43 protein-coding genes (1 of these 43 running past the window's edge) are annotated in these 57,671 nt (G+C 46.3%); 16 read left to right on the top strand and 27 right to left on the bottom strand.

The window, feature by feature from the left end:
- Together QUB20_RS10850 and rppA are read right to left on the bottom strand one after the other, a co-directional pair.
- Positions 1 to 156: the start of a HAMP domain-containing sensor histidine kinase gene (locus QUB20_RS10850; RefSeq protein WP_333246085.1), read on the bottom strand. The gene continues 1,125 nt to the left of window position 1, outside the view; only the first 156 of its 1,281 coding nucleotides appear in the window; it begins with the start codon at positions 154 to 156; its stop codon lies beyond the left edge, outside the window.
- Between the two features lie 18 nt (positions 157 to 174).
- Complete coding sequence (gene rppA / locus QUB20_RS10845; protein WP_333243404.1) at positions 175 to 852, bottom strand: two-component system response regulator RppA; 678 nt, start codon at positions 850 to 852, stop codon at positions 175 to 177.
- 157 nt (positions 853 to 1,009) lie between these two features.
- On the opposite strand from rppA, the gene QUB20_RS10840 reads away from it, so the two are divergent.
- Entirely contained in the window at positions 1,010 to 1,387 is a 378-nt protein-coding gene (locus QUB20_RS10840) for a hypothetical protein (RefSeq protein ID WP_333226292.1), read from the top strand.
- Positions 1,388 to 1,648: 261 nt separating this feature from the next.
- Here the strand turns inward: QUB20_RS10840 and QUB20_RS10835 are convergent, their stop codons facing one another.
- Positions 1,649 to 2,053 (bottom strand): BON domain-containing protein, encoded by a 405-nt coding sequence (locus tag QUB20_RS10835; protein WP_333246087.1) that lies wholly within the window; start codon positions 2,051 to 2,053, stop codon positions 1,649 to 1,651.
- Between the two features lie 431 nt (positions 2,054 to 2,484).
- Between QUB20_RS10835 and QUB20_RS10830 the strand changes: the two genes are divergently transcribed.
- The 3 genes from QUB20_RS10830 to QUB20_RS10820 all read left to right on the top strand — a co-directional run bounded on the left by QUB20_RS10830 (position 2,485) and on the right by QUB20_RS10820 (position 7,698).
- Positions 2,485 to 5,199: an HAD-IC family P-type ATPase gene (locus QUB20_RS10830; RefSeq protein WP_333246090.1), complete on the top strand. Its 2,715-nt coding sequence runs from the start codon at positions 2,485 to 2,487 to the stop codon at positions 5,197 to 5,199.
- Positions 5,200 to 5,421: 222 nt separating this feature from the next.
- A complete protein-coding gene (locus QUB20_RS10825; RefSeq protein ID WP_333246092.1) occupies positions 5,422 to 5,949 on the top strand; it encodes a hypothetical protein in 528 nt (175 codons plus the stop codon).
- A 117-nt stretch (positions 5,950 to 6,066) separates the two neighbouring features.
- Positions 6,067 to 7,698, top strand: a complete 1,632-nt coding sequence (locus QUB20_RS10820) for a sodium:proton antiporter (RefSeq protein ID WP_333246094.1) — start codon at positions 6,067 to 6,069, stop codon at positions 7,696 to 7,698.
- Here QUB20_RS10820 and QUB20_RS10815 read toward each other — a convergent pair.
- The 3 genes from QUB20_RS10815 to QUB20_RS10805 all read right to left on the bottom strand — a co-directional run bounded on the left by QUB20_RS10815 (position 7,655) and on the right by QUB20_RS10805 (position 9,621).
- A complete protein-coding gene (locus QUB20_RS10815; RefSeq protein ID WP_333246096.1) occupies positions 7,655 to 8,371 on the bottom strand; it encodes a TrkA family potassium uptake protein in 717 nt (238 codons plus the stop codon). The two genes, QUB20_RS10820 and QUB20_RS10815, sit on opposite strands and share 44 nt — an antisense overlap.
- Before the next feature lie 208 nt (positions 8,372 to 8,579).
- Positions 8,580 to 8,861, bottom strand: coding sequence for an Asp-tRNA(Asn)/Glu-tRNA(Gln) amidotransferase subunit GatC (gene gatC, locus QUB20_RS10810; protein WP_006635952.1), 282 nt, complete (start codon positions 8,859 to 8,861; stop codon positions 8,580 to 8,582).
- Between the two features lie 238 nt (positions 8,862 to 9,099).
- Positions 9,100 to 9,621 (bottom strand): photosystem I assembly protein Ycf3, encoded by a 522-nt coding sequence (locus QUB20_RS10805; protein ID WP_333039118.1) that lies wholly within the window; start codon positions 9,619 to 9,621, stop codon positions 9,100 to 9,102.
- A gap of 753 nt (positions 9,622 to 10,374) precedes the next feature.
- On the opposite strand from QUB20_RS10805, the gene QUB20_RS10800 reads away from it, so the two are divergent.
- Complete coding sequence (locus tag QUB20_RS10800; RefSeq protein WP_333246098.1) at positions 10,375 to 11,697, top strand: hypothetical protein; 1,323 nt, start codon at positions 10,375 to 10,377, stop codon at positions 11,695 to 11,697.
- Between the two features lie 191 nt (positions 11,698 to 11,888).
- On the opposite strand, the gene QUB20_RS10795 is transcribed toward QUB20_RS10800, so the two are convergent.
- A complete protein-coding gene (locus QUB20_RS10795; RefSeq protein WP_015174403.1) occupies positions 11,889 to 12,113 on the bottom strand; it encodes a hypothetical protein in 225 nt (74 codons plus the stop codon).
- Positions 12,114 to 12,569: 456 nt separating this feature from the next.
- Positions 12,570 to 13,745, bottom strand: coding sequence for a SpoIID/LytB domain-containing protein (locus QUB20_RS10790; RefSeq protein ID WP_333246100.1), 1,176 nt, complete (start codon positions 13,743 to 13,745; stop codon positions 12,570 to 12,572).
- 264 nt (positions 13,746 to 14,009) lie between these two features.
- Between QUB20_RS10790 and QUB20_RS10785 the strand changes: the two genes are divergently transcribed.
- The 6 genes from QUB20_RS10785 (at position 14,010) to QUB20_RS10760 (ending at position 21,416) form a co-directional block, all read left to right on the top strand.
- Positions 14,010 to 14,948: a ribonuclease Z gene (locus QUB20_RS10785; protein ID WP_333246102.1), complete on the top strand. Its 939-nt coding sequence runs from the start codon at positions 14,010 to 14,012 to the stop codon at positions 14,946 to 14,948.
- A gap of 91 nt (positions 14,949 to 15,039) precedes the next feature.
- Positions 15,040 to 15,354, top strand: a complete 315-nt coding sequence (locus tag QUB20_RS10780) for a hypothetical protein (RefSeq protein ID WP_333243378.1) — start codon at positions 15,040 to 15,042, stop codon at positions 15,352 to 15,354.
- Positions 15,355 to 15,391: 37 nt separating this feature from the next.
- Complete coding sequence (locus tag QUB20_RS10775) at positions 15,392 to 15,772, top strand: retroviral-like aspartic protease (protein WP_333246104.1); 381 nt, start codon at positions 15,392 to 15,394, stop codon at positions 15,770 to 15,772.
- 138 nt (positions 15,773 to 15,910) lie between these two features.
- Positions 15,911 to 16,186: a hypothetical protein gene (locus QUB20_RS10770; protein WP_333291340.1), complete on the top strand. Its 276-nt coding sequence runs from the start codon at positions 15,911 to 15,913 to the stop codon at positions 16,184 to 16,186.
- Between the two features lie 611 nt (positions 16,187 to 16,797).
- On the top strand, positions 16,798 to 19,614 hold the full coding sequence (secA, locus tag QUB20_RS10765; RefSeq protein ID WP_333246106.1) for a preprotein translocase subunit SecA: 2,817 nt from the start codon (positions 16,798 to 16,800) through the stop codon (positions 19,612 to 19,614).
- A gap of 860 nt (positions 19,615 to 20,474) precedes the next feature.
- A complete protein-coding gene (locus tag QUB20_RS10760; RefSeq protein WP_333243366.1) occupies positions 20,475 to 21,416 on the top strand; it encodes a hypothetical protein in 942 nt (313 codons plus the stop codon).
- A 355-nt stretch (positions 21,417 to 21,771) separates the two neighbouring features.
- Here QUB20_RS10760 and QUB20_RS10755 read toward each other — a convergent pair whose 3' ends face one another.
- The 4 genes from QUB20_RS10755 to QUB20_RS10740 all read right to left on the bottom strand — a co-directional run bounded on the left by QUB20_RS10755 (position 21,772) and on the right by QUB20_RS10740 (position 26,276).
- Positions 21,772 to 22,065 (bottom strand): DUF3288 family protein, encoded by a 294-nt coding sequence (locus QUB20_RS10755; RefSeq protein ID WP_333246108.1) that lies wholly within the window; start codon positions 22,063 to 22,065, stop codon positions 21,772 to 21,774.
- Between the two features lie 157 nt (positions 22,066 to 22,222).
- Positions 22,223 to 23,185, bottom strand: a complete 963-nt coding sequence (locus QUB20_RS10750; protein WP_333246110.1) for a hypothetical protein — start codon at positions 23,183 to 23,185, stop codon at positions 22,223 to 22,225.
- A 55-nt stretch (positions 23,186 to 23,240) separates the two neighbouring features.
- Positions 23,241 to 23,810 (bottom strand): tetratricopeptide repeat protein, encoded by a 570-nt coding sequence (locus tag QUB20_RS10745; protein ID WP_333246112.1) that lies wholly within the window; start codon positions 23,808 to 23,810, stop codon positions 23,241 to 23,243.
- Between the two features lie 387 nt (positions 23,811 to 24,197).
- Positions 24,198 to 26,276: a serine/threonine-protein kinase gene (locus QUB20_RS10740; protein ID WP_333246114.1), complete on the bottom strand. Its 2,079-nt coding sequence runs from the start codon at positions 26,274 to 26,276 to the stop codon at positions 24,198 to 24,200.
- 444 nt (positions 26,277 to 26,720) lie between these two features.
- Here QUB20_RS10740 and msrP point away from each other — a divergent pair, with 444 nt between their 5' ends.
- Positions 26,721 to 27,704: a protein-methionine-sulfoxide reductase catalytic subunit MsrP gene (gene msrP, locus QUB20_RS10735; protein ID WP_333246116.1), complete on the top strand. Its 984-nt coding sequence runs from the start codon at positions 26,721 to 26,723 to the stop codon at positions 27,702 to 27,704.
- Positions 27,705 to 27,842: 138 nt separating this feature from the next.
- Positions 27,843 to 27,980, top strand: a complete 138-nt coding sequence (locus QUB20_RS10730; RefSeq protein WP_333243348.1) for a hypothetical protein — start codon at positions 27,843 to 27,845, stop codon at positions 27,978 to 27,980.
- A 68-nt stretch (positions 27,981 to 28,048) separates the two neighbouring features.
- On the opposite strand, the gene miaA is transcribed toward QUB20_RS10730, so the two are convergent.
- Positions 28,049 to 28,942 carry a tRNA (adenosine(37)-N6)-dimethylallyltransferase MiaA gene (gene miaA, locus QUB20_RS10725; protein ID WP_333246118.1) on the bottom strand — a complete coding sequence of 298 codons (894 nt, stop codon included), beginning with the start codon at positions 28,940 to 28,942 and terminating at the stop codon, positions 28,049 to 28,051.
- 258 nt (positions 28,943 to 29,200) lie between these two features.
- Here miaA and gyrB point away from each other — a divergent pair, with 258 nt between their 5' ends.
- Together gyrB and QUB20_RS10715 are read left to right on the top strand one after the other, a co-directional pair.
- Positions 29,201 to 32,446: a DNA topoisomerase (ATP-hydrolyzing) subunit B gene (gene gyrB, locus QUB20_RS10720; RefSeq protein WP_333246120.1), complete on the top strand. Its 3,246-nt coding sequence runs from the start codon at positions 29,201 to 29,203 to the stop codon at positions 32,444 to 32,446.
- Positions 32,447 to 33,155: 709 nt separating this feature from the next.
- Positions 33,156 to 33,872, top strand: coding sequence for a heme oxygenase (biliverdin-producing) (locus QUB20_RS10715; protein WP_333246122.1), 717 nt, complete (start codon positions 33,156 to 33,158; stop codon positions 33,870 to 33,872).
- Positions 33,873 to 34,133: 261 nt separating this feature from the next.
- Here QUB20_RS10715 and QUB20_RS10710 read toward each other — a convergent pair whose 3' ends face one another.
- Entirely contained in the window at positions 34,134 to 34,793 is a 660-nt protein-coding gene (locus tag QUB20_RS10710; protein ID WP_333246124.1) for an S-layer homology domain-containing protein, read from the bottom strand.
- A 126-nt stretch (positions 34,794 to 34,919) separates the two neighbouring features.
- On the bottom strand, positions 34,920 to 38,489 hold the full coding sequence (gene mfd, locus QUB20_RS10705; RefSeq protein WP_333246126.1) for a transcription-repair coupling factor: 3,570 nt from the start codon (positions 38,487 to 38,489) through the stop codon (positions 34,920 to 34,922).
- Between the two features lie 516 nt (positions 38,490 to 39,005).
- Between mfd and QUB20_RS10700 the strand changes: the two genes are divergently transcribed.
- Entirely contained in the window at positions 39,006 to 40,343 is a 1,338-nt protein-coding gene (locus tag QUB20_RS10700; protein ID WP_333246128.1) for a hemolysin family protein, read from the top strand.
- Between the two features lie 270 nt (positions 40,344 to 40,613).
- Here QUB20_RS10700 and QUB20_RS10695 read toward each other — a convergent pair whose 3' ends face one another.
- The 12 genes from QUB20_RS10695 to QUB20_RS10640 all read right to left on the bottom strand — a co-directional run bounded on the left by QUB20_RS10695 (position 40,614) and on the right by QUB20_RS10640 (position 57,501).
- Positions 40,614 to 41,945, bottom strand: coding sequence for a hypothetical protein (locus tag QUB20_RS10695; protein WP_333246130.1), 1,332 nt, complete (start codon positions 41,943 to 41,945; stop codon positions 40,614 to 40,616).
- A gap of 6 nt (positions 41,946 to 41,951) precedes the next feature.
- The gene (locus tag QUB20_RS10690) at positions 41,952 to 43,277 is read right to left on the bottom strand and encodes a hypothetical protein (RefSeq protein ID WP_333246132.1); all 1,326 of its coding nucleotides are present in this window, start codon (positions 43,275 to 43,277) and stop codon (positions 41,952 to 41,954) included.
- A 13-nt stretch (positions 43,278 to 43,290) separates the two neighbouring features.
- Positions 43,291 to 44,523: an SGNH/GDSL hydrolase family protein gene (locus QUB20_RS10685; RefSeq protein WP_333246134.1), complete on the bottom strand. Its 1,233-nt coding sequence runs from the start codon at positions 44,521 to 44,523 to the stop codon at positions 43,291 to 43,293.
- A gap of 4 nt (positions 44,524 to 44,527) precedes the next feature.
- The gene (locus QUB20_RS10680; RefSeq protein ID WP_190657062.1) at positions 44,528 to 44,692 is read right to left on the bottom strand and encodes a DUF5989 family protein; all 165 of its coding nucleotides are present in this window, start codon (positions 44,690 to 44,692) and stop codon (positions 44,528 to 44,530) included.
- A complete protein-coding gene (locus QUB20_RS10675) occupies positions 44,693 to 45,100 on the bottom strand; it encodes an SxtJ family membrane protein (RefSeq protein ID WP_333154419.1) in 408 nt (135 codons plus the stop codon).
- 170 nt (positions 45,101 to 45,270) lie between these two features.
- Complete coding sequence (locus QUB20_RS10670) at positions 45,271 to 47,247, bottom strand: carbamoyltransferase (RefSeq protein ID WP_333246136.1); 1,977 nt, start codon at positions 47,245 to 47,247, stop codon at positions 45,271 to 45,273.
- Positions 47,248 to 47,416: 169 nt separating this feature from the next.
- Positions 47,417 to 47,902, bottom strand: a complete 486-nt coding sequence (locus tag QUB20_RS10665; RefSeq protein WP_333246138.1) for a hypothetical protein — start codon at positions 47,900 to 47,902, stop codon at positions 47,417 to 47,419.
- 237 nt (positions 47,903 to 48,139) lie between these two features.
- Positions 48,140 to 49,060 (bottom strand): NAD(+) kinase, encoded by a 921-nt coding sequence (locus QUB20_RS10660; RefSeq protein WP_333246140.1) that lies wholly within the window; start codon positions 49,058 to 49,060, stop codon positions 48,140 to 48,142.
- A gap of 545 nt (positions 49,061 to 49,605) precedes the next feature.
- Positions 49,606 to 51,276: a hypothetical protein gene (locus QUB20_RS10655; RefSeq protein ID WP_333246142.1), complete on the bottom strand. Its 1,671-nt coding sequence runs from the start codon at positions 51,274 to 51,276 to the stop codon at positions 49,606 to 49,608.
- Between the two features lie 84 nt (positions 51,277 to 51,360).
- On the bottom strand, positions 51,361 to 55,740 hold the full coding sequence (gene cobN, locus QUB20_RS10650) for a cobaltochelatase subunit CobN (protein ID WP_333246144.1): 4,380 nt from the start codon (positions 55,738 to 55,740) through the stop codon (positions 51,361 to 51,363).
- A gap of 166 nt (positions 55,741 to 55,906) precedes the next feature.
- Positions 55,907 to 56,767 carry an EamA family transporter gene (locus QUB20_RS10645; RefSeq protein WP_333208911.1) on the bottom strand — a complete coding sequence of 287 codons (861 nt, stop codon included), beginning with the start codon at positions 56,765 to 56,767 and terminating at the stop codon, positions 55,907 to 55,909.
- Positions 56,764 to 57,501: an ABC transporter ATP-binding protein gene (locus QUB20_RS10640; RefSeq protein ID WP_333246146.1), complete on the bottom strand. Its 738-nt coding sequence runs from the start codon at positions 57,499 to 57,501 to the stop codon at positions 56,764 to 56,766. Before QUB20_RS10640 ends, QUB20_RS10645 begins: the two co-directional genes overlap by 4 nt.
- Between the last annotated feature and the right edge of the window lie 170 nt (positions 57,502 to 57,671).

Here is a 57,671-nt window from a genome sequence, read left to right as displayed (position 1 = left end):
AGCCATGACTCTAGTTTTGTCATACAGCAGTCGATCGAGCGCCTCTAGTTTATCTTTTACCTCAATCTGATAAATCGCCCCAGCAAACAGCACGAGAATGCTTCCCATTGAGAGGGTGAACCAACGAGCCAGATTGCGACGACTTTGATTAAACACGACTTGCCTTTACGATCTTTACTTGAGAGGGGAAGTGAGGCGATAACCCATACCGTAAATGCTCTCAATCCAGTCTGCCGATCCTACAGCCTGCAAGCGTTGGCGGAGTTTGCGAATTAGAACAGTGATCGCATTGCTCTCTGGTTCAGTCCCCCATTCCCACACGCCTTGTTCAATCTGATTCCGAGTCAAAACCTGTCGGGGATGGCGCATAAAATACTCCAACAACTGAAACTCGCGACTGGAGAGGGAAACGGTTGCACCTTGTCGCTCAACAGTAAGAGTATCGAGGTGGAGGTGCAGATCCTCAAGGCTGAGCGTATCTCCTTGCCAAAGGGGCGATCGCCGTCTTAAGGCCCGCACTCGTGCCATGAATTCAACCAAGTCGATCGGTTTCACCAGGTAATCATCTGCACCTGCGTCTAACCCGGTCACTTTTTCCGGCGTGGTATCTCTTGCCGTAATCATCAAAATCGGCGCTGTTTTCCCTGCCGATCGATATTGACGACAGAGATTTACCCCACTGATATGTGGCAACATCCAGTCCAAAATCAACAAATCATATTCTTTTTCTGACAACAGCCACTGTGCCGTCTTTCCATCTTTTACCCCATCCACGCTATGTCCTGCTTGAGACAGCACTGTTTGAAGCGGCATCAGTTGCTTTGGGTCGTCCTCCACCAGCAAAACTCTCATATCTCGGCTCGCCTCCTTCGCAGCTTGCAGTTTTCAGAATTATTAGAGTTTGAGGTGATTCGCGCATCTTCTTTAAGCTAGATTTTAGGAGAGATTAAGTTGTATTAAAGTGCCAATAGATAGTATTAGGCTCAGAATGGATGGGAAAGAATAGCGGATGATTAGACGTTGGCTAAAAGCATCAGGCGCAGAGTTTTGGTTGCCATTGCCGTTTGTGGCGATCGCGTTTTGGGTTTGCTCTAGTTTCCTAATGGCTCAAGAATTACAACAACCCCAGATAGTAAAGAATAAACTTCAGGCAGATACCCAGCTTAAAGCAACGGTGTCTGTCAATATATTGCTGATCAACGCGGTGATTAACCGAAAACAAGGAACCACCCAGGTTGCGGTAGAAACAGCAGAACCCATTTTGAAGCGATTGGAATTAGAATTGCCAATGACTGACGCAACCCAGATAGAGGCAGCGATCGCGCAAGAACTCCAGTTATCACGTCAAAATGTTCGCCAGTTAGTCCGTTACGAAATTGTTGAATAAGTTTAGTGTTTCAATATTGCGATCGTATCCAGTAGACCTCTTGCAAAAATCCTTTTCATCAATTGATGGGACGGGCTATCCGGCCCATCCCACAAGAGTTATTTTTTTTTTGTGGGACGGGCCGGATAGCCCGTCCTATTTATTTTTGCGATCGCATCCAGTCAAATAAGGTTGCCAAATCCATAGGTTTCCTGGCTGGGATCGAGCAATTCCTCAAGCACCAAGAAGCGTCCCATACTCTTGCCGCTTGAGGATTAATAACTACTGAGTAACGATTTCGTTAGTGATGGAAACATTCGCTGCAGTTTGCCGAGCAATTTGTTCTGCCAATGCTTTTTGTTCTGCAGTTTGAACGCGCCCTGTTAACACAATCGAATTATCCCGATCGTCTGCGTCCAAATCGAACGGCTTGAGAGTGGCATCGGAGTCTAAGGCATCTTCTACGCGATCGGCAATATCGTCAATGTCTTGATTCTGAGGCGTCTGTGCGGTCGTGGTTGCAGGCGCTGGAGTGGTTGGAACAGTCGTATTTCCAGTGGCAGTTGTGGGAGCAGAAGTAGATGGAACAGTTGTCTGTGGAGTATTGGGGGAGGTGCAAGCACCTAAACCCAAAATAGCAACAGTGCTGACGCTGATTCCTTGCACCAATAGCTTTAATAATTGCATATTCTTTGTTTGTTTTGTTTGTTGTGAAACGCAATTTTGCCGATAAACCTCAGCATGAAGTCTTTGAGGATTTGAACTCAATATAGCCTTTCGAGCTCTCCTATGAGGTACTCATGGGCATAGGCCTCCGTGGGCATAGGGCATACCTCACTTTTTTGAGAACTTGTATAAGTAAATGTACCATAGTTCATCCATCAAAAGTAATGCTTTTTACAACCCTTTTAATAAAAGGTAACAATAAATCAAATCGAGTGAACTAAGGTTGGCAAGTTTATAAGTTATCTTAATCGGTTCTCTGCCTAAGTATAGGGAGCAAATGTGATCCAAATGTGAGTAACAGAAATCAGTCGCTCACTTTTCCCTCACTTTCATCAATGACGCTAGAAACAAGACGAAATAACAAAGAAGCAGTTGGCTTGACAAGAAACGTTATGACTGCAACCAATGTAGAAAAATTAGTAGAACACTCTTGGCATCACATTTCTGTCGAGAAAGTAGCTCGGATTTTAGAGACTGACCTGGAAATAGGTCTATCTTCCGACGTGTCAGCCGAACGGCGCAAGATCCTCGGCCCCAATCAACTAACGGCTCAGAAGCAGCAAAGTGCCTGGTTGCGATTTTTTCAGCAACTGAATCAGCCGCTAATCTACATTTTGTTAGCTGCTGGGATAGTAACAGCATTTCTGAAAGAGTGGATTGATTCAGGTGTAATTTTGGGGGTTGCTCTGACGAACGCCACCATTGGTTTCGTTCAAGAGTCAAAGGCAGAGAATGCGATCGCCGCTTTAGCAAAATCTGTTGCAACTGAAGCAACCATTCTCCGCAATGGTCAAAAGCAAGTGGTTTCATCCAGTGAACTGGTTCCTGGCGATCTCGTCTTGCTGTCTTCTGGGGATAAAGTGTCTGCGGATCTGCGGCTGATCGAAGTCCGTGACTTACAAGTCGATGAGTCAGCGTTAACGGGAGAATCTGTCCCGGTTCAGAAGCAATCCCAGGCGCTAGAGGCAGACGCTGCACTGGCCGATCGCACGAACATGGCGTATACAGGAAGCCTGGTAACGTTTGGACAAGGACGCGGACTCGTCGTCAGCATTGGTGACATGACCGAGACGGGACACATTTCCCAACTCATGCAGCAAAGTACCACACTGGAAACCCCACTGAGTCGCAAAATTGACAAATTTAGCAAAACCTTGCTCTATGTCATTTTAGCTTTGGCTGCCTTCACCTTTGCTGCAGGCATTGCCCAGAGATTTTCTTGGGTTGAGGTGTTCAAGGCATCTGTGGCGCTTGCAGTCAGCGCAATTCCTGAAGGCTTACCCGCGATTTTAACGGTGACACTGGCGATCGGGGTTTCCCGGATGGCAAAGCAGCACGCCATTATTCGCAAACTTCCGGCAATTGAGACGCTGGGGAGCACCACCGTGATTTGTTCTGACAAAACCGGAACCTTGACTGAGAATCAAATGACAGTTCAAGAGATTGATGCCGGTGGAAAGCGATATCGGGTTAGCGGTGGAGGATATGCACCAGACGGGGAAATTTCTGTAAATGGACATTCCGTTGACTTGAGGAACGCACCTGCCTTATATGAATGCCTGCAAGCAGGACTTTTGTGCAACGATTCGCATCTAGAAGTGCAAGATGGAAACTGGACTGTAGTTGGTAGTCCAACGGAAGGGGCGCTGGTTGCGGTAGCCCAAAAAGCGGGGTTAATTACTGAGAAACTGGAGGAATCGCTATCCCGGCTCGATACACTGCCGTTTGAATCTCAGTTTCAATACATGGCAACCTTACATGACGATCGCCCACAACGGTTGATTTATGTCAAGGGTTCGATCGAGGCAATTCTCAAGCGGTGTCACCAGATGCTCGATGAAGAGGGAAAGCCGAGATCCCTCAACGCCGCGCCGATCGAGGAAACTGTGGACAGAATGGCGAAAAAAGGGTTACGAGTTCTGGCACTTGCCAAGAAAGTTGTACCCGCTTCTCAATCTTCAATTGACCATTCTGATATTGAACAAGGGTTAACTTTTCTGGGGCTGCAAGGCATGATCGACCCGCCTCGCCCCGAAGCGATTCAAGCGATTCAAGCCTGTCGATCTGCGGGAATTCAGGTCAAGATGATTACGGGCGATCATGCCAAAACAGCAGCAGCGATCGCGCACCAAATGGGACTAAATCAAACCCAAGAGGCTCCCGTTTTTACGGGTCAAGAACTCGCTCAAATGAATCAGCAGCAATTCGCCAATGCTGTTGAACAAAGCTGCGTGTTTGCTCGTGTCGCACCAGAGCAAAAGCTCCGCATTGTCGAAGCACTTCAGTCTAAGGGTGAGATTGTGGCGATGACTGGAGATGGAGTTAACGATGCTCCCGCCCTGAAGCAAGCTGACATTGGGATAGCGATGGGTATTACAGGCACCGCAGTTACAAAAGAAGCAGCGGATATGCTGTTGACAAACGACAACTTTGCTTCGATCGAGAAAGCAGTTGAGGAAGGGCGCACGGTTTATAAGAATCTGCTGCGGGCGATCGCCTTCATCCTGCCCGTGAATGGTGGAGAGTCCATGACCATCTTGATTGCCGTACTTTTGGCAACTCCACTACCCATTTTGCCAGTACAAATTCTCTGGCTGAATATGGTCAGTTCAGTTGCGTTGAGCTTACCGTTGGCATTTGAGCCGCCCTCTCCCAATGTCATGCAACATCCACCTAGACGGGCCAATGAACCGCTGCTGTCTCGCAGGCTGACCGCTCGGATTCTGACAGTTTCGGTATTTAACTGGATTGTGATCTTTGGGATGTTTGAATGGATCGTCCAAACCACAGGCAATGAAGCTCTAGCCCGGACAATGGCAATTCAAGCATTGGTAGCGGCCGAAGCTTTTTACCTATTAAGCATCAGTCGCTTCGTTCCGGCGATCGTCGCCAAACTGCGCGGTAAAGATGAATCAGTTGGCTATGCGGTAGCGATCGGCATTGGGGCTATTTTCATTCTCCAATTCCTGTTTAGCCAATGGGGCATTATGAATCAGTTATTCAACACTGAAGCTTTGAGCGCAATCCAAGGCTTAATTTGTATCGGATTCGGACTGCCAATGATTGCTTTGTCAGCTTTGCTAAAGCGTTTTGCACCTCTAAACTAAGTAGTTTTTGTGATGAGGTCATTCGATTTTAGATTTGAGATTTGAGATTTTGGATTGACTTGCGCGAGATAAATTCGGGGGCGTGAGGATTTGAGATTTGAGATTTTGGATTGATTCCACGGATAAATCACGTGGCGGGTACCATCAAGAAATTCTTGGTCATTGCAAGCGAATTTACACACTCTTTACCAATTTTGTAGCGTTGAATATCGAATATTTATCATGACTTCCCAAAATCTCAAACGTGCTAGCGGCCTATTTACTAATCATCGAAACGTAAAACAGGCGCTAGTTGAGCTAAAAAGTAGCGACTTCCCCATGCACAAAATTTCAGTGATTGCTAAACCTTCTGACAATGATGATTTAGACTCTCTGGGTGTGCAGCAAATTTTTATCACAAGAGCAGCAGGCGCACAAGTAGGCGCGATATACGGCAGCATAGGACTAGGTTCACTAGCCTTAATTGTTGGACTCAGCAGCCTGCTAATTCCCGGTATTGGTCAAGCAGTAGCGGTGGAAAGCATTTTAGCAACTTTCTTTGGAAGTGGGATTGCTGCAACTGCTGGGGGTCTATATGGCGCACTTCAAGGATGGTTGGTGCCCGAAGAACAAGCAAGAATTTACAATAACAGATTTAACCAGGGAGATTATTTGATCGTGATGGAGGCAAGAGAAAATGAGATCGTGATTGCTGAACCTGTCCTTAAACGTTGGGAGATTCTGACGTGGCGTGTCTCTGATGCTACATAAATTCAAGGTAATATAAGAAAGACAATTACCTTGCGGTTCCGCCTACAGCATAGTGAACCGTTTCCTGTAGACTAAAACCGTAGTTAATCTGTCAATTTCTGTGAGGAAAACGAATTTATGACAGGAATATCGGCGATCGAGTCGATTGTAGCGCAAGCAACTCCCTTGGGCAGCGATCCTGCTACAAATAGCCAAACTGCAGGAGTTATTTCTGAATTGGTCATCATCTCGATCGTTCTGCTGCTGATTGCAACTGTTGTGGCACTCGTAACCCAACGGTTGCGAATTCCCTATGTGACGGGCTTAGTGTTAGCAGGCTTGCCCATTACCGAGCTCTTGTCGCGTCGAATTGGTTTAGACCCCTCTTTAGTATTAAATCTTTTCCTACCAATTCTGATTTTTGAAGCAGCTATCAATACTGATATCAGCCGTCTCCGCAGCACCTTTAAGCCGATCGCCCTGCTGGCAGGTCCAGGCTCGATCTTTTCCTCAGCAATTATCGCTGTTCTGGTTAAATTTGGGCTAGGACTAGACTGGATTCCGGCGTTACTGATCGGAGTCATTCTGGCAAATACGGATACTGTCTCAATGATCGCGGTTTTTAAAGAGATCCGTGTGCCTTCTCGATTGTCCACCATTGTTGAGGGAGAAACTCTGTTCAATGATGCGGCTGCCCTGGTTTCATTCAATTTGATTCTAGTCGTTTATGCTACAGGTTCTCTTACCGTCGTGGGAGGAGTCAAGGAACTGCTCGTGGTTGCCTTGGGTGGGGGACTCGTGGGTGTCATCTTAGGTTACTTGAGTCTACCAATATTTGTTCGATTAAATGACCCATTGAGTAGTCTCTTGCTGACTGTTGCGCTGGCGTTAGGAACATTCCAAATCGGGCAATTTTTGGGGGTATCCGGTGCGGTGGCTGTGGTGATCGCCGGACTCATTTTTGGCAATCTGGGGCTTTCTCGCAGTACGTCAGCCTCGGATCGAATTACGCTACTCAGCTTCTGGGAGTACGCTGGTTTTGGGGTCAATACATTTATTTTTCTGCTGATCGGCATTGAGATTAACCCGCTGACACTGTGGAGAATTTTGCCATCCATTCTGTTCGTTATTTTGGCGTATCAACTGGGACGGATTCTCTCGGTTTATCTGTTGTTAGCGGCGCTGCGGTGGTTCGATCGTCCGATTCCCCTGCGCTGGCAACACGTTCTGTTTCTGGGAAACATCAAAGGCTCACTCTCGATGGCACTGGCGCTTAGTATTCCTCTGGGATTGACAGGACGAGATAACATCATTGCCCTGGTTTTCGGTGCAGTTTTATTCTCCTTGGTCGGACAAGGATTAAGTTTACCCTGGCTGGTAAAACGGTTACAAATTAGCCGTGTTTCTGATGTAATGCAGGAAGCTGGGCAGTTACAGATTCAGTTGATTGCTTCCAAAGCGGCTCAAGATGAGCTAGATAGTTTGCTGAAATCTGGTGTGTTGCCGAAGGCAGTTTACGAGGAGTTATGGGCATCATATCAAGCACGAGTAGCGCACTCTGAGCGAGTGCTGCGCGATCTCTACAATCAACATCGGGCCGGGCAAGTACAGGGCGATCGCAGCGGGCTAGATACGATTCGACGGCGATTGCTTATAGCAGAAAAAGGAGCAGTTAGCGATGCCCTCCGCAAGCGAATTGTCCCAGAGGATTTGGTTCATCCTTACATCAAAGATTTGGATGAGAAACTTCTAACGTTGGCAGATGACTAGCGCGAATGCCGAGGTAATCAATCATTTGGTGAACTAGCTCTGGACGGGTGACGACCAAGATGGTAGAACCTGCTTCAAGAACAGTATTGCCGTTTGGAATCTCCAGATTGGCGCAGGCATGGCATTGATAACCAATAATCAGCGAACCTGTTGGAAAACGGGGGTCTTGAGCAATTTGAGCAACGGTGCTACCTGCCACCTTGCAATCGCCTGGAACTGGCAGCTTTAGTACCTCGACTTGCCCGTGTTCAAAGTGCATCATCGACTCGATTTGGGGATATTCAATCGCATTCGCCATTGATCCAACTGCCAAATCAATAGTGCTGATGATGTGACTGGCTCCGGCAAGTCGATAGGCTTCCATGAATTCGCGATCGCGCATTCGCACCACAATATGCGAAATGCCATAGCTCCTAGATAGGGTGATCAGCGCTAAATTGAGTGCATCATCTCTGAGTGCTGCAACGACTGCGTTTGCTTGTTTAATTCCCGCTTCCAGAAGAACCGTTGTACTCACCGCACTGCCTTCAAATGCCATTACTCCGATTTTTTCACGAGCAAAGCGACAAGCAAGCGGGTCGGCATCGATGATGGCAACCGTATGACCGACTTTTAATAGCTGCTGGGCTAAACCCAGCCCCATCATTCCTGCTCCACCAATTAATACGTACATGACTATTTGTCACCCCAAGAATGAACGTTACAGATTTATCCCTATGAGTGAGATTGTTTTGGGTTTTTATCAGTTTAATCTGCTTGTGGGGTGGCTTATACCGGGCTTACTTATTACCTGTTCCACACTTAGTTTAATCTGCTTGTGTGGTTGGCATGGGAGCCAGCCCCACAAGTGATTTTCCTCAGTTAGCTACGCAGCGGGAACCCTACATAATCTTAGGCACTTTGAAAAACTCCCCATCGCGATCGGGAGCTCCCTCCAAAATACTTTCTCCCTTAGCAAAAGGTTGCAAATCGTCCGATCGCATTACATTACTAACATCGATCGCCCGCGTTGTCGGCTGCACCTTACTCGTATCGAGTTCACTCAACTGCTCGAAATAATCCAAAATACCGTTAAGTTGACCAGTAAACTGCTCTTCTTCTTCCGGCGTTAATTCCAATCTCGCTAAATTCGCTACTTTCCGAACTTCTTCTCTGTCAATCATAAAAATCTGTAATGGGAAATTGGGAATGGGGAATGGGGAATGGGGAATGAGGAATGGGGAATTGGTTATTAAGAACAATAACAAACAACAAACATATGGCAATCCTCGCATCATTTGTGAATTTCTTACTCCCTCCCCTTGATAAGGGGAGGGTTGGGGTGGGGTAAAAAGTTTACGACTCCTGCATGGATTGCTATAGAACAAATAACGAATGCCCCATGCCCCATGCCCATCCTAGTTAAAAATACACATCAATTTGCGATCGGCCTGTTGTCTTCAGCCAATTTTGCACTTCAATGTAATTGTTTGGGGCCAAGCGAATAGCCTCCTTCCAATAATCCGCAGCTTTATCAAACAGCCCTTCCGCGCCTTCAATATTGCCAGCTTCCTTTTCCTTTTCCCCTTGATAGTGGTAAATTACAGCAATATTATTTAGTGCCTGTGGCATTCTCGGATTGAGATCCAAAGCCTCGCTGTAATATTCCAAAGCTTTATCGTGTTCGCCGTTGCTAGTATGGATCAGCCCCATATTGTACAAGACATAACTGCGATCGTAAGGATCTTCCTCCAGCTTCAGCGCTTCATGATAATTGTCCAGCGCTTCAGCATATTCGCCATCTGCTTGAGCTGACATACCATCCCGGTAATAAGCAAAAGCTTCCTTCGCCTGCTTTTTGGCCGGCATAATCTTGAGGATGATATCAGCCATTACCGTGAAACTTTTGTCAATAAAGTTATCGTTGCGTTGAGTTCTTGGCATATGCGATTCTTTGGTTAGTGGCTAATCAGAAAAATTAGCCTGTAAAGTTTTGCTATTAATAATTGCGCCACTGTTGTAGTGGGCCGTTGTGTTGAGGGCGCTAAAAAGTTTAGTCGATCGCAAGTGCGAACCTTAAAACACGCCCTTGGGTTTAACACCCGCGCAAGCTCTATCTATTTTATATAAGTCTTGCAAGACTGGCAAAAAAACTAGATTTCTTTAACATATCTCTGGCACTCTACACAAAACTTACAAAAACCCGCGCCGAAAGGAAAAGTTCTGCTGGAGGGTGCAGGGGCTATCCTCTTGTGGAAGCAACGCTTACGGGCGATCGCACATCGTACCCAATAAATGTAGCCATAATCCCCCCTCCTTGACCCTCAGAGCAAACAAGCAAATAACCTGCCGAGGAGAAATTCCATCACAAAGTTTTATTAAGCTATCCGAGTTTAGCCCATACTTAAAAGTTATTCGGCAAAACACTAGCAATATTTTGCCCCAAAGTCAATCGATTTTAGATTTTAGATTTTAGATTTTAGATTTTAGCATTGACTTGCGCGAGATAAATTCGGGGGCGCCTTTATCGGATACAGGTTTTTTATTTCTGGACGGATGAATCACGTGGCGGGTATCCTGGATGCTTGATTGTCAAGGGCAGCATCAAAAAAAATCAGAAAGCCGATCGCCAAAACCAGCTCGAATTCCCGCAATATATAATAAAAATAACCGGGTAATTTTCACAGAGAGAAACCTATGGCTCCGAATCCCACCATTATGCAAGCCGTCGAACAACTTGGCTACCGCGTTACGGTTGGAGACGTGGCGGCAAAAGCTGGATTAGATGTCAATTTTGCCCAGCGAGAACTGTTAACCCTCGCCTCCGAAGCAGGCGGCAACCTGCAAGTAGCAGAATCCGGCGACATTGCCTACCTATTTCCCAAGAACTTTCGAGATATTTTGCGAAACAAATTCTTGCGCTTGCAGTTGCAGGAATGGTGGCAAAAAATCTGGCGAGTTTTATTTTACCTGATTCGGATATCTTTTGGCATAGTGCTGGTAGCTTCCATCCTCTTAATTTTTGTTGCTATCACTATTTTAATCTCCAGTTTACTCTCCAGCAGCGACAGCAATAACGGGGGAGGAGGAGACGGTGGTGGCGGGGGCGGCAGAGGCGGCGGCTTTTCCTTTTTTCCCTACTTCTGGAACGACTTAAGCTGGATATTTTACTGGAACCATGACCAACCATACTACCAGCAGCGATCGCGCTTAACTGGCCAAAAACCCCAGATGAGTTTTCTAGAAGCAGTTTTCTCCTTTCTCTTTGGAGACGGCAACCCCAATAACAATCTAGAAGAGCGCAAATGGAGCGATATTGCCGCCGCAATTCGCAACAACCGAGGCGCCGTCGCCGCCGAACAAATTGCTCCATATCTAGACAATCTCGGACAAGGATACGCCCAAGAATACGAAGAATATATGTTACCGGCTCTCGCCCGTTTTGACGGCCGCCCTGAAGTCAGTCCCGAAGGGCAAATAATTTACCATTTTCCGCAATTGCAAACCACAGCCGTCCAGAAAAATCCTGAACCAGTAGCAGCTTATTTGCGAGAAATGCTGTGGCGTTTTAGCAACGCCAGTTCCGGCCAAATCATGCTCGCAGCAGGGTTAGGAGCCGTCAATCTTGTCGGTGCGTTAGTTTTGGGGAATCTATTAACTAATAATTTGCTCGTCGGTGGATTTATCGGTTTCGTCAGCGCTGTTTATCCCATGATCCTGATTTACGGCGTCGGATTTCTCGCAATTCCTTTAATTCGCTACTTCTGGATTCAGTGGAAAAATAGCCGGATAGAATCCCGCAATCAAGAGCGTCAGCAGCGAGCAATGTTATTAAACGAACCCGATGCCAACTTGCTCAAAAAACTAGCCTACGCCCAGGAATTTGCAGCAGAAAACGTTCTGACAGGAGAAGACTTAGCTTATACAACAGAAACAGAATTAACCCAACAAGAACTAGAACAGTCAGCCAAAATAGATGCCGAGTGGCAGCGCCGGATCGATCGATCCGAAAACTTGTAATACTAATGAAAAAAACCGTTGTTTGTTGTTAAGTTAGGTTGCTAAAATTTTGCACCATTTTCAAGAATAGACAGGATGCCTGTTCCACAAGAAAATATCTTTGTTGGGGAACGGGCTTTGATCTCATTGCTAATAATTGTGGCAAATATCAAATTTTATTGATCTCATAATTTTTCCTACTCTAATTTTTATTAAATAAGCTTAGGGCGTTTAAAGATTAAACAATTTTGGTCATACTTCGAGTCATGATCCAGAGCCACAAGTTCCCATCCTTCCTCCCCCAAATGATTGACAAATAGATGCAGCGAGCCTTGTTTCCAATCTCGCTGTTCTTCACCGTTTACATATAAACTAATCAGCTTGTTTCCAAAAGGATACATATTCGCATCCACAAATAAATACTCCCACTTTTGCATAGCAATCCTTAATGTAGTTAGTCATTAGTCATTAGTCATTAGTCATTAGTCATTAAGCTGTTGTGCATTTAAATAGAATGTCAAAAAACAATCTAATTCTTGTGGGGTGGGCGTCTCGCCCGCCCTGAATATGCAATTTAAATGCGTGACAGCTTAGTCATTAGTCATTAGTCATTAGTCATTAGTCATTAGTCATTCCCAATTCCCAATTTCCAATACTTCGGCTACGCGGTTTCTGGCCTGCCACTACGCGGTTCCCGAGCGTAGTCGAAGGGCCGTACAAGTTCCCAATTCCTTGTATTCAGGACACGGAAGTCAGAGATACAGGAATAGTTGTTTTTCCGTTCTTCCTTCTTCCTTCTTCCTTCTTCCTTCTTCCTTCTTCCTTCTTCCTGACATCCGTTACATCCGTTACATAATCCGTTGCCGAACTTCTTTTTTGCCCACTCCCAGCAGTTACTGGACTGCAATTCTAGCCAAAGTAGCACCTCGGTAATAGTGCAACAAAATTTGCTGGTAGCCGTATCCTTGTCTGGCCAAATTGTAGGCACCCCACTGGCTCATTCCTACAGCATGGCCGAAACCTTTGCCAGCAACTTGAAAACCGGTAGGAGCTTGGCCGCTGTTCCTTGAGTTCCCACCGCCCCCATATTGAGGAATCACGGTGAACCGCGTACTCCTCAAATTTAAAACCCGGCGTAAATCTGCGCCAGTCATGACCCTAGAACCGCCATCTCCGACTACTTTCATCCTCAAAACGCTGCCGTGAGCGGTAGTGCGTTCTGGCTTCATCGAGATCACATTGCCCACGCCAGAAATCTTACTGCTGATTTGAGCCCGAGAAAAATTTTCTTTCCATTGGTAAACCGGGGCCCCTTGGTCGAAATCAGGAACAGCACGCAGGTAAGGCAGGGGTTCCGTCCAAACATCCTCGACATTTTCAGTATGGCCCCCAGAGGCAGAGTGGAAAGCTGCTAAAATAATCTGACCGTTGTAGGCGAGAACTTGACCGGCGGTTGCATCGACTGCCGAATAAGTGCCAGAAGATTCTGTTTGCAGTCCTTTGTAAACCTGCGAATACTGAGTGCTGTCAACGTCGTAAAGGTCGGTTTCGCTTTTGAGGCGCTGGTGGATAGCGTAGGAACGGGCGGCGACTGCTTGGGCTTTCAAAGCCTCTTGAGGCCAATTGCCACTCATCTCGGCGCCGAGAACGCTGTAGAGATATTGTTCGATATCGACGTAGTTGATGGCAGTCAAGCCTCCTTTTTGGGGAACTAGAAGGGTGCGTCCCCGATACCAACGATCGCCAATCCAAACATAACCGTTCCCCGTCGGCTCGATCCAAACTTGGTTGGCGGCCCAGCGACCAATTGCCACTGTTCCCGATCGAAATTGAGCCGACTGAGAACTGTTTGCCGGCAGTTCGCCCAAATTGCGCCCGCTACCGTCGCGGATTGCAGCCTTAGTAGAACTGCCGACTTTTACCTGACTGGCCCCGTCTTGTACCGCCACTCGCAAGATCAGTGCGGCCTGTGCTGGGGCTACCATTGCCAGCCAAAACAACAAGGAAATCCAAAAGTAGCGTTTTTTTAATGTCGAAAGAACGGAAACAAAGAATACTCCTGACTGCATTTGAAAATTTTCCTCCTGTGCTGTGTGAGTTTAAGAATTTTTAAGGGAAGGGAAGGGAAAAAGGAAGGGGAACGGAAGAAAGAAAACGTTAGAATTGGGTTTGGCACTCTGTGCGCTTGTCGAAAATGATTTTAGCAAGTAGATGTTCCCAGGAACAGCGATTTATCCCGGTTCCTGCCTGCGACTATTTCCTGTATGTCGGATCAGCCGCACTCTGGATATATGTAACATATTTTTTAAGACTTAATTGAGGTGATTTGACTCTTGCAGATTACATTTCTCGGAACTAGCTCCGGCGTACCCACGCGATCGCGCAACGTTTCCAGCATCGCCCTCCGCTTGCCCCAGCGAGCGGAACTCTGGCTGTTTGACTGCGGCGAAGGAACTCAGCACCAGTTTCTCCGCAGCGAGCTCAAAGTCAGCCAACTAAGCCGCATTTTCATCACTCACCTGCACGGCGACCACATTTTCGGCTTAATGGGTTTGCTGGCTAGCTGCGGTTTGGCGGGGAATGTCAAGCGCATCGATCTTTACGGGCCTCCGGGACTTGAAGAATATTTGCAAGCTGGCGTTCGTTATTCTCAAACTCATTTTTCTTACCCGGTGAAGGTACACAAAATCCATGAGGGAGTTATCTATGAAGATGACGAATATATTGTTAGTTGTGGCCCTTTGAAGCACCGAGTTACTGCTTTTGGTTATCGAGTAACTGAGAAAGATCGTGCGGGACATTTTGATGTAGAAAAAGCGAAGGCTGCAGGCATTCCTTCCGGGCCAATTTACGGCGAGTTAAAACAAGGAAAGACGGTAAAGTTAGAGGACGGGCGACAGTTTAAAGGTACGGATTTTTGCGGCCCGGATCAAGTCGGGCGGAAGTTTGTTTACTGTACCGACACGGTTTTTTGTGACGGGGCCGTGGAATTAGCAAAGGATGCTGATTTGTTGGTGCATGAAGCGACTTTTGCTCATCAAGATGCTCAAATGGCCTTCGATCGCCTGCATTCAACTTCGACAATGGCGGCTCAAGTGGCTTTGATCGCTGGGGCGAAACAGCTAATTATGACGCATTTTAGCCCGCGTTATGCTCCGGGAAATGCGATCGTCCTGGATGATTTGCTCAAGGAAGCGCAGGCTATTTTTCCGAATACGAAAATGGCCTATGACTTTTTGACTTATGAAGTGCCGCGGCCTGTTGAAGAGTAGGGTTAATCTGAGATGTTGCACTATTCTCAAGAACAGGCAAGATGCCTGTTCCACAAAGAGTCAATTTGATTTTGATTGTGGAACAGGCATCTTGCCTGTTCAGGAATTAAGGATTGACACTGCTGTTATGGAGTGGTTTAAATCTCAAGGTCATGGTAAAATAGAAAAACGAATTCAATGGCGTTTTATGTCAAATCTTGAATTATTAGCCCAACTGCTTCAATTGTCCCGTGCTGAAAAATTTCAAATGATGCTGTTTTTAATAGCCGAATTGGCAAAAGAAGAAGGAATTGTCATGGGTAATGAATCTGCTGAAATTATGTATTCAGTACATACTTCTAATAGTGCAGCAGAGCAATTGACGCAGTTCCTAGAAATTGAGCAGAAACAAACTCAAAATGTTTAATAGTAGGCGATATCCTTTTCAACCTAAACGAGATGGAATGGGTGTTTTAGCTGATGTTCCGTATCTGCCTTTAACACTAACTTATCAAAATCGTTCTGTTGAGGTTATGGGTTTACTGGATACAGGAGCTAGCGTAAATGTTTTGCCCTATAATGTTGGGGTGCAGTTAGGGGCAATTTGGGAAGAGCAAAGATTTTCTGTTACTTTAGCGGGGAATTTAGCGAGTGCTGAAACAAAAGGGTTATTAGTCTTGGCAAAAGTAGGGGACTTTGAGCCAGTTCAGTTAGTTTTTGCCTGGACTAGGGTGAATAATATTCCCATTCTTTTAGGGCGCACTAATTTTTTTACTGAGTTTGATATTTGTTTTTATGGGTCACAATTAGCGTTTGAAGTGTGTCCTAAATTTAAGGATGGTTGAGATTATCAATCTTTTAAAAAGCTGCGTTGCAGCCCGGTATATACACTGGAAAATCCTAATTTTTTTTGATTCGATATTGACAGGACATAAAATATGCAGTAAATTATGAAATATGTAATTATCATAATAGTTATAAAAATGGAAAAAAACGATTTGCTCGCTGGAATCGCTGCACTTGGTGGTTCACTTGGTGGTTCGTCATTGGCGGGTTCAATTACAATTGCCACCGTACCTATAGCCACTACTGCAACAGTGCCTGCTGCTGGTGTCGCAGGTTGGTTGGGCTTGACAACGACAGCCACAACTATTGTTGCTGCTCCAGTGACTCTGCCAGTTGCAGGAATTGTGGCAGTAGGGGCACTTTTAACCTACGGAGGTTATCAAGCTTATAAGTTCGTCAATAAAAATCAGTAACCGTTTTGTTGACTACAGGACTTACGCATCTATATGTCTGCCATTCTGAGCCCGACCCGGAGTTTACCCTTGAACGGAGTGAAGGGTTCTGCAAGTAAACTCCGCGAAGAATCGAGCGAGATTCTTCGGTTCGCTCAGAATGACATAATTACAATGACTTCTCGTTGCTCTAAAATCTCCTCATCCGCCTTCGGGCTATACACCTAATCCACAAACTGCCCGCATAACGCCCCTACTCAATAGTTTGTGGAAATGATTTGCTTAATCAGCAAGGGACAAGAGAAGTCAATCGATTTTAGATTTTAGATTTTAGATTTTAGATTTTAGATTTGAAGCATTGACCCCACGGATAAATTGGGGGGCTCCTTTATCGGATACAGGTTTTTTATTTCTGGACGGATGAATCACGTGGCGGGTATCCTGGATGCTTTCGGTCAATTCTTCAATCCAAAATCCAAAATCTAAAATCCAAAATCGGTCGATCGCCCCCAGCGACGGCCCAGGAGACCCAATGGTTGCTACAATCGGGGAGGGTATATGTTGTGGCTAACACTACAGCCCGTAACCCTGAAAGCTAATAGCTAAATTATTAAAAATCTGCCTCTCCTGCCATGTTTAAAAATCTGCTAGGCGATCCCAACGCGCGCAAACTGAGAAAATTTCAGCCTTGGGTAGCTGATATCAATATTTTGGAAGAAGACTTCCGCGCACTCTCAGACGACGGCCTCAGAGGAAAAACGGCCGAGTTTCAACAACGTCTGGCAAAAGCTAAATCTATCAACGAAGAAAAAGAGATCCTAGACGAAATCTTGCCGGAAGCTTTTGCAGTGGTGCGGGAAGCGGGACAGCGGGTTTTGGGACTGCGCCACTTTGATGTCCAACTCCTCGGCGGCATCATCCTCCACAAAGGCCAAATTGCCGAAATGAAAACCGGTGAGGGCAAAACTTTGGTGGCGACGCTACCGGCTTACCTCAACGCCCTCAACGGTAAAGGCGTACACATCATCACCGTCAACGATTATCTCGCAAGGCGGGATGCGGAATGGATGGGACAGGTGCACCGCTTCCTGGGATTGACTGTGGGACTGATTCAGCAGGGCATGGATCAGGTGGAACGAAAGAAAAATTATAACTGCGATATTACCTACGCGACTAACAGCGAAGTCGGCTTTGACTATTTGCGGGACAACATGGCTACTGTCATGGAAGATGTAGTGCAGCGTCCTTTTAATTTTTGCGTGATTGACGAGGTTGACTCGGTGCTGATTGATGAAGCACGGACGCCTTTAATTATTTCCGGCCAGGTGGAACGCCCCAGTGAGAAGTATATCCGGGCGGCTGAGGTGGCTGCTGCTCTGAGAAAGGAAAATGAAGAACATTACGAGGTTGACGAAAAAGCTCGGAATGTGCTACTGACCGATGAAGGCTTTGGTGAAGCTGAGAATTTGTTGGGTGTTACGGATTTGTACGACCCGGCTGACCCTTGGGCGCATTACATTTTTAATGCGATTAAGGCGAAGGAATTGTTTATTAAGGATATTAACTACATCGTCAATGCCGATCGCGAAGTCGTGATTGTGGATGAGTTTACCGGCCGGGTGATGCCGGGACGGCGCTGGAGTGACGGTTTGCACCAGGCGATCGAAGCTAAGGAACGGGCGGAAATTCAGCCGGAAACTCAGACGCTGGCGACAATTACTTATCAGAATTTCTTTTTGCTTTATCCGAAGCTGTCGGGGATGACAGGGACGGCGAAGACTGAGGAGACGGAGTTTGAGAAGATTTACAATCTGGAAGTAACGCTGATTCCCACTAACCGGATTACCAGCCGTACTGACCTTTCGGATATGGTTTATAAGGGGGAGCCGGGGAAGTGGAATGCGATCGCCCAAGAATGCGCGGAAATGCACGAGATCGGTCGGCCGGTGCTGGTGGGTACTACGAGTGTGGAAAAGTCTGAGTTGCTGTCGCGGCTGCTGCTGGAACGGAAAATTCCTCACAATTTGCTGAATGCTAAACCGGAAAATGTGGAACGGGAATCAGAAATTATTGCTCAAGCCGGACGCAAAGGCGCTGTGACGATCGCGACAAACATGGCGGGACGCGGTACTGATATTATTTTGGGCGGTAATTCTGAGTATATGGCGCGCCTGAAGTTGCGGGAGTATTTTATGCCCCGGATTGTGCAACCCGAAGATGAGGACGGGTTTTCGCTGGTGCAAGTACCCGGTATTGGCGGCCGCCCCGCACCTCAAGGTTTTGGTCAAACTGCGAAAAAGGTAAAGTCTTGGAAAGCTTCGGCGCAGATTTTCCCGACGCAGCTATCGAAAGATGCTGAGCAAATGCTCAAAGCGGCGGTGGAATTGGCGGTGAAGGAGTACGGGGAGCGATCGCTCACGGAATTGCAAGCCGATGATATCGTGGCTATAGCTTCGGAAAAAGCGCCGACAAAAGACCCCGTAATTCAAAAATTGCGGGAAGCTTACAATTTAACTCGCAGGGAGTACGATGCTTTTACCAGCACCGAACACGATGAAGTCGTGCGGTTGGGAGGCTTGCACGTCATCGGTACCGAACGCCACGAATCGCGCCGGATCGACAATCAGTTGCGCGGCCGGGCGGGACGCCAAGGAGACCCGGGTTCTACGCGGTTTTTCTTGAGTTTGGATGACAATTTGCTCAGGATTTTCGGCGGCGAACGGGTGGCCGGTTTGATGAAGGCTTTCGGTGTGGAGGAAGATATGCCGATCGAATCTAAAATGCTGACTGGTTCCCTCGAAGGCGCTCAGAAAAAAGTCGAAACCTACTATTACGATATCCGCAAGCAGGTCTTTGAATACGACGAAGTGATGAACAATCAGCGTCGAGCAATCTATGCGGAACGTCGCCGAGTATTGGAAGGTTTGGACTCCAAAGAACAGGTAATTAGGTATGCCGAACAGACGATGGACGACATCGTGGGAGCATACATCAACCCCGACTTACCTTCGGAAGAATGGGAACTCGACAAACTTGTGAGCAAGGTGAAGGAATTTGTTTATTTGCTGGCTGACATGACACCGGATCAGCTAGAAGATTTGTCCGTTGAGGAAATTAAAACTTTCTTACACGAACAAGTCCGCAACGCTTACGACATGAAAGAAGCGGAAGTTAATGCAATCCGAGCTGAATTGATGCGCGATGCGGAACGGTTCTTTATTTTGCAGCAAATTGATACTTTGTGGCGGGAACATTTGCAACAAATGGATGCTTTGCGCGAGTCGGTAGGGCTGCGCGGTTACGGCCAGAAAGACCCGTTAATCGAGTACAAAACTGAAGGTTACGAGCTGTTCTTGGACATGATGACGGATATCCGCCGCAATGTGGTTTATTCGCTGTTCCAGTTCCAGCCGCAGCCGGCAATGCAAGTTTCACCAGAGATGGTTTGACGCAGTTGAAAATTGAAGGAAAATGAGATCGCGCAGTCTCCACCCATAATCTTTGATTTGGGTGGGGTTAGCGATATGCAACCAATAAAAGCGAACCAACAATCGTCTGAGTCAAAACTCTCATCTGTTTCTGCCAAGAAGTCTGTTAAGAAAAAGGGCGATCGTGCCAGAAAGAAGTTATATCAAATCCGGTTAAATCGGAATCATGCAGTATAGAGTAGTGCGAGCGTCTCGCTCGCACTGACCATCCAAATATATAAATAATTCCGTTCCAACCGGAAACGATATTAGCCATTAAAGAAGCTAGAATACATCAGAAAATAGCTCCGTCTGGCTCATCCCATCACTATATCGGAAGCCCCAAACATAATTTTTATTGGGTGGGGATACATCACAAATAGTGGTGCAAAGTAAGGGTATTACAATTTAGTGAATTCTTGAACTTTGACTGTCGCTCTTTCATTTTAGCCTAATTTTTAACCGCCTTTGCTATCGCAATACTCCGGACAGTTTTTGGAACGAGACTACAAGCTTACGCGGCGCAAGGATCATAAATAAAGTCCAATTAAATGCAACGAGCGGGGTGGAGCTGACATTGATTTAATTATCCACAGTGGCTCAAAGTCCTACAGAATAAGCCATTGGGCCATATAAAAACTGGTGTTGCTGATTCACGGTATGAATCAACTTTTCGCTTGATGTTACAAAACTCACCCTCCCGGGTCTTATAGCAATTGGGAAATGTGAATTCCTACCTAAATTCAGCAACGCCTAAAAACTGTCCGGATTATTGCTATCGGGGAGTGTAAAAAATATCCCCTGACGATTGACCAGAATCATCACAATTGAGAGGTTTAGTTATGAAAAATAATGTGTGGATTGCCAGCGGTTTAGCGCTTTCTCTTATCACTAGCGCTTTGACTGCTAGTGCTGCTTCTTTTCGCAATGACATTACTGGCGTAAAAAATGCTCCTAATGCCACACCTTGGGGAGGATGGTCTACCGCAATTTATTGCCCTGGTGGTAGCTACGTGGGTGGATATTCGATGAGGGTTGAACCGAATCAAGGTGGGGGCGACGATACTGCACTCAATGCTGTTGCCTTATATTGTTACGATCGTGCGGGAAACATGGTCGAGCGGATTGTACCACATCCGGGATTTTGGGGGAATTGGGGTGAAGGAGCTAATTGCCCGAAAGGAAGTTATGCAACAGCATTTAAACTGAAAGTAGAACCACCACAAGGCAATGGTGATGATACAGGAGCAAATTCTGTAACTTTTGGCTGTAGTAATAGTAATAGCACTGTAATTGAAGCATCTGGTGGAGCTCAATGGGGAGCTTGGACACCAAATTGGGTAACAGGTCCGCCGAATTCGGCAATTTGTGGTGTTCGCGCGAAAGTTGAAGGTCAGCAAGGAAGGGGAGATGATACTGCTTTGAATGATTTAGAGTTTAGCTGGTGCAAATTACCACAACCGCCTACCCCAGTTAAACCACAGCCTACACCACCAACTCCAACGCCAAATGGAGGTAACAGTGGCATCCGCCTTTTTGAAAATCCTGTCGGTGAAAATGGTATCCCAATTGATGTAGCGCTAAAAGGTGCTAATGGGCTAGATCCTAACGCACGCCAATTGGGGGCAGATACGTTTTGTCGGTTGAGGGGATATGGAAAGGCTGTGAACTTCCAATTGGCAAGTGGAAGCAACAGGGGTACATTGCAATTCGATCCAAGCACAGGAAGCTGGACACCCTGCCCGAGTTGTGGGATGTATTTTACGAGGGTAGCTTGTCAATAAATAGCAGTACGGGCGATTTAGTGGTTAGAAACTAATGAAGCTGTAAGTTTTAATCTGAATGGAGGAGTTGCTGTCAGTGCTACGGCAATTAACGTCGGCACTAACTATTTGGGTATGGTTGAAGCGGTTGCTCAAAGCGATATTACAACAAATGTTTTTGTTGTAAGGTAGTTTCTGTAGCGCGGGCTTTTCGGGCCTAGTTGAGTGGAATTAAGTGCGATCGCCTTTGAGTTTGACTTGAGGCGATCGCAATGCACTTGAATAGTCGTAGACGCACCGCCCGTCAGAAACCGGGTTTTTTTACGAGAAGACGCATTACAGCCCGCAGAAACTGCCAAAAACCCGGTTTCTCAAGTTAAACCCAATCTTCTTGATCGCTTTTTTGTCGCCTGTAAACTTCACCTTTAGTGTGAATTTTACGGGTTTGTTCATAAAGAGTTTCTTCGGTATGATTCCATTTCAGCAGGACTTTTTTTAAGTCTGCTTGGATATCTCTAGCGCCGGGAAAGCCTCGGTAGCGAATTATTAATCTTGCTAATTCCGATAAATTGTATTCGCTTGCTTCTCCTGCTAATAAACTATTGACACTGGCTCGATCGCGCTTGTATTGCGGATGCTGCTGATCTTGATTTTTTTCTAGTGAATCCATATTAAGTAAGTGGGTAGAAATAAACATTACATGGGAGCGGGCGGGTTTATAAGATTATTAGTCTTAGGCTATTATGGTTGGTAAAACCCGCCCCTACAATTCAGGTTGTTCTAGGATTATTTTTGGTGTTTAACTACATATTTATATTTCCCAATCATCAGAATACCAAAAACTTCGACTTCTTGAAAAAGTCAAGATTCTGATTATTTGCTTGTGTTGTCGCTTCAGTCATCCCCAGAAATTTTTGTGTTTGTTCAGTAATACCAAATAGTCGATCGCCGTGACAAAAGATTTCCCAGGCGCGAATTCCCATAAAGCCAATACCTGCAACCGCCAAGGGCATCGCTGCGGCACCTAAAAGCGCGGCAATGGGGGGAAATATCATGCACAGTGTTAACAGAATGCCAGTAATAACACCGCCAGCAATGCCAGCTTTGGCGGTGGCAGTGGCGACTTGTTCGACTAACTCTGACTGCGTAATTTTGCCTTCCACGCACAATAGCGAATTTTCTAAGATAGAAAATATTAACTCAATTACTGCTGCTGCGATCGCCCCTTTCATTGCAGCCCCAACGATTTCCGCAACTGCTGCTTTAAACGCTGCATCCGCTAAAACTTGCTTAGCGACTGCTAATTCGGCAGCAGTCATGTCTGCACCACCGCGAGCACGATTCACCCAAAAATATTCAAAAATCCCGTTAGCAGCTTCGCTTCCACCTCCATTGACGTGTGCTTGGATGTGACTCCAATCTTTATCTTGACAGAAGTTGCGAATTGCTTCTGGGCCTTGGGCACGAATTTGGGCGGGTATGGATTCAAATACTTTTGCTGCTTCTTGCACATCTCGGATGCCGTCACGCACCCCAGCCCTAGCAAATTTCAATTGCAGATTTCTTGGCAGGTTCTCAAAACGGATGTTATGTGCTATTTTAAAAGCTTCTTGAGTGGCGATCGCCCCGGCACTAACAATGGAACTTGGCGCTGATTGTACCCACCCTGTTAATACAGTTGCACTTTCCTCAACTTTAGCAGCGATTTCGTTGGCTAAGTTTTGGGTGTCGGCAACAGTTTCTTGTACTTTAGCCGTTAGGAATTGGAGCGGATTCTGGCTAATTTCCATGTTGATCCAGCTTGCATCATTAATAATTGAATTATTCCGACTATAACATTCCTCTTCAGTAAGTGTGATTTTTTACTAAATTGCTTCTAGCTTCTAACTCCGGCTGTAAATTTAGAGCTTTTTTTTGATAAAATAAACCTTCATTAATTCGACCTTGCTCTTCCAAACTTTTGCCTAAATTCCAATAAGCGACGGCTAAATCTGGTTGAATAACGATAGATTTTTGATAGTAAGTTATGGCGTCATCGAGCTGGCCTTGTTTGTAAAACATACTGCCCAAGTTAACATAGGCTTCGACAAAATTAGGATCAAATTCGATCGCCTTGGAGTAGGCGCGAATCGCCGCGTCTATTTTGTCTTGGGCTTGCAGGATATTGCCTATAGTTTTGTAGGCGGCGGCGAAATTCGGTTGCTGGCGAAGTGCTTGGTAACAGGATGCGATCGCCTCTGCAAATTTTTGTTGAGCATAGTAAACTTCAGCGATCTTGTTGAGTGCGATCGCATTATCTGCTGGAATGGCTAGTAATTTTTGATATTGAGCGATCGCCTCCTCAAGTTTTCCTGATTTCTGGAGGCTCTCGCCCGCTGACAAATACTGCTCTGCTAACTCGGAATTTGCGGTCATAGATTTTACTTTAACAGCCAAAACTACTTTACCACAACTGTTAGTTAGCAACCGCGATTTCTAGGGATATTATGACTATTTTCAATTTTAAATTTGTTTTTGTACCAACAGTTCGGACAGTTTTTGATTACTAACCGTAGAATAGGGGTTTCACGGCACCCCGATTAAAGGCAGATAAAAGCCAGCAAAGTCCTGGACGCACTCTTGATTATCTGAAACCCGGTTGCTCAGTAGATTTATCGTTCCTGTTAGCAAAAGTCATAGAAACCGGGTTTCTAGCACCCCATGCGTGGGCATTGAAACTGTCCGAAGTGTTGATATATCAATTAACTGAATGTTCGATCGCCCTAGCTGTTCAAAAATTAATTGAACGGGCGATCGAAAAAATTAAGGATACAGTCGCCACACCTTAATCGTGTCGTCAAAACTGCCACTGATCAGAGTTTTGTCTTGAGGATTAAAAGCCAAATCCACCCAAGTAGAATGACCCTTCAGCGTGACCACCGTGTCGGCGGGACTCATCTGCCACCGCTGGCCGGGACTCAGCCGCCACAGCTTGATAGTGCCGCTCAAATCGGCGCTGGCGAGTTTGTCTCCGTCGGGACTGAAAGCCAAGGACTTAACCTTGTCGGAATGGGCACTCAAAGTCCGCAGCAGAGAACCGTCGGGCTTCTGGGAGTGATGATTTGGGCTGATATCCCACAACTTCACCGTCTTGTCCCAACTGCCGCTGGCGAGAGTTTGACCGTCCGGGCTGATGGCAAGAGACCAAACCGCCTCGGAATGACCCCAAAAAGTGTCTTTGAATTCCCCAGTCTGCCAGTTCCACAGGTTGATCTTACCGTCGCTGCTGCCGATCGCCAAAGTTTCTCGATCAGGACTGAAAGCCACCGACTGCACCTCGTCCAAAACCCCCTTGAGAGTTTCCAACTCGGCCCCGCCTTCGACTTGCCACAACTTCAAAGTTTTGTCCTTACCGACACTGGCCACGGTCTGGCTATCGGGACTGAAAACCACCGAGAACACGCCGTCTTGGTGTCCGTCCAAAGTCCGAATTAACTTGCCAGAATAGAAATTCCACAATTTAATCGTACCGTCAACGCCACCGCTGGCGATCGTCCTGCCGTCGGGGCTGACGGCCACCGACCACACAGGCCCCAAATGTCCGGCTAAAACCTTGAGCAGCTTGCCGTGACGCTTGTGCCGCAAGTGAATTGTGCCGTCGTTATTCCCGCTGACGATCACGCGGCCCTGGGGAGCAACTGCTACCGTCCAAACCGGGTTTTTGTCTAGATCCGCCAGAGTCCGCACTGCAGGCCGGGACTGCGATGCATCACCGTTGAAATCCTGCATCGGGGGCGGATTGAACCGAATTTTGGGAATGCTAGAAACAGGCTTAGAAGAAGTGAAAGCCTGCGGTGCAGGAGATGGCAAGCGAACACCCAGCATTACGGACAGCAGGGCAACCGTACTTGCTCCCCACATGGCTAAACTCCACTTGGGTTTGCTGAGAATCACTTGTGCCGATGCCGGGCCGTAATTCATGTCTGTGAGAATTGCCTGGGTCGATCGATAGCGTTTTGATGGTTCTCGCTGCACCATTTTATCCAGGATGCGGCCGAGTCGCGCCGAAACTGGTACTTTCAAATAATGCCTCCAAGCCCAACTTTCGGCTTTGATGTCAAACAAATCAAAGGGCGACATTCCCGTTAACAAGTGAATGCAAGTGACGCCCAAACTGTAGATGTCACTGCTCTTAATCGCTTGGCCTTTAATTTGTTCCGGGGCGGCGTATTCCGCAGAACCTGTCACCGTTTCTCTTTTCAGCGGCCCGCTGTTTGCCGGAATTGCCGCGCCGAAATCGACTAAAACTAGCCCAGAGGAACTTTCCTGAGACACGGAATGTAAACCCTCTTTCCCTGCCCAAGCTGGGGATGCTTGGGGATTTTTGCGGTGAATAATATTCGACGGTTTGATATCTCCGTGAATCAGTTGATTTTCATGAACAAATTGCAGGACTGGCAACAATTCGCTCAGCAGATACCAAATTTGAATTTCTTTAACAACACCTTTTTCTGAAAGCCGATCGGCTAAATTGCGGCCTTCGATGTATTCTTGCACTAAATACTGGCAGCCTTCGAGTTCAAAAGATGCCAGCAGTTTCGGTATTTGCGGATGTTTCCCCAACTCGTCGAGAACTGAGGCTGAGCCGCGAAATGTCCGGTTTAGGGGGTTTTGACCGTCCGCTGTGCCTGCGGGCGCGCAGAACTGTTGAATGACACAGCGGGGTTGCGAAGGTTGGTCTTCATCGACGGCTAAGAAGGTGCGGCAAGTGAGACTTTGACCGAGGGTGTGAAAGACTCGGTAGCGGCCTTTTAGCAGCAAGTTCGACTCGCAACTTTTGCAGACTGTCGCGCGATCGAGATTTTGGGGATTCTGGCAATGGGGATTGATGCAGTAACTCATTTCTCTTTCCGCTGGAGACCCCCGTCCGACATTCTTGCTGGTGGGGGAGGAAAGCGGGGCGGTGCGTGCCGCTTCCTGTGGACAAATGAAATAATTGGAATCTTTGCTTGATCATAATTGTTTCCCAGATTTTCGCCACAATTGCTGCGGTCGATCGCGCGTAAATTATTGCTGACTTTCCTGCGAGCGAGGTTTAATAGGTCGATCGTACCGAGCTCATTCGAGCGATCGGCGGGATTTGCTGTTACCGAATTACGTTATACTGTCATTGCGAATACTTTCAGTGCGATCGCAGCAAAGCAATGGCGAGGTCTTGCCAAACATCGGCGATTCTTTGTTCTATGGAGTGAATCTAAAAGTTCAAATTTCCCATGTCAAATCGACTAGCTGATTAAAACTTAGGCAATTTTTGCCAAACTAACTACTAACTTTTAACTATTACTTATGCCGTTAATTCGCGTTCCCAAACCTTGGGAAATTCTCGAACCCCAAATTACCCCAGAAACAGCCTTTCTCAACCGCCGCCGCTTCATGACAAACTTAATCGGCGCCGGCGTGACTGCTTCGCTGCTGCCACTGACCGGCTGCCAAAGCAATGCTAGCTCAAAAACTGCTCTGGATCAAAGCTCAACCCAAGCATATTCGGAATTGAGCCGGAATCCCGACTTTGCGAAAGTCGATCGAGCGATTACCGACGAAGCCTTAGCTACAAAATACAACAATTTTTACGAATACGGCGGCACAAAATCTATTTGGCAAGCCGCTCAAGCTTTGCCAACAGAAAACTGGAAAGTAGAAGTAGGAGGTTTAGTAAAAAATCCCCGCACTTATGATATTGACGACCTCTACAAAAAATTTCCTATCGAAGAACGAGTTTATCGATTTCGCTGTGTAGAAGCGTGGGCGATGGTAGTTCCTTGGGTCGGATTTCCCATGAAATTACTGATGGCTGATGTCGAACCGCAATCGAAGGCTAAATTCGTTCGCTTTACCTCATTTTACGACCCCAAAATTACTCCCGGCCCCGGTTTGATGTCGCAATTTTATCCTTGGCCTTATACCGAAGGCCTGCGAATTGAAGAAATGGCGAACGATTTAGCATTTTTCGCCACAGGCTTGTATGGCCGAAGGCTACCAAAACAAAATGGTGCGCCGCTGCGGCAAGTGATTCCTTGGAAATACGGTTTTAAGGGCGCAAAGTCGATAGTCAAAATTGAATTTGTCGAACAACAGCCCGCCACTTTTTGGAATACAATCGGCCCCAACGAATACGCCTTTGAAGCAAATGTCGAGCCCGACAAGCCGCACCCCAGATGGTCGCAGGCCAGCGAACGCATAGTCGGCCCCGGTAACAGTTGGTCGTGGGAAACTCGCCCAACTTTGCCCTATAACGGTTACGGCGAATATGTGGCGAGTTTGTACAGTTAATTGACGGATTTCCCCTCGTTTCTAGGCTCAGCCTAGGAACGCAGATCCGGAGGCTCTGCCTCCCTATTTGTGCGAGGCAGAGCCTCGGATTCAGGCATTCCCAGGCAGATCCTGGGAACGAGAAAAGGGAAATATGAAATGTGCGATCGCAGTTTAGCATTTCCCTTTTTACCAGTTGCTGAAATTCCCGGTTTCATCGCACAAAGCAGAACAGTCGGACAGCGTGCTGCTGTGCGTTTGTTTCGGCAAAGAATTAGAGAAATTTTGCCAAATTAAAAATAACACTTACATCTCTCCTTACTCTTTCTCTGTGCCCTCTGCGCCCTCTGCGGTAAAAAAACTCTTTATTGTTCACAAAACTCTGCAACCCTCCGCCAAACTCGATCGCACAAATCGGGTATGCTAACATCGAACCATTCAATTTCAGGATAGGCTCGAAACCATGTCCGCTGACGCTTCGCAAATTGCCGCGTGTGCAAAATTGTTAATTCTTTAGCTTCTTCCAGCTTAATGTCGCCAGCCAAATATTGTTTCATTTCCTGATAGCCCAGCGTGTTCAAAAGTGGCAAATCGCAGCCGTATTTTTTACACAAATATTCTACTTCAGCGATCCAACCGCGTTCTAGCATTTGTTCGGTGCGCTGTTTGATCCGATCGACCAAAACTTCGATATCGCAATCCAACCCAATTTGTAAAATAGGATAATTGGGAGGAGTTTCGCCCTGCTGTTCGGAAATAGGGCGACCGGTGACATAAAATACTTCCAGTGCTCTTAAAGTTCTTACTGGGTCATTGAGGTGAATTTTCTCAGCCGCAGAGCGATCGACCTGCTGCAACATCGCGTAACATTGAGATTGTCCGAGTTCTGCAAGTTGCGATCGCAATTCGGGCATCGGTGCTACCCTCGGAATTTTTAAACCTTTGACTACAGACTTAATATATAAGCCCGTCCCTCCCACCAACAACAGAGGAGAATCAACAGCAGCAATTAAATTTTGAGCTTGTTGCTGGTAGTCTGCGAGTGTTAGAGTTTCTGTCGGATCGCAGATGTCAATTAAGTGATGGGGTACACAAGTGCGATCGACCGCCGTCGGTTTTGCCGTTCCGATGTCAAATTCGCGGTACACTTGACGGGAGTCCGCACTGAGGATCGAGGATTGTAGTCGCCCCGCCAAAGCCAAAGCCACTCCCGACTTCCCAGTCGCCGTCGCCCCGCAAATCGTAATTAATCTAGGCATAAGCTGTAGCACATTTCCCTATAAAAACTCTCAAATCCTCTGCTATCAATGCTTCCCTTTCTCTCCCTCCCCTGATTCACCGCGATCGGCCTGGGCAGTCCTCAAGCAATCTCAAAACTATTCCCCTCCCTCCCCACGATAAATTTCCCTTCAGAAAGCCCTAGCATCGCCTTTAACGGTTTTGTGCTATAATTTTAGGAGTTTTCCCATTTTAGAAGCTTTCGGGGCTTTAGGCCTCATTATTGGAGCTATTTTTGTATGACCAGCAGCTACAGCGCCGACCAGATTCAAGTTCTCGAAGGTCTCGAAGCAGTCCGTAAACGGCCGGGGATGTACATCGGTACCACCGGGCCGCGAGGACTCCACCATCTAGTTTACGAGGTTGTGGACAATTCCATAGATGAGGCGCTGGCTGGCCACTGCACTCACATCGAGATTGACATCAACGCCGACGGTTCCGTTACCGTGACAGACGACGGCCGGGGTATTCCGACCGGCATCGTTGCCAAGACTGGCAAATCGGGAATAGAAACAGTAATGACTGTACTCCACGCCGGCGGTAAATTTGGCGGTGGTGGCTACAAGGTTTCTGGAGGATTGCACGGTGTAGGTATTTCTGTTGTTAACGCGCTGTCCGAGTGGGTAGAAGTGACAGTTTGGCGCGACCAAAAAGAACATTTACAGCGCTACGAAAGAGGCAATCCAGTTACTGAACTTACTGCCAAGCCCAACAAAGGCACTCGCACCGGCACTTCAGTTTCTTTCTTGCCAGATACTCAAATATTTAGCACTGGCATTGAATTTGATTACACTATACTCGCTGGGCGCTTGCGAGAATTGGGTTACTTGAATGCGGGCGTGAGAATTACGTTTAGCGACCACCGTTTGGAACTGCTCAAAAGTAGCGAACCTCGCATCGAAACATACTGTTATGAGGGCGGAATCAAGGAATATATCGCCTACATGAACCGCGAAAAGCAGCCTTTGCACGAAGAAGTGATTTACGTGCAAGGCGAACGCAATAACGTGCAGATAGAAGTGGCTTTGCAGTGGTGCGTCGATGCTTTTAGCGACAACGTTCTCGGTTTTGCTAACAACATTCGGACGATCGACGGTGGCACGCACTTAGAAGGTTTGAAGGCAGTTTTGACGCGGACGATGAATTCGATCGCCCGCAAGCGCAACAAAATCAAAGAAAACGAGCCCAACCTCGCCGGCGAAAACGTGCGCGAAGGTTTGACAGCAGTGATTTCTGTCAAAGTCCCAGACCCTGAATTTGAAGGTCAAACTAAAACTAAGCTAGGAAATACAGAAGTTCGGGGAATTGTCGATTCCTTGGTAGGCGAAGTATTGACAGAATATTTAGAGTTTCGCCCCCAAGTAGCCGACGCTATTTTGGAAAAAGCAATTCAGGCATTTAAGGCCGCTGAAGCTGCCCGTCGTGCCCGCGATTTAGTGCGCCGAAAATCTGTCTTAGAATCGTCTCCTTTGCCGGGAAAATTAGCGGACTGTAGCTCCAGAGACCCCGCCCTGTCTGAGATATACCTGGTCGAGGGGGATTCAGCGGGGGGCTGTTTTTATTCTTTTCAGGAAATAAAATTAGCTGACGGCACCACAAAAACTATCAAACAGATAGTTGACGAACAAGCAGAAGGTAAAGAACACTTTTGCTACACCATTCGCGAGAGTGGAAACATCGGGTTTGAGCGAATAACTAATGCTCGGATGACTAAAGCAAATGCTGAAGTTGTCAAACTGACATTAGACAATGGGGAGACAATAACTTGCACTCCCGACCATCCATTCATGTTGCGGGATGGCACTTACAAAGCAGCAGCCATGCTGACACCGGAAGATTCATTAATGCCGTTCCACAGCAAGTTGTCGGAAAAAAACAAACAGGGTCAGGGACTTAACGGTTACGAAATGGTTTGGAATCCCAACAGTGATAAGTGGATTTACACCCATCTTTTAGCGGATTTCTACAACCTGAAACATGGCGTTTATCTCGCATCTGACGGCAATCACCGCCATCACGTTGACTTTAACAAACTCAACAACAATCCGACAAATATTCAGCGATTGCCTGCTGAGGAGCACTTGGCTCTTCACCGCGCGAACCTTGAGAAAACCTTGCACAGGCCCGATGTCATTGAAAAGAGCCGTCAAGCTCACATGACTGATGAATTTCGGGCGATGATGAAAGAGCGGATGCGGCAGCCTGAAACGCGACAAATTCTTTCGGAACAGGCGAAAGCTCAGTGGGAAGATGAAGAGTATAAAGCTTACATGATGAGCAAGTGGCGGGAGTTTTACGATAGTGATGAAACTTATCGCCAGCAAAATAATGAACTGCTGAACCAAGCCCAGCAAGAGTATTGGAGTTCCGAAGAAAACCGTTTGGCTCAGTCGGAACGGGTGAGTAATCATTTTGCTAACAATCCTGAAGCACGGGAGACTCATTCTCAACTTGCTAAAGAACAGTGGCAAGATGAGAATTTGTTGGAGTGGCGGCGCGAAAAAACTAAGGAACAGTGGACGCCGGAGTTTCGCCAGAAACGTAAAGCGACTTTGAAGGAAACTTATTACCGCCAGACGCTGGAAGCTTTGAAGACAGTCCACCTGAAAGAAGGTTGGATGAATGTAGATGCTTACAATCTTTATCGCCGCATGAAGGGTGATAAGACTTTGTTGAAGTTTGAGACGTTTTGCGATCGCTACTTTAATGGTGATGAAGTATATGCTCGCCAAGCGGTTCGGAATTACAACCACCGCGTTGTCAAGATCGAAGCTGTAGAGGAACGCTACGATGTCTACGACATCGAAGTGCCCAACAGTCACAACTTTGCATTAGGGGCGGGAATTTTTGTCCACAACAGTGCCAAACAAGGGCGCGATCGCCAATTCCAAGCAATCCTGCCTTTGCGCGGTAAAATTCTCAACATTGAGAAAACCGACGACGCCAAAATCTACAAAAATAACGAAATTCAATCGTTAATTACAGCCCTGGGTTTGGGCATCAAAGGCGAAGAATTCGATCCGGGTCAATTGCGGTATCACCACATCGTAATTATGACTGACGCTGACGTAGATGGTGCTCACATCCGCACGCTGTTGCTGACTTTCTTCTACCGCTATCAGCGCGCACTTGTAGAACAAGGTTACATCTATATTGCTTGTCCTCCTCTCTATAAAGTGGAACGGGGACGCAATCATTACTACTGTTACAGCGATCGCGAAATGAACAATCTCATCCGCAATGAATTTCCGGCGAATGCTAACTACACCATTCAGCGGTTCAAAGGTTTGGGTGAAATGATGCCGACACAGTTGTGGGATACGACGATGAACCCAGAAACTCGGACGCTGAAACGGGTTGAGATTGAAGACGCTGCTGAGGCCGATCGCATCTTTACGATCTTAATGGGCGATCGTGTCGCCCCCCGCCGCGAATTCATTGAAACCTACGGCCCCAAACTCAACCTCCTCGACTTGGACATCTAAATTAATCCTGAGTCCTGAGTCGTTAGCTAGCAGCTAATGACTCAGGACTCATGACTAAACTTTTGCGGCCCTGATGCCTTCTGCCCTTTCGGGCGATCGGGCATCAGGGCCCTTTGATGTTTCTAGGTTTTGTTATAAAAATTAATACAATCTCTCATCAAATCGATCTAAGGTAAACACTTAGGTAAATTTTAGATTTTTGGCGCATCCATCAGCTACCACAAAAATAGAAGGTTGGACAAATATAGCGTCAACGACCCAGGTCTAAAGAGATTGGGCTTCTAGCCTAAGACTTAAACCGCAGTTGACCAGACTCAGTACCTTGGTACTACGTTAACGGTAAGAGTTAAAGACCTACCAGGGAATGCGAAGCTAGTTCCTTGCTCTAGAAATTTAGGATTAAACAGACTTATTGGGTTAAATCAGTGTCCTAGATATAGTACCGGCCGTTAACTTTGTCGAAGCTAACATCACCCCGAAAGGGAGGCTCGAAAGAGCAAACATTATGCGATCGCGGGTTGCCAAATTTGAGAGGGTAATTTCGATGCACGCTCCCCTAGCTGAAGTGTCCCATCGAAATTACATTACATTCATTACACTCCCATCTAGCAATCCTCGTGTAATGCAAAGATTGACGGCGGTTTCGACCGCCGAGCCGTTTCCCTCTCAGGTCTAAAGACGCTGAGTTTCCCACTTACCGAATTTTTTTATGAGCATCAATTTAGCGACCAAATTGCGTGAGGGAACCAAAAAGTCCCACACAATGGCAGAAAACGTCGGTTTTGTCAAGTGTTTTTTAAAAGGCGTTGTAGAAAAAACTTCTTACCGGAAGTTAGTAGGAAACCTCTACTTTGTCTACTCGGCAATGGAAGAGGAAATGGAACGCCAAAAGCAGCATCCGGTTGTTTCAAAAATTAACTTTTCTGAGTTGAATCGCAAACACAGCTTAGAGCAAGATTTATTTTACTACTACGGTGCGAATTGGCGCGAACAAGTAGCCCCCTCAGCAGCAGCTAAAGCTTATGTGGAGCGAATTCGCGAGATTTCGGCGACCGCACCGGAACTGTTAGTAGCTCACTCTTACACTCGCTACCTTGGCGATTTATCCGGCGGACAAATCCTCAAGGGAATTGCTCAGCGCGGGATGAATCTTTCCGACGGAGAAGGCACTGCTTTCTATGAATTCCAGGATATTCCTGATGAAAAAGAATTCAAGGCTAACTACCGTCAGGCAATGAATGAACTGCCGATTGACGAAGCAACAGCAGAGCGAATTGTTGACGAAGCTAATGCAGCTTTTGGCATGAACATGAAGATGTTCATGGAGTTAGAGGGCAATTTGATTAAAGCTGTCGGTCAGATGCTTTTCAATACCCTGACGCGGAAGCGCGGTGCCGCCAGTACCGAATTGGCTACTGCTGATTGAGTTAAAGCTCACTGGGAATAATTTGAGCCTCGTTTAAGAGGAAAAACTTAAATCCTGGGGGTTTGATGGCTGCTTTTACAGTCACCAAATCTCCGGGATTTTGCATGGTGTTTGAATTGCGGGCGATCGACTTTTTAACTCATATCGTTTCCGGTTGTATCGGGATTATTTAACCGCAGAGGGCGCAGAGAACGCAGAGGGAGAGAATACAGAGAGGAATAATTCGGATGCTACCGGATTTGATATCACAACTTAACACTATCACCTTCCCACGCCGCGATCAGGAGGCTCCTCGTCCGGGACAGGCAAAGAAGTGGGCCTTACTTGCCGCTCCAAATACTTGCTCAAAGCGTAAGCGATATCCCCACGAGTCATCGGCTTCAAAGGATTAATCTTATTAGTTGCGAGATCAACATTAACAAACCCTTCATAAAGTGCAGTAGCTATAGACTTTCTAGCCCAATTAGGAATTTCACCTGCATCGGGATACTTAGCTAAAATTTCGGAAATGCTGGCATCAGGAAACTGAAAAACCCCGTAAGCTTGAGCAAAAATCGCTAAAGCTTCCGCGCGAGTCACCCTTTGATTTGGGAAAAACATTCCGTCGCGATATCCACTCATCGTTCCCGTTTTCAAAGCAGTTTGAATCGCACTGTAAGCCCAGTAACTCTTCGGTACGTCCGGCACTTCCCTATCCGGTTTCTGAGCTGTTTTCCGGCGTTCCAAACCAAAAGTTTTCACTAAAATCACCGCCAAATCGGCGCGACTGACAAGGCCCTCAGCATTAAAATTGCCACTGGCATCTTTATTCATCAATCCAGCACTCACAACCCGATCGATCGGGTCAATTATTTGTTGAGATTGAACCGCCATTGGGACTCCTTGCATTAGCGCGATCGCCAAAAAAATACTCACTAACATTTTCACGATTTTAATCCTTTCTGTCGCTAAAACCATCATGAAAACAGCAGTAATATTTTTTATGGTTCCATCGGTATTATTCTGTGGTTTCGGCGGTGCGCTCGATTTGGGGATTATATATTAAAATCAAAGATTTGCTTCCGGCAAAGCGCCCTGCATTTTACCCAACCAATCAATCAAATTATCCAATTGCTTTTGGGCCGTCAAAACCGCCATACCTCTAATAGTAACCTTCCCCTTGCTGTAGACAAAACGAGAGCGCAAATGTTCCGGCAAATTAGCCTTGAGCAAATTCCAAGCAGGCTCTTCCATCGCAGTTTCCAAAACTATGTTCTGCTTATTCTCCGGTTTGATCCGAGAAAAACCGATTTTTTTAGCGATTTGTTTGAGTTCGACAACACGGATAAGTTGCTGGGCTGGCAGAGGAATTGGCCCATAACGATCGCACCAATCAACCTGAATCTGCTGTAATTCTTCAGGGGTATTAGCAGAAGCCACAGACCGGTAAGCGCTCATCTTTTGATCCAAATCTGCGATGTAATCGGCAGGAATAAACGCCGTCAAAGTTAGGTCAATTTGCGCGTCCTCAACTTTCGGAATTTCCTGACCCTTAATTTCCCGAATAGCCTCCTCTAACATTTCAGCATACAAATCAAAACCGATCGCCTCCATTTGACCAGATTGTTCAGTACCCAAAACATCACCCGAACCGCGAATTTCCATATCTCGGACAGCCAACTGATAGCCCGAACCCAACTGGGCAAACTCTTGAATTGCCCGCAGGCGCTGCCTTGCAGCATCAGAAAGTTGGTTCTGCTTGGGATAAAACAGCCAAGCATGAGCTTGAATCCCCGCGCGTCCCACCCGTCCCCGCAACTGGTAAAGCTGACCCAAACCAAACTTCTGCGCGTCTTCAATTAAAATAGTATTGACTCGCGGAATATCCAAACCCGACTCAATAATCGTCGTGCACACCAAAATATCAAACTCCGCCGCACTGAAAGTCAGCATGATTGATTCTAATTCCGAAGCATCCATTTGACCGTGGGCGATCGCAATTCTGGCAGACGGAACCATCTCCTGCAACTGAACGGCCAACTCATCAATCCCCTCAATCCGCGGCACCACGTAAAAAACCTGACCGCCCCTATCCAATTCTTGACGAATTGCCGATCGCACCACTTCCGGGTTATAGGGAGCCAAATGCGTCTGAATCGGGCGTCTGCTGGGAGGCGGAGTCGAAATCAAACTCATCTCGCGAATCCCCGACAGCGACATATACAAAGTCCGGGGAATCGGCGTTGCTGTCAAAGTCAGAACATCTACCTCTGTTTTGAGAGATTTAATTGCTTCCTTTTGCTTAACCCCAAACCGCTGTTCTTCATCCACCACCAACAAGCCCAAATCCCGAAATTTAATGGCTTTGCTCAAAACAGCTTGAGTACCGACAATCACATCTAATTCCCCAGTCGCCAAACGCTTGTGAATCTCCCGGCGCTCGGTTTCAGTGCGAAAGCGATTGAGCAAACCAACTTCGATCGGATAAGGGGAAAAACGCTCCGATAGCGTGTGATAGTGCTGTTGGGTCAAAATCGTCGTCGGCGCGAGCAAAGCCACCTGCTTGCCCGCCGTAACCGCCTTAAAAATCGCTCTCAGAGCCACTTCTGTCTTACCAAAACCGACATCGCCGCAGACCAAACGATCCATCGGTCGATCGCCCTCCATGTCACGTTTCACATCCTGAGTTGCCTTCAACTGATCCGGCGTTGGCTGGTAAGGAAAAGAATCCTCTAATTCTTGTTGCCAAGGCATATCAGGAGGAAAAGCGTAACCTGTTTGTTTAGCTCTTTTAGCATAAAGATTCAGCAAATCCACTGCCAATTTCTTAACAGCTTTGCGAACCTTAGTTTTAGTTTTTTCCCAAGTTTGACCTGTCAGCTTGTTTAAATCCGGTACTTTATCGCCTACAGTCCGAAACCTCGACAAAGCGCCCAATTGATCGGCCGCCACCCTGAGAGTACCGTCAGCGTATTGAATCAGCAAATATTCGCGAGTTTCTCGATCGATCGTCAAACGTTCCAACTTGAGAAATTTACCGACTCCATGCTGGCGGTGAACCACATAATCACCAGGGCTTAATTTATTCGGGTCTACTTGCTTAGAAGCAGCGCGGCGGCGCTTGCGGACGTAGCTAAAAGTAGCGAGAGAATGCTGACCGTAAAATTCCCGATCGGTAATTAACACAATCCGAAAAGTCGGCAGAATAAAACCTTCTAATTCTGCCAGTCCGCTGTACTTCAAAGCCACCGGAATGTGCTGCAATTGCAACTTGTCGATCGCCAAAAAATCGCGCGGATTCACCACAAACTGAGCCGGACAGTCGTGCTCCGAAAGCAGGGAAACCGATCGACTCGGTTGAGCAGAAACCAGAAAAATGGTAAAACCCCGATCGCGCTCTTCCCTGAGCATTTGAGACAGCTTTGCAAATTGGTGAGGCATCACCGGCACAGGCCGAGAAGCCAAATTAATCGCAGACGGTAGCTGGTCGCCCTCCGCAGAGCTTTGAAGTTTTTTAGCCGTAGAATCTTCTGCCAATTCAGAAAGTTCTAGCCTCTCGAAAGCTGCGACATCTGCCATAGATTCAGCAAAAGTGCGGTGAATTTTCGGAACTTTCAAATTAGCAATTGGCAATTTTTCTGTTTCCTCACCAGCAACTGCCGATTCCCGATTGCAATTATTCCACTGTTCCTGTGCATTCTCATACCAGCGGTCGCTGTGACCTTCGCACCCTTGTGGTTCGTCAATAACAACTAAAGTATTTTCAGTCAAATAATCCAACAAAGATGCAGGTTGCTCGAACGCTAAACCCAACAGCCTGCGGACAAATTTTTCGGCTTCATTTGTCGCTTCATTTTCTGGATCGAAAGAGCCTAGTTCGTTGATTTCGTCAACCTTTTTTTCAGATAAAACTGCTTTAATAATTGTGTTAAAATTAGTAGGGGTTAAAACTAACCGATCGACCTTATCGAGCGATCGCTGGGAAGACGGATCGAACTCCCGAATTTGCTCCAAATCATCTCCGAACCATTCCAGCCGCACCGGCAACTCCGCCGCTACCGGAAAGACATCGACAATATCGCCCCGGCGACTCCACTGGCCCTCCATTTCTACCAGAGTCACCCGATCGTACCCCATCGACACGAGTTGGCGGTCAAGTATCTTCGAGTCTTGAACCGCACCTCGCTTCAGCGTCAGACAGTAGGGTTCAAAAGCAGCAGGCGGCGGCAAGTGAGACTGGAGAGCTCTTTCGGTAGCTACAATCGCGATCGGCTTAGAATTAGGGTTTGTTTCTCGTTTCTCGACCAAATCCGCCAGCACCTGCATTTGTCCCCAAGTCATTTCGTTCTCGTCGGAGTAAGATAGCTCGTAGGGCGAAGCCTCGGAAGTTGGGTAAAAATGCACAGTCTGCCAGCCCATAGCCTCCAGCCCTGCCACCCAACGGCCGGCTTCTTCTAGAGTTGCTGTCACTACCAGTAAACTCCGCCCTTCTTGCTGTGCGAGGGCGGAAGCTACTAAACCTTTGGGCAAACGGGCTACGCCGGACAGTTGCACGTAGCGATGGCGCTTGAGCTTGTTGAGGAGTTCTGTTGCTAGGGGCGATCGCCCCAGGGTACGAATTATTGAAGAGAAAGTCATGCGCTTTTAATTTTAATCCCTGATCGGCGAAGGCTCTTTCCCTTTGCCTGTTAAGGAGATTGTACGACAAACATCCATGATTGTGCCGCTCTGCTGTTGACCGAAAGCATCCAGGATACCCGCCACGTGATTCATCTCGCGCAAGTCAAGGCTTCAATCTAAAATCTAAAATCTAAAATCTAAAATCGATTGACGCCTGGGAACTTAACTGGAGATAGATTTGTGCTTTAATATGTCGATCCGGCGATCTTGAGCGAGCCAGTTCCGTTAATATAGGGCCAGGTTGACAACAATTTCGATTTTGCGATCGAGATTCCCAGCTTCCAGACCTCTCCTGTGACTGCACCCAAAGACGGATACCCTGCCACGTACTCAAGTTGTGAAGATCGAAGAATTTTAGATATGAGGGAAATCCCCCAGATACTGGTGGCGTCGTCAATCTAAAATCTAAAATCTCAAATCTCAAATCAACTAACCGGGCAGAGCGCTTCGCCGTTACTACCGAAAATTTTAGAAATGTCCTCAAATATAGACCTTCTGATTGTTCTCCTGCTGGTTTTCCTCAATGGCTTGTTTGTGATGTCAGAGATGGCCATCATCTCTGTACGGAAGGTGAGACTGCAACAGATGGCCAACCAAGGTTCGATCAATGCCCGTGTAGCCTTGGATCTGGCGAATGCCCCCAATCAGTTCTTGCCGACAGTTCAAATCGGGATTACGATGCTAGCCATTCTGTCGGGCGCTTTTGGGGAAACGACGGTTGCTAAAAGGGTGGAGCCTTTGTTACGGTTGATTCCTGCCCTGGGCCCCTATTCTCAGACGATCGCCTCAGTAGTAGCAGTTTTAACCATCACTTATCTGACCTTAATTATCGGGGAACTCGTGCCGAAGCGGCTGGCACTCAACAACCCAGAGCCGATCGCCTCAAGCGTAGCAATTCCCATGCGAATGCTCTCAAAAATCGGCGCTCCTGCGGTTTATCTGTTAAGTTATTCCACTGACTTAGTGATGCGGATCATGGGGATTGTGCCTTCTACAGAACCGCAAGTTACAGAGGAAGAAATTAAAGTTTTAATCGAGCAAGGAACAGAAGCCGGAACCTTTGAAGAAGCCGAACAAGATATGGTGGAAAGAGTGTTTCGTTTGGGCGATCGGCGAGTCAGCGCCTTAATGACCCCGCGTCCCGATCTTACCTGGCTCGATCTCGACGACTCAGTGGAAGAAAACCGCCAAAAAATGCTCGGCAGTGGTCATTCTCGGTTTCCCGTGTGTCAGGGAGGACTCGACAACGTTGTCGGTTTAGTACACGTTACTGATATGCTGTCTCGGACTTTAACTGGTCAACCCCTAGATTTAAGCGCTTCTTTACGACGACCGTTATTTGTACCGGAAAGCACGCGGGGTTTAAAAGTATTAGAACTTTTCAAACAATCTAGCAATCAAATTGCCTTGGTAGTAGACGAATACGGGGTGATTCAAGGATTGGTTACAGTCAACGACATTTTAGTCGAACTCGTTGGCGACTTTCCCTCGATTGAAGATGCTGACGAACCTCAAACCGTGCAGCGCGAAGACGGTTCTTGGCTGTTAGACGGAATGCTAGCAGTCGAAGATTTTTTTGAGCTATTTGGAATCGAAGAATTGTCAGCCGAACACAAAGGAAGTTACCACACAATGGGCGGTTTTGTGATTACAAATTTGGGGAAAATTCCCACAGCAGCCGAGCATTTTGAGTGGAACGGTTTGCGCGTGGAAGTAGTCGATATGGACGGGAACCGAGTTGATAAAATCTTGGTAATGCCGATCGACTCAACGGGCGATCGCTCCCCCAGCCAGCCAAAAACCCAAAACTAAAAACCATGTAATTTTAATCCATCGACATAATACCCGTAGGGGCGGGTTCACCAACCATCATCGCCGGAAACAAACAATCTCAAAAACCCGCCCCCACCCAACGATAAATCATCACCTACATTTAGGAATTAAATATAAATATCAGGTTGATGTGAATTATTAGTGAGTGGGGCTGGTTTTTATATATTGTTGGTTATCGTTATATATTGTTGGTGAACCCGCTCCTACGACTTCGCAAATTGTACAATAACGAATCAACCAGACATAATATCACTTCTTCTTATTTCTTTCATCCTTCCGCAAAGATTCCAGAATAGAACGGCCCACATAATTACTAAAAACCACCTCTCCAGCTAGATTGTAGTGGCAGCAGCTATCTACATAAACAGCCTCTTTAGTCTTGTCAAAAACATTGACAGCATTCACTAAATTGATATTATTTTTTTCCAAATTAGGAAACTTCTTAAAAAGAGCCGGATATCCAATTTCCACAGCTTTAGCATAAGGAGTATCCTTGTTAAAAGCAATCTGCTTTTCGGCTTCACCAAACACCCTTTTCGTCTGATAATATTGATTAGGCTGAAGAACATGAAAATAAGGCACATTACTAGCAGACAGAACTTTGTGCATAAAAATTGAACTTTTTACCCAATTCTGGGCCATTTGTTCAAAAGCGGCTGAATCCGGTAAAACTGACTTCTTAGTATTGATATAAATAACGCTGCCGCCGTCATCTTTTTTTTGTTTAGTCCGTTCTTGTTCAAACTTAATGACATCGGTTTTATAGTTATTAACTAAATTTTGAACGTAAACAGAAGTCAAAGCATCGCACGCAGCTAAAGAGCAGTTTTGCAAACGTTCCAAACCCTGACTAATCCTAGCTTTATTTTCTTGGATTCTGATAGTTGCTTTCATCGCTTTTGTAGAAAGGCTATTATTCGCCAAGCTAGTCAGCGGCAAAATGTGCTGAATACTTGGCATTGTCAAATCGACTTGATTTTTATTGTTTAAGTTAGAAAGTGCTACTTCATTAAAACCATCTATATTGACTACCAGATCCAGTTCTTGCCCTAAAGCCAAAAAATAGTTTAGAATTAATAATTGCTGGGGTTGTTTGTAGCCTCCGGTAGCAAAAGACAAAATTACAAATTCTTTATCTTTCAAACCCGGAAGCTGCTTGAGGTATTGAGGCAAAATTTTGTTTTGAACTTCAAATACTGCATAATTAGAAGCCACAGAACCGCCAAAAACTCCGATAATAAATTGATTTTTCTTGGTTTTTTTCAAAGGGTAATCATAAGGAGAGATAAATCCGTAGTTGTTAACCTTAAAACCAGGGCGAAAATCGGGGCCTGGTTGTTGAATAAATCCAAAAAAAGGATGAAACCTTTCAACAATAGACTGATTCAGCCGCACTCCTTCTAAATTAATTCCTAAATCCGACTTGTTTTGCACCTTTTCTCTAGCATAGAAAAATTGCTTGTGCTTGAGAAAATACCATCCCAGGGAACCGACTTCGAGGAAAACCAGTAAAAGCGCTAAGTTAATCAAAGTTATCTTGAGGAATTTTTGCCCTCTTTTGAGAAATTTTAAATCTTTCATAAACCTCTATTTCGATTCTCTTACTACTTTAATAATAGAACTAGAAACATAGTTTGCCAATAGTTCGTCTCCGACTGAATTATAGTGGCAGCAGGCATCTTTGTAAACCGTTTCTTTGGTATTGTCTAAAATATTCACTGCACTAAAAATATTAACCCCAGCTTTTTGCAAATCATCGACTTTGGACAACAACACCGGATAACCTTTTTTCACTCCTTCAATGTAGGGACTCTCTTTGTTAATCGCGATTTCGTTTTCCTTGGCGGTAAACGCTCGCTGAGTGGGATAATACTGGTTGGGCTGGATAAAGTGAAAATACTTAATTTTTCTACTTGATAAAATTTGATTCATCCCGATCGACGATTGATACCACATCGATGCCATTTTCTCAAAAGCATCGGCATCCTGCAAAACAAAGTCAGCTTTGGGAATGTAGACTATACCGCTATTTGCCGTGTCGGAGTTGGATTGTTTTACTTGTGAATCGTACTTGACAACTGCTTGCTGGTAATTGTTGACTAATTGTTTCACCTGTAGCGAGGTGACAGCGTGACACAAAGCAAGTTGACAAGTTTGCAATTTGTCAATACCTGCTTTTAATTGTTTTTTATTTTCGTTAATTTGCACGATCGAGCTCATCGCTTCCGGCGACAAGTTGTTGTTGGCTAAACCAGCCAGAGGCTGTATGTGCTGAACGCTGGGCATTCCTATTTCTACTTGGGCTTTGTTGTTTAAATTTGACAGCGCTACTTCGTTAAAACCATCAATATTGATGACTAAATCTAATTCTTGACCCAAAGCCAGAAAGTAATTTAAAACTAATAATTGTTGGGGCTGTTTGTAGCCGCCATTCCCAAAATTTAAAACAATAATTTCCTTGTTGGCAAATTCTGGATAAGTCTTCAATTTGTTAGACAATCTGCGAGTTACGTATTCATCGACTGCAAAATTATTCGCAACTGAACCGCCAAAAACTCCGATTATAACTTGATTTTTATTGGTTTTAATAAACGGATATTCGTAAAGTGAAAAAAAGCCGTGTTTGTTTACTTTTAACTTTAATTTTTCATTAGTGAAAGCACCTTGTTTGAGTACATAGCCAAAAAGTGGGTGCAGTCTTTCTACGATTGATTCCTCAAGTCTAATGCCGATCCTTTCAATATCTTCTACTACTTTTTCTTTGGCTTTAGTTCGGGTATAAAAAAACTGTTTTTGGTTGATAAAATAAAAAGCTAGCGACAAACCTTCCAGACAAATAAAGGCGATCGCCAAATTAACCGCGATTAGAATTAATATATTTTTGCCTTTTTTCAGCGCCGTTGAATCTTTCATGAAATTTGACTGATTACGGTTGTTTGTTGGGGACTTGAGACTGCTTCAATGTTTCGCACAAATTTCGGTTAATCAGGATACTAGCCAGCCGATGTCCGAGTTCATTCCAGTGACCCCCACAGGGTACAGAATTCTCAAAACCGTGGGCGCAGACTTGATATTTTTCCGTGTAACCTTGGATTTGTTCGGATAAATTTAGTACCCGAAAACCCTCGCGCGCGCCCAATTTTTCTAGTCGCCTATCGGGATAAAACAAATCCTGAATGTTGTTCTTTCTCATAAAATTTTTTCGCCTCTCGGCTTCCGGTCTAACTTGCATCGGATCGCCGATCGTCACAAGCAAGAAATCAGCATTTTTCTGCACGACTTCATTCCGCATCGTCACAATCAAACCCTCTGTCACCCTCCAAGCCTCTTCCCAAGCTGCATTTTGAGGTTCCTTGAGGTTGAGGGTACTTAAAGTGGTAAAGTGCCCCGATAACTCCCGCTTTTTCCGATCTAAGTCTACCTTTTTAATGACTTGCAAAATGCGCGAATTGTTGACGATTAAACTGGGCATTCGGTCAACAAAGGAAACTGCTCTTTCGTTGCGATCGATCGGCGCCAGATTGCGAAAAGACATATCCGGTACTAGCTTGCCGCTAGCATCGTAAGCAAAAAATGGTCGGTAGCGATCGTATTCTAATTGTGGCGAATTGTTAATTATATCATTCCCAATAAAAAAGGCAAGAATTACAATGTCAGGACTGTAATCCCACACTTTTTCTCGCAGCATTATCAATTCTTGAGCAGTACCGTAGCCCTGCACCCCGAAATTCATTACCTCAACATTTTTGCGTCCCTTAACAGCTTCGCAGTTGCCTAACTTTCGTTCCAATTTTGACCAGAAAGTTTGTTCGACAGGTACGTGAATTGCTTCGGTGAAAGAATCGCCCAAAACCGCAACGCGCAAAGTATTTGGAGGTTTTACTTTTGTATGTTCACGATCGCGCAAACCCTCGCTATTCACCTGCACAAAACTCGCACCTTCCCCATTCCACTCCCCCGACGCACCAGGTTTCAGCTTCCAGCCCAAATTCGGATCGGAAGTGTGAAAACGAGTTGGCGCCGAGTCTACGAAATCTCCTATTTTTGGATAGCCTTCAATCCTGGCTACCCGCAATCCAATTTCACCAATTACCACCCCCATCAATAAACCGCCGAGTGTCAAACCCAAATTGACACCCAAATTTTTCAACTTGCTCATTATTTCAAAACAGCGTGTAAATAAATGGAGCAATCACAGAACCCTGACTCAATACAATCAAAGCTCCCAAAAAGACTAAAGTCACAATGAGCGGCAACAGCCAATACTTTTGGCGTTCTTTCATAAACGCCCACAAATCTTTGAGAAAATCTAAAGTTGCTTCAAACACTTAAAAAGGACGCTCCATACTAACTTTTGTTCTTGCTTTACTGGGGACGCGGTAAGTATCCATTTTCGGATTTAGTTTGCGCCGCATGGCATCTTCGCCGAAAATGTTTTTGATCACTCCCATCGGCCAAACTATCAGGTAAAAAACTATCCCTAGGACGATCGGCGTTTCGATTTTGTTAAGAATAATTCCAAAGCGCATCCACGCGTGATAAACGGGATTAAGCGATTTCGGCGCCACCAATGCTAGCAGCACCATCACTCCGCAGATTGCCCAAGGCCACCAAGGTAGAGAATGCCGCCGCAGTAAAGGTACTGCTAAACCGAACAGCACTGCAATCAAGCCGCCAATTAGCAGCCCGAAATCGCGCAAGCCTTTTTTGTCGAGTTTTTTAATTTCGTCGCTCATTAGAAATGGGGAATGGGGAATGGGGAATAGGGAATGGGGAATGGGGAATGGGGAATGGGGAATGGGGAATGGGGAATGGGGAATGGGGAATTAGTTATTAGTTATTCGTTCCAACTAATAACTAATGACTAATGACTAATGACTAATGACTAATGACTAATGACTAATGACTAATCTAGTTCAAATTCATTTTTCCAAGCATCATCTTGTTTCCAAGGAATTTGTTCTGACTTGGGAAGCAAGTAATTTTCCAAAACCAGATAGTCCATTTCGGTTCGCATGAAACAGCGGTAAGCATCCTCTGGAGTGCAAACAATGGGTTCGCCTCGGACGTTGAAAGAAGTATTTACCACAATTGAACAGCCCGATCGCTTTTCAAAATGGCTGATTAAGTCATAGTAGCGAGGATTGGTTTCTTTGTGCACAGTTTGAATGCGAGCCGAGTAATCGACGTGGGTGACAGCCGGAATTTCCGATCGCGGAATGTTGAGCTTTTCAATGCCAAACAACTGCTCTTGTTCCGCAGTCATGGGAATGCGGAGACTGGATTTGACAGGTGCTACCAATAGCATATAAGGGCTGGAATGGTCAATCTCGAAATAATCCGCAACTCGTTCGGCTAAGATTGACGGAGCAAAAGGTCGAAAAGATTCCCGATATTTAATTTTCAGGTTCATCACGGACTGCATTTTAGCACTGCGGGGATCGCCAATGATCGATCGACCACCCAGAGCCCGCGGCCCAAATTCCATCCGCCCTTGGAACCATCCCACCACATTTCCCTGTTCCAAAATTTCCGCCAACTGCGGCATTAATTCGGCATCGTCCAATCGGTGATAACTGGCTTTGACAGCATCCAAATATTCGATAATTTCTGCGTCAGTAAACCTCGGGCCCAAATATGAGCCGCGCATTTGATCGTGACAAGTTAAATGAGCAACAGACTTCGCTACAGTTGCCACCGCTTGGTTTGCAGTGAGAACTTCAGTCCTCTCCTCAACCGCTGAGTTTGTAGTGATAAGTTCAGTTTTGAGGGATTCTATACTATTTGCTGTCGAGTTGGCGCTCACTGTGCGAGTTTGTTCGCAATACTGATACCAAATCGCCAAAGCCGCGCCCAAAGCACCGCCCGCATCTCCCGCCGCCGGCTGAATCCAAATATCTTTGAAAATACCTTCCCGCAAGAGTCTGCCGTTAGCAACACAGTTGAGAGCAACGCCGCCGGCCATACAAAGATAATCAACATCCAATTCTTTTTTAACTGTTCTGCAAAGTCGCAAAACAACTTCTTCGGTAACAACTTGAATGGAAGCTGCAATGTCCATTTCCCGCTGTGTCAATTTTCCTTCAGCTTGACGCGGCGGCCCTTCAAACAGTTCGTCAAACTTCTTGTTTGTCATGGTTAAGCCAACTGTATAGTTGAAATAATCCATGTTCAAACGAAAAGTTCCGTCATCTTTGAGGTCGATTAAATAGTTGAGAATCTTGTCTACATACTTGGGTTCGCCGTAAGGAGCTAAACCCATGAGTTTGTATTCACCAGAGTTAACTTTGAAGCCGGTGTAATAGGTGAAAGCTGAATAAAGCAAACCCAAGGAGTGGGGAAAATCGATTTCCCACTGAGGTGTAAGTTGGTTCCCATCTCCCAACCAAACTGAGGTTGTTGCCCACTCGCCCACGCCGTCGAGGCACAAAACGGCTGCTTTTTGAAACGGGCTGGGGAAAAATGCGGATGCTGCGTGGGATTGGTGGTGTTCGGTAAATAGCAGAGATGGCAGTTTATTCGTTTTGCAGTTTGCTATTGCTGCCAAATCTCTTTTGAGCATGGTTTTGAGGTAAAGCTTTTCTTTGAGCCATATCGGCATGGCTGCTAGGAAAGAGCGAAAACCTTGGGGTGCGTAGGCTAAATAGGTTTCGAGAAGGCGCTCGAATTTGACTAAAGGTTTGTCGTAAAAGACTATTCGATCGAGCTCCCGCAAATCTATGTTCGCTTCTTTCAAGCAATAAACGATCGCATTCTTAGGGAATCTGGCGTCATGCTTTTTGCGGGAAAATCTTTCTTCCTGCGCTGCTGCTATAATTTCTCCGTCGCGAATTAAGGCTGCGGCGCTGTCGTGATAGTACGCCGAGATTCCAAGTATGTTCATCGCTCTCCTCACAAATCGCAATGCGTTTGCTTTTGACTATTTAGAATAGCTAACGATTATAGCTGCTTCAGTGCTGATTGGGAATTTAATTTTGCGATCGCCTCTAATTTTACCTGGATCGATGTCGGTGGGAAGCCCTCGGACGATCGGCTGTTAGACAGCATTTAAGTTAGCGCCGGCTTATCCTGCGCCCCCAAGCTCTGAAGTAAGTTACCACCGGGAATTGATAAAATTCACCTACCAACCACAGCACAATGCCTAAATGGGACAAAAAAGCTAAGCCTGTCCAAGCTAGGGGCAGCCACGACAACCGGCTGCCGGGAACCGGGGGAAAATAGTAAGCTGAAAGTCCCAGCAAGGTAGTGGGAAGGAAAATTAGACCAATAGCCGCTGCCCAGTAGGGCCATCCGAATTCTACGCCTTCGAGGTGGGCTCCTATCCACTGTTTGCCGTTCCAGTGCCAAGTTACGGGCGGTTGGCGATCGGCCATTTGGAGCGATTGTCTTTCAACGCTTGCGGTATAAATGTGCTGGCAGAAGTTGCAAGCTAGGGCGTCCATCAGTGCTAGGGTGGAAATTTGACCGGTGCGGCACACGGGACAGGGATATGTATCTTGAGGGTTGAAAGGTCGGGTTGATTTTTTGAAAATCTGCATAGATCAGGCTGTTTGTCAAGAGATTGAGCGATCTTAACAAAGTACAGAGATTATGGGTTAGCTGATGGCGGTTTTTGTATCTAGGTGGTGGGTAATTTAACAGGTTTTTTCAAGCCTACTCGCCCTTACAGGTTAATGCGGGTTGATATTAGACCTCTCCAATAATTATTATTGTGGAACAGGCATCTTGCCTGTTCAAGACTGGCAATTCTTGCGATGTCTATTGAATGATTGGGATTAATTGCGGTGATTGTTGCTGTACCGAATTCTGGCTCCTGCCCAGTGAAGTTTTTCCCTCAAAGTGTTGAAATAAGAATAGTTTTCCCGCAAAATGATAAACTTGGCTTCGCAGTCCGCCCTCCGCACGTCTACGCGGTGTCCTGGCCAAATTGCAGTACCCAAAATGCCGTCTGTCCAGAGTTTGGTACTGAGTTCGTAATCTGCTAAAGGCCAAATGCTGACGACTGAACCGGGCGGGAGGACGATCGCCCGACTGGATAAACTCAAAGGGCAAATTGGAGTAACTGCGATCGCCTCCATTCCTGAGTGCATAATCGGCCCGTTGGCAGATGCAGTGTAGCAAGTCGAACCAGTGGGAGTTGCCACAATTAAACCGTCGCCTTGATATTGATCAACTACTTCGCCGTCAACTTCCATTTCTAGAATACAGCTCGGCATTCGATCGGCTGAAGCAGGTTTGACACACATTTCATTTAGTGCCAAAAATCGATCGCTTTGGGGTTCGAGATTGGTTCTGTTTCCCTCAAAAACTGTTGCCTGCAACATCATCCGCGTCTGCACAGCATACCTGTCTTCCGCAAGTCTGTCCCAAATCTCCTCAGTCTTTTGGAAATCCTCAAAAGACTCGGTTAAAAAACCCAGATGTCCCCCCACATTCGCTGCCAAAATCGGGATGCCGTCAGCCGCCAAATTCCGCGCTGCAGCTAGGGCCGTACCGTCGCCCCCCAGAACTACCGCTAAATCAATTGGGGTATTACTAGAAGCTAAAAACACCGGATACGGGTTATCTTTCGGGCCACTGGGCCCCATTAAAACCTGACACCCGCGACTTTCTAATTGGCGGGCACATTGTTCTGCCCACCTCTGGCTGAGGGTATCTCTGGCTTTGTGGGCGATAATTACTTGTTTTAGTTGCACAACCTATCGATTTTAGATTTTAGATTTTAGATTTTAGATTTTTAGATTTTAGACTGAATTGCCGCGACCGGGACGATCGCACTGTACATCGATTTTAGATTTTAGATTTTAGATTTTAGATTTTAGATGATTAGATTTTAAACTGAATTGCCGCGACCGGGACGATCGCACTGTACATCGATTTTAGATTTTAGATTTTAGATTTTTAGATTTTAGACTGAATTGCCGCGACCGGGACGATCGCAGTGCACATCGATTTGAGATTTTAGATTTGGGATTTTAGATGATTAGATTTTAGACTGAATTGCCGCCACCGGGACGATCGCACTGTACTCGGAAAAATATTATTCCGATGCCACAGGGCATCTCCCGTCGGAGACTCTCCCTCTGGTTTATAGCAATTCCAAAAAGTAATCCAATTTTTTGAAAGATCCAAACCCTTATCTCATCTGTCATTTCCAATACTTTAATCGAAAATCTAAAATCAAAATCTGTCATTTCCAATACTTTAATCGAAAATCTAAAATCTAAAATCTAAAATCGTATTACCCGTCGCTGCGCCTGGATTTGGGCCGTGGCCAGATAATGCTGGAATCGGCCGCGAGTAGGCTAGAAACTGCGCTGGCCCCAAAGCGGTTGAGGTGGCTGGGGTCAACAAAATAGTCATTACGGCCAGGCCACCGCTGCGACAAGTCGCGGAAAGCGAAGCCTTTTTGCCGCGAGAGTTGCTGCATTCGCTGCCGAAACTGCTGTTCTGCCCGCAGTCGAGTTCCGTCTAAGTAGTCGTCGGTGAGGGGCAAATTGACGAAAATCAGGGGAATTTTGCGAGCTTTGGTAAATGCTACAACTGAATTAAAGGCTGTTGCTTGTTTGCCTCCGAGGTTGAAGTTTTCGTAGTCGCGATCGTACAGGCCTGAAACGTAAGCGCGTTGTCGATAATAAGTGTTGGGATTGTACTTGCCCGACATAGCCATGAATCCGTTGGAGTCGATCGAATCTGCCAATTGGTTGAGTTGTCTGATGGCTACTGTTGTGCGTCGCGAGACTGGAATCAATTCTGCTTTTTGGGTTGCTGCATCTGCTGCGATCGGTTTTAACTCATATTTTGCAGCATTTGAGGCAACGGGCAAGATGGCCGTTCCACTAGAGAGGGATTTGATTGGGGGGAGTAGGGGTTGGGTGTCAGCAACGGGCAAGATGCCCGTTCCACTAGAGAGGGATTTGATTGTGGGGAATAGGGGTTGGGCATCTTGCCCGCCCCTAAAAGGTTGATCTACAGAGGTAAATGCTTTGCGGAAATTGTTGTTAGCGCAGGGCTGCGGGAATCTGTAACACGCCGGAATCTCGTTGGGTTCATCGGATGGCAGTTCGGGGCGAATGCCTGCTGCTAAAAGTTGGCTGCCTTCAGAATCGACGATCGAATTAAAAGTGCGATCGTCCCGGCCGCTGTTAAATGCCCGCACGCCGTCTGCCCAGATAATCATTTGAGGCAAATGACCGGGCTTCAAAAGTCGCCGCAGTTGAAAGTCAACTACTTGTGCAGTTGCGCCGTTGACTGAAAAGTTAAATACTTTTAAGCCCCGCCGGCCTCTTTGGGCCAAAGATTGTTTTAGCTGTTTGGGATCGACGCCCTGCAATGCGCGGGAACTGCCGACAATCAAAACATCTGGTGGGCCGACTGTGGCAACGTAGGATAGGTAAAGTTGGAGTTGTTCGTTGAGTAAATCGCTGCTGAAGCTGACTGTACTGGCTTGCGATCGGGTGGCGCTAGCTTGCTGCTGGGAATAAACGAGGTTTCTCATGTACTCGATTACTTTTTTCTCCGCAAACGCCCGTCTGGGACTGCCGGGGGGAACCGCTTGCATCCAGGCGACGGCCTGCACCCACAGGGCGGCTACTTCGTCCCAGTCTTGTTTTGAATTGGCTGATTGAGCCAAATTAGAAGCTTGGGTGGCAAAGTTAATTGACTCCGTGAAGGCGTCGTTTTGCGCGCAAGAGGGAAGGCTGAGGGATTTTCTGGTTTTGTTGCGGTTTTGAGCTAACAGAGACGTTGGGGCCTGCGCTAGGACGGCGGATTCGTCGATCGAACCCGATGGCGCTGCGGTGTTGGGCGGCTTCGTTGACGAACATCCCAAAGTTACGGCTAATACAGCCGCTGCGGCGCAGGTACGTTTGAGGATGCTGGTGCTGATGCTAGCAATGTAGCGGCGAATCATAAAGCTTTCAGCGATCGCGAAACATTAATAGATATTACCGCAAGCGGCCATTCCTCGGCAGCCGCGATCGTGACTTTTGAGTATTTATGTATGGGATTCGATGACTGCTTCGGCTTGCAGGGCGATCGACCTCAATTTATCCAATGTATCCTGGTTCGCACTCTCCCACAACCCCCGCTGACGAGCTTCTAGCAATCTTTCCGCCATATCTCGCAGTGCCCAAGGATTGTTTTCTTGAATAAATGTCTGGACTTTCTCATCAAAAATGTAAGCCTCTGCGATTCCTTCATACATAAAATCCTCTACACAATTTGCCGTAGCATCGTAAGCAAACAAAAAATCAACAGTTGCTGCAATTTCAAACGCGCCTTTATAACCGTGTCGCATCGCCCCTTCTATCCATTTGGGATTTACCGCCCTGCTGCGATAAACCCGCGCAATTTCTTCCCGCAGTTGTCGGACTTTCGGATTCTCAGGAATCGAATTATCTCCAAAATAAGTTTCAGGATTTTTGCCTTGCAAATTGCGAATTGCGGCCGTCATTCCCCCTTGGAATTGATAATAATCATCCGAGTCGAGGATGTCGTGTTCGCGGTTGTCTTGGTTTTGCAGAACTATTTGCATTTGGCCGAGGCGTTTTTCAAATGCTTCGGGTGCAGAACATCCCCATTCACCCCCCCTAGCCCCCCCTTGTAAAGGGGGGGGACAAGAGTTGGAATTAGCCTCAGAACTTAATTCACCCCCCCTAGCCCCCCCTTGTAAAGGGGGGGGACAAGAGTTGGATTTAGCCCCCCCTTGATAAGGGGGGGTTGGGGGGGTATCCCCTGGTTGTAAAGGAAAGGAATTAGATTTAGCCCCCCCTTGATAAGGGGGGGTTGGGGGGGTATTCTCTGGTTGTAAAGCAGAGGAATTAGATTTAGCCCCCCCTTGATAAGGGGGGGTTGGGGGGGTACTTGTATAAGCGTAACTGCTCCAATTAATGTAAGCTTTTGCTAAATCGCTGTCGTCTGTCCAGTTTTGAGCTTCAATTATGCCTTGAAGTCCTGCGCCGTAAGCACCCGGTTTTGAGCCAAATACTCGAAATTGCGATCGCCCTTGCGCCTCTTCCTGACTCAAACCTGTAGATTCCCAATACAAAATCTCTTCCTTCACTTGTGCTGCTAAAGGGTTGTTTTCTGCCGATTCGTCTAAATCTGCCACAGCTTTTACCGCACTGTCAAACAAATCAATTAAATTAAAAAAAGCATCGCGGAAAAAGCCAGAAATTCGCAAAGTAACATCAACGCGCGGCCGCCCCAAAACTGAAACTGGCAAGATTTCAAAATCTACAACCCGGCGCGAAGGGCCATCCCAAACAGGTTGAACTCCTATCAATGCTAGGGCTTCGGCGATGTCGTCTCCTCCCGTCCGCATGGTGGATGTTCCCCACACTGACAAACCCAAAGTTTTCGGATATTCGCCGTTTTCTTGGGTGTATCTTTCGATTAAATTTTCAGCAGCAACTCTGCCAACTCTCCAGGCGGTTTCTGTGGGAATGGCGCGGATATCTACGGAGTAAAAATTGCGACCGGTGGGCAATACATCTGGTCTGCCGCGAGTGGGCGCGCCGGATGCGCCGCTTGGTATGTGTCGCCCATCTAACCCGCGCAAAAGGTTGGTAATTTCTTGGTTTGTTTGGAGGAGTGAAGGCAAAAGATAGTTATTGATCCAGTCTAATTCTTGTTGGGTTGCTTCTCCTGTTTGGATATTGTTAACCGCAGATGAACGCGGATTAACGCGGATGTTTTCGATTAAATTATCTACTAATTCAGCGGCTTTTTGTTCTAGTTCTGCTGTTAAATCGCCTGCTGTGCGGTGCTGAATTATCGACGTTGGATCGCAGGTTAAAGGGTCGAAATCGTAGCCTGAGTCTTCTGCTAGGGCGCGGGTTAAGCCCGATCGCCCGTTGGTGGGATGGCGGGCGATCGCAATTATCAAATCTCTCAACTGTCTACCTTCGGGACACTGCCCGAAAATGTGCAATCCGTCGCGAATTTGGGATTCTTTGAGTTCACAAAGATAGCCGTCTGTGCGGGTGATAAATTCTGTAAATTCCGATTTATTTAGTTGTATTCCTAAGTCTTTATCTAAGTTTTCTTTGTTGGTGAGGGCGAGAATGCGATCGCGAATCATGGGCAATCTGGACGGATCTAAACTTTGGGCTTCGCAATACTCATCAATTAAGGTCTCCAACTGCTGCAAAGGCCCATAGAGTTCGGCGCGAGTCATCGGCGGTGTCAGGTGGTCGATAATCACAGCTTGCGATCGTCTTTTTGCTTGGGAACCTTCCCCCGGATCGTTGACAATGAAGGGATAAAAATTCGGCATCGCGCCTAACGCCACTTCTGGATAACATTTGTTAGACAATGCTATACTTTTACCGGGAAGCCATTCTAAATTTCCGTGTTTTCCAGCATGAATTATAGCGTCAATTCCCAATTTTTCTCGCAGCCAGTAATAGTAAGCTAGATAATTGTGGGTAGGTTCTAAGTCGGGGGCGTGATAATTTAACGCGGGGTCAAGTTCGTATCCCCGCGATGGTTGAATTCCTACAAATACATTACCAAACTGAATTCCCGGAATCGGAAAAGACCTATTGTTACTTATAAAATCTTGTGCATAGCTTCCCGGAAGCCCCCATCTTTTACAAATCCCATCTTGCACTTCCTGCGGCAAAGTAGCAAAATATTCTTCATATTCTGCCAAATCCAAAGATTGATGAACAGGCCGCAATTCGCGTCCTTCCGGGTCATTTGTCACGCCCGAAGTCAGGAGTTCAATTAACTCGTTGCCGCTAGCGGGTATGTTTTCAATTTGATAGCCAGCTTGCTGCATAGCTTTGAGGATTTCGACACAGCTAGCGGGTGTATCTAAGCCGACGCCGTTGGCTAAGCGGGCGTTGCGAGTGGGGTAATTTGCTAGAATTATGGCGATGCGTCTGTTGGCGGCTGGGGTTTGTTTCATCTTCACCCAATTAGCGGTTAAATCTGCTACAAATGAAATGCGATCGCCCGCGGCGACATAACCCACTACATCTGTTTCTAATTCGCTGTTCCAAGTCTGTACGGCTTTAAAAGAAACAGCCCTAGTAATGATTTTTCCATCTACTTCTGGCAATGCTACATTCATCGCCACATCGCGGGGCGAAAGTCCCTGAAGTTCCGTTTCCCACTGTTCCAAACCGCCACCGCTGAAGATTGCTTGCAATACAGGAACATCTAAGGATTTTAAGCTGTTTTGTTCCGGTTCTTGACTGCTGAAACCGGAGACTGCAAAACTTGTGGTATTGAGCAATAATTGAATTGGTTCTGATTCTTTTGGTTTAAAATACTCTAGCAATTCTATTTGCAAATCAGGTTCCCGCAGAGAAGACACAAAGACGGGAACTGGGACTAAGTTTCGCTCGGCTAGAGCTTGACAAAGTGCATCAATTGGTGCTAAGTTTCCTGATAAATAATGAGCGCGATAAAATAAAATTCCGACCGTAGGGGCGGTGCCCCCGTGCCCGCCCTCGCCGTGCCTTTTAGGGAGTGTTTCCAAACCCGGAGATCCCCCCCAGCCCCCCTTAATAAGGGGGGAGCAAGAAGTTGTCAAAGTCCCCCTTATTAAGGGGGATTTAGGGGGATCTGAATCGGGTTGTAAACCCGGAGATTCCCTCCAAACCTCCTTAAGAAGGGGGGAGGAAGAAGTTGTCAAAGTCCCGCTTGTTAAGGGGGATTTAGGGGGATCTGAATCTGGTGATAAACCCGGAGATCCCCCCCAGCCCCCCTTAAGAAGGGGGGAGGAAGAAGTTGTCAAAGTCTCCCTTGTTAAGGGGGATTTAGGGGGATCTGAATCGGGTGGTAAAGTTGCAAAACACGCCCGCGCCTGTCCGTCCCAATCATAAATTCCGACGCGGGAAACTGTTTGAGGTAGTGGCGGGTTGTAAGCAGTTTTCAGGCAAGTATCGGCGGCAAATTTTAGTGCATTAACAAAGTTTTGGACTCCGCCTTCTGTGAAATAGCGCCACAGTTGATTGACTGCTGACAGCGATACATTGGAATGGCTGATTAAATCGGGATCGGGACTGTCTTCTCCCGGCATTACAATCAGTGATGCGTTAGTTTTCTGCACCGTTTCCCGGAGAATTTCTAAGCCGTAAGACCAATAAGAACGCCCTCCTAACAGTCTTAATATTATTACCTCTGCGCGTTCTAAAACTTCTTCGGCATAAGTATCAATTGTTAGTTGTTGCTGCAACTGAAGCAGGTTTACTGCGCGAAGTTTGGGGAAGGCTGCCGGCATTTTGGATGCAGCGACTGCGAGTGTTTGAATGTCGGTGTCAGCAGCACTAATAAATACTATTGGTGCGGGGGTTTGCTGAATAAAAATTACTCCTTCGGCTTGGGGGTTCCAGCCTCCTGGTGTTGCGGCTATTTTGTGCATTAATTTTTAGTTTATGTTGATAAATAACGAAAGGTGCGATCGCTCTTAGTATAACATGACTTATTTTCAATCCGGTTGTATTAGAATATTTGAACCGCAGAGGGCGCAGAGTACGCAGAGGAAGAGAAGAGAGAGATGGATGATTTCGAGTTTCTGAGGTTTTAAGCTATAAACTGATAAATAAAACTCCCAAAATCATAATTCCGGCCCCTAATAATCTTTGTTGAATATCTTTTTCCTTAAAAATTAAATGACCGAACAATACACCCATTAACACGCTAGTACGCTTAATCGCGATCACTTGCACTACGAAAGTTAATGTCAAAGCTTGCATTTGAAAAAGGACTCCCATAGCATTTAAAGACCCCATAGCAGCTAGCATTGGTAATTGTTTGAGAATTTTTCGCCCTGGATTTGGGGTTTTGTGCAATAAAACTGGCAGTAGCAAGACACTGATTGTACCAAACAAAGAGAATAACCAAAAAATAGGGGAGGAATTTGTAACTCCTATTTTGTCAAAATTTGAGGCAATACTCCATAGCAATGCGACGATTAACATCAATTTTGGCCCGGGTTCATCCAGGAGTGCTTTGAATGGGGCTAAATATCCTTTAGATTTCTCTTTTATATTTAATAAATAAGAGCCGAGTACGATTAGTAAAATGCCAATATAATCAAAGATTTTGGGATATTCCCCGACAATTAATGGTGAAGTTACCAACATAAATAATGGTGTCAAAGCTACCAGCGGGAGTGTCAGGGATAAATCTGATACTTTGATGGCTTTGATGTAGAGGAGGGATGTGACAGCGTTGATGCTACCTCCGATTAATAGGGCGAGCCAAAATTGAGAGTTTAATGCCGGAATTCCTGTATAAACTACCCAGGGAATCAAAAAGATGACTGAAAAAAATGAGAGAGACCAAGCGACGACATATTCGTCACTTTTTTTGAGGTTTTGTTTCCCAAAAACGTCTTTTACGGCTTCAAAGAAAGCGGTCAAGAGTCCTAAAATTAACCAAGTCATCCTAAATATGCGCTCCTGACTCGCTCGTCGTTTAGCAAATCTGCTCCAATACCTGTGAGAGTAATGTTACCAGCTTCTAGCACGTAACCCCGATCGGCAATTTGCAGTGCTAAACTGGCGTTTTGTTCGACTAAAAGGATTGTAACGCCTGTGGAACGCAGGTTTTGAATAATTCCGAAAATTTCTTTGACGATCGCGGGTGCTAAGCCTAAACTAGGCTCGTCTAATAATAGCAGCTTCGGGCGCGACATCAGAGCGCGGGCGATCGCCAGCATTTGCTGTTCCCCGCCGCTGAGGGTTCCTGCTAGCTGGCGGCGCCTTTCTGCTAGGCGCGGAAATATCTCAAATTGGCGCTCTAAATCGGCTTTTACTGCCACCGAGTCCGATCGAATATAGGCCCCCAATTCTAAGTTAGTTAACACCGTTTGCTGCGCCAAAACCCTCCGCCCTTCTGGACTGTGGGCGATTCCCAACTTCACAACTTCGTGAGCTTGGCGGCGGCTAATATCGCGCCCGCTATAAATAATTTGTCCTTGTCGCAAATTAACTATTTTAGAAATAGCTCTCAATGTGGTACTTTTGCCCGCACCGTTGGCGCCGATGAGACTGACAACCTCGCCCGCATTAATCGTGAGATTAATATTTTGTATGGCTTGAATTCCGCCATAATTTACGGAAAGATTCTTGAGTTCTAATAGGATATTTGGGGTTATTTTGGGTGGGATATCGTGCATTTTCTGTGACTTTGAGTTTGAGGTACATTGCGATTTAATGTTGGGTGGGGGCGGGTTTATGAGATTGTTATTTTTAGGCAATTATTGTCGGTGAACCCGCCCCTTGTATCTTAAAAGAGTGAGTCAGGCGATTGCCACGTCATTGATTAGATCATACCGACAAGTGGGCG

Source organism: Microcoleus sp. B4-C2, assembly GCF_036705265.1.
Taxonomy (GTDB): Bacteria; Cyanobacteriota; Cyanobacteriia; order Cyanobacteriales; family Microcoleaceae; genus Microcoleus.
This window is presented reverse-complemented; position numbering and strand designations above follow the sequence as displayed.

What these genes read in the sequence shown, in the direction of transcription:
- QUB20_RS10770 (WP_333291340.1), top strand. Translation starts at nt 15,911, where the DNA reads ATGGAAAAAAACGATTTGCTCGCTGGAATCGCTGCACTTGGTGGTTCA.
- QUB20_RS10655 (WP_333246142.1), bottom strand. Translation starts at nt 51,276, where the DNA reads ATGATTCGCCGCTACATTGCTAGCATCAGCACCAGCATCCTCAAACGT.
- QUB20_RS10775 (WP_333246104.1), top strand. Translation starts at nt 15,392, where the DNA reads ATGGGTGTTTTAGCTGATGTTCCGTATCTGCCTTTAACACTAACTTAT.
- QUB20_RS10675 (WP_333154419.1), bottom strand. Translation starts at nt 45,100, where the DNA reads ATGAGCGACGAAATTAAAAAACTCGACAAAAAAGGCTTGCGCGATTTC.
- rppA (WP_333243404.1), bottom strand. Translation starts at nt 852, where the DNA reads ATGAGAGTTTTGCTGGTGGAGGACGACCCAAAGCAACTGATGCCGCTT.
- QUB20_RS10730 (WP_333243348.1), top strand. Translation starts at nt 27,843, where the DNA reads ATGTGCGATCGCAGTTTAGCATTTCCCTTTTTACCAGTTGCTGAAATT.
- gatC (WP_006635952.1), bottom strand. Translation starts at nt 8,861, where the DNA reads ATGATTGACAGAGAAGAAGTTCGGAAAGTAGCGAATTTAGCGAGATTG.
- QUB20_RS10665 (WP_333246138.1), bottom strand. Translation starts at nt 47,902, where the DNA reads ATGCAGATTTTCAAAAAATCAACCCGACCTTTCAACCCTCAAGATACA.
- QUB20_RS10700 (WP_333246128.1), top strand. Translation starts at nt 39,006, where the DNA reads ATGTCCTCAAATATAGACCTTCTGATTGTTCTCCTGCTGGTTTTCCTC.
- QUB20_RS10715 (WP_333246122.1), top strand. Translation starts at nt 33,156, where the DNA reads ATGAGCATCAATTTAGCGACCAAATTGCGTGAGGGAACCAAAAAGTCC.
- QUB20_RS10745 (WP_333246112.1), bottom strand. Translation starts at nt 23,810, where the DNA reads ATGACCGCAAATTCCGAGTTAGCAGAGCAGTATTTGTCAGCGGGCGAG.
- QUB20_RS10645 (WP_333208911.1), bottom strand. Translation starts at nt 56,767, where the DNA reads ATGACTTGGTTAATTTTAGGACTCTTGACCGCTTTCTTTGAAGCCGTA.
- cobN (WP_333246144.1), bottom strand. Translation starts at nt 55,740, where the DNA reads ATGCACAAAATAGCCGCAACACCAGGAGGCTGGAACCCCCAAGCCGAA.
- mfd (WP_333246126.1), bottom strand. Translation starts at nt 38,489, where the DNA reads ATGACTTTCTCTTCAATAATTCGTACCCTGGGGCGATCGCCCCTAGCA.
- QUB20_RS10830 (WP_333246090.1), top strand. Translation starts at nt 2,485, where the DNA reads ATGACTGCAACCAATGTAGAAAAATTAGTAGAACACTCTTGGCATCAC.
- QUB20_RS10815 (WP_333246096.1), bottom strand. Translation starts at nt 8,371, where the DNA reads ATGTACGTATTAATTGGTGGAGCAGGAATGATGGGGCTGGGTTTAGCC.
- QUB20_RS10805 (WP_333039118.1), bottom strand. Translation starts at nt 9,621, where the DNA reads ATGCCAAGAACTCAACGCAACGATAACTTTATTGACAAAAGTTTCACG.
- QUB20_RS10755 (WP_333246108.1), bottom strand. Translation starts at nt 22,065, where the DNA reads ATGGATTCACTAGAAAAAAATCAAGATCAGCAGCATCCGCAATACAAG.
- gyrB (WP_333246120.1), top strand. Translation starts at nt 29,201, where the DNA reads ATGACCAGCAGCTACAGCGCCGACCAGATTCAAGTTCTCGAAGGTCTC.
- QUB20_RS10695 (WP_333246130.1), bottom strand. Translation starts at nt 41,945, where the DNA reads ATGAAAGATTTAAAATTTCTCAAAAGAGGGCAAAAATTCCTCAAGATA.
- QUB20_RS10840 (WP_333226292.1), top strand. Translation starts at nt 1,010, where the DNA reads ATGATTAGACGTTGGCTAAAAGCATCAGGCGCAGAGTTTTGGTTGCCA.
- QUB20_RS10760 (WP_333243366.1), top strand. Translation starts at nt 20,475, where the DNA reads ATGAAAAATAATGTGTGGATTGCCAGCGGTTTAGCGCTTTCTCTTATC.
- QUB20_RS10685 (WP_333246134.1), bottom strand. Translation starts at nt 44,523, where the DNA reads ATGAGCAAGTTGAAAAATTTGGGTGTCAATTTGGGTTTGACACTCGGC.
- QUB20_RS10825 (WP_333246092.1), top strand. Translation starts at nt 5,422, where the DNA reads ATGACTTCCCAAAATCTCAAACGTGCTAGCGGCCTATTTACTAATCAT.
- QUB20_RS10640 (WP_333246146.1), bottom strand. Translation starts at nt 57,501, where the DNA reads ATGCACGATATCCCACCCAAAATAACCCCAAATATCCTATTAGAACTC.
- QUB20_RS10690 (WP_333246132.1), bottom strand. Translation starts at nt 43,277, where the DNA reads ATGAAAGATTCAACGGCGCTGAAAAAAGGCAAAAATATATTAATTCTA.
- msrP (WP_333246116.1), top strand. Translation starts at nt 26,721, where the DNA reads ATGCCGTTAATTCGCGTTCCCAAACCTTGGGAAATTCTCGAACCCCAA.
- QUB20_RS10740 (WP_333246114.1), bottom strand. Translation starts at nt 26,276, where the DNA reads ATGAGTTACTGCATCAATCCCCATTGCCAGAATCCCCAAAATCTCGAT.
- QUB20_RS10790 (WP_333246100.1), bottom strand. Translation starts at nt 13,745, where the DNA reads ATGCAGTCAGGAGTATTCTTTGTTTCCGTTCTTTCGACATTAAAAAAA.
- QUB20_RS10710 (WP_333246124.1), bottom strand. Translation starts at nt 34,793, where the DNA reads ATGTTAGTGAGTATTTTTTTGGCGATCGCGCTAATGCAAGGAGTCCCA.
- QUB20_RS10820 (WP_333246094.1), top strand. Translation starts at nt 6,067, where the DNA reads ATGACAGGAATATCGGCGATCGAGTCGATTGTAGCGCAAGCAACTCCC.
- QUB20_RS10750 (WP_333246110.1), bottom strand. Translation starts at nt 23,185, where the DNA reads ATGGAAATTAGCCAGAATCCGCTCCAATTCCTAACGGCTAAAGTACAA.
- QUB20_RS10795 (WP_015174403.1), bottom strand. Translation starts at nt 12,113, where the DNA reads ATGCAAAAGTGGGAGTATTTATTTGTGGATGCGAATATGTATCCTTTT.
- miaA (WP_333246118.1), bottom strand. Translation starts at nt 28,942, where the DNA reads ATGCCTAGATTAATTACGATTTGCGGGGCGACGGCGACTGGGAAGTCG.
- QUB20_RS10670 (WP_333246136.1), bottom strand. Translation starts at nt 47,247, where the DNA reads ATGAACATACTTGGAATCTCGGCGTACTATCACGACAGCGCCGCAGCC.
- QUB20_RS10800 (WP_333246098.1), top strand. Translation starts at nt 10,375, where the DNA reads ATGGCTCCGAATCCCACCATTATGCAAGCCGTCGAACAACTTGGCTAC.
- QUB20_RS10835 (WP_333246087.1), bottom strand. Translation starts at nt 2,053, where the DNA reads ATGCAATTATTAAAGCTATTGGTGCAAGGAATCAGCGTCAGCACTGTT.
- secA (WP_333246106.1), top strand. Translation starts at nt 16,798, where the DNA reads ATGTTTAAAAATCTGCTAGGCGATCCCAACGCGCGCAAACTGAGAAAA.